Origin of the sequence: Streptomyces gossypii (genome assembly GCF_025165795.1) — a bacterium.
In the GTDB taxonomy this organism is placed as follows: Bacteria; Actinomycetota; Actinomycetes; order Streptomycetales; family Streptomycetaceae; genus Streptomyces; species Streptomyces gossypii.
The window spans coordinates 169,122-226,053 of sequence record NZ_JAJAGO010000013.1; the positions used below are offsets into that span (position 1 = coordinate 169,122).

Consider the following 56,932-nt stretch of genomic DNA (forward strand, 5'->3'; position numbering starts at 1 on the left):
GGCTCAACCGGAGCCAGTCGCTCGACCTGGCCTTCCTGGTGGCGGAGATGTACCGCGACCAGTGAGCGCGGATCGCGGCCGTCGCTGTGATGCGGGTCCCCTGCCCCTCGGGTGGACGCCACCCGAGGGGTAAGGTTAGGGTTACCAAACTCAATGAGTCGTGACTCTGATCTGCCCGACCGCGCCCGTGCCGGAGGTGAACCGCGTGTACGTCTGCTCGTGCTTCGGCATCACCGAGGAACAGGTCCGCGAGCACGCGAATGCCGGGGCCTGCACCCCGCGCCAGGTGGCTTCCGCCAGCAAGGCAGGCACCGACTGCGGCTCCTGCGTCCGCCGGATACAGGGCCTGCTCGGCAGGGGCACCTGCCCCCGCCGTGCCGTCCTCGAGCAGGACGGCACCGGCGAGGCGGCACCGGCGTCCATGCCGGCGCCGGGCACCCCGGCCCCGGCCCCCGCCGCGGTTGCGGTTGCGGCTACGAGTCGGGCTGCTTGACCAACTGGGCGATGTAACGCGGCTCGCCGAGCTTCTCGACAAGTCCGAGCTGCGTTTCCAGATAGTCGATGTGGTGCTCCTCGTCCGCGAGGATCTCCTCGAAGAGGTTGGCCGAGGTGATGTCGCCCTTGGCGCGCATGACCTCCACACCGCGGCGCAGTCGGTCGACCGCTTCCACCTCGATCTGCAGGTCCGCCTGGAACATCTCAGTGAGGGTCTGCCCCACCCGCACGTGGAAGAGGCGCTGGTAATTGGGCAGGCCCTCCAGGAAGAGAATGCGGTCGGTCAGTTTCTCCGCGTGCCGCATCTCGTCGAAGGATTCGGCCCTGGTGTACTCCGCCAGTTTCGGCCAGCCGAAGTTCTCCTGCATCTTTGCATGCAGGAAATACTGGTTGATCGCCGTCAGCTCGGCGGTCAACTGCTCGTTGAGGAATTCGATGACCTCGGGGTCGCCCTGCATGGCAGCGGCTCCTTCCAAGCGATGTCGACGGGTTGCGCGCATCTTCGCACCATGACCCTGACCCGTCCAGTAAGTAGAGCCTTGCCTGATTTGGGAGATTGGCGCAGTCCGGGCTTGTGCGATATTGCCCAGATCTAAGGATTGTGTAGGTTCTGGGCGGGGGGCGGTCGGGCGCCGGGGCGGCCGTCTGTCACCATGGAGTCATGGGTCAGCCGGAAAGCCGCGAATCGGAGCAGACGCAGCTTCCGCCAGGTCAACGACTTCAGCGCGGATGGCCGGTTACCCACTATGGGCCGGTGCCGAAATTCAGACCCGAGCGCTGGGAGTTCCGGGTTTTCGGGGCCACCGCCGACGGCGACAAGCATTGCTGGTCACACGAGGAGTTCTCCGCCCTGCCCTACGACACGGTGGTGGCGGATATGCACTGTGTGACGAAGTTCAGCATGGTCGGGGCGGAGTGGGGCGGCGTGCGCACCCGTACGCTCATGGAGCTCGCACCGCCCGCGCCGGAGGTCACGCATGTCATGGTCTGGGCGGAGTACGGGTTCAGTTCGAACATGCGGCTCGCCGACTTCACCGACGACCGCGCACTCTTCGCCACCCACCGTGCGGGTGAGCCGCTGACGGCCGAGCACGGATTCCCGGTGCGGCTGGTCGTACCGCATCTGTACGCCTGGAAGGGTCCGAAGTGGGTCCGGGGTGTTGAGTACATGGCGGCCGACCGGCGGGGCTTCTGGGAGGAGCGGGGGTACCACAACGTCGGCGACCCCTGGGAGGAGCAGCGCTACTCCTACCAGGAGGAGCCGGGGGAGGGCCCCGAGCTGTAGCGCGTGCGGCACATGCGCTGTGTGCCGGTGCCGTGTGGTGCCGGTGGCTGTGCTCACCTGGCCGAGCTCACCCCTTCGGGCGCAGCTCCTTCAGCCGGGCGATGTCCGCCGCGTGCACCGCCGCGCCGCCGGGCGTCTCGACGACGAGCGGCACCCCGGCCGTCGCCGGATGCCGCAGCAGCTCCTCGAACGGCCCGGCGCCGATATGGCCGGAGCCGATGTTCTCGTGGCGGTCCTTGTGCGCGCCCGCGACGTCCTTGGAGTCGTTCGCGTGGATCAGCTTCAGCCGCCCGGGGCCGGTGGCCTCCACCAGCGCGTCGAGAGTCTCCTTGACGCCGCCGGGCGCGGCCAGATCGTGGCCCGCCGCATAGGCGTGGCAGGTGTCCAGGCAGACGCCGAGCCGCGGATGGCGCTCCAGCGCGTCGAAGTAGGGGCCGAGCTCCTGGACTTGGGAGCAGATCGAGGTGCCCTGCCCGGCCGTCGGTTCGAGCAGCAGCCAGGGGTCGTCGTCGTGGGTCAGTTCGGCCAGCAGCGGCAGCGTGCGCTCGCGGATCTGCGCCAGCGCCTCCGCGCGCGGACGTCCGCCGGTCGCGGAGCCAGTGTGCACGACGACGCCGCGCGCGCCGATCACACGCCCTCGCCGCAGTGAATGGCGCAGTGAGGAGACGGAATTTTCGACGGTCTCCCTGGTGTGTGAACCCAGATTGATCAGATAGGGCGCATGGACGAATACCGGAATCCGCTGTGCGTCACAGACGGTCCGGAATTCCTCGTCCTGTGCCGGGTCCCCGGGAGGTGCGGCCCAGCCGCGCGGATTGGCGACGAACACCTGTACCGCTTCCGCACCGATTTCCGCTGCCCGGGAAAGGCCGATGGCGGCCAGGCCCCCGGCTACGGGGACGTGACCGCCAATGGCGTTGCGCTCCTGTGGTGTGCTCACTCGGTCAGTATGCCGAGTCCACGTTGTCCATCGAACCGTAGCGGTCGGCCGCGTAGTTGCAGGCGGCGACGATGTTCGCGACGGGGTCGGTGAGGGACTTGGGGGTGCCCTTCACGTGGTAGGCGTCGAACGTCGGCTGGATCACCTGGAGCAGGCCCTTGGACGGGATGCCGTTCTGGGCGTTGATGTCCCAGTTGTTGACGGCGTTCGGGTCGCCCGCGGACTCCCGGATGATGTTGCGGTGGATGCCCTCGTACGAGCCGGGGATGCCCTTTTCCTTCATGATCGCCCGGGCCTCGCGGATCCAGCCGTCCAGCGAGTTGGAGTAGGTGGGCTTCGCCGCGGCGGACTTGGCGCCCGACCGGTCGGCCGAGCGGCTGGCGGCCTCGTCAGCGCGGGTCTTCTCGGCCTTCGCCTGCTGTGCGGCGTCCTTCTTCTTCTCGGCGGCCTGCTCCGCGGCCTTCTTCTTCTCCGCGGCCTGCTTCTTCTCCTCGGCGGCCTTCTTCTTCGCGGCCGCCTCCTCCTGCACCCGCTGCTGTACCGCATCGACCTGCTGGGCGATGCCGCCCTTCTGCGCTGCCTCGGGGTGCTCGGCCTGGCCGGTGAACGCGACCGGCTGAGCGGTCGCGGTGGTGGCGGTGCTCTGGCTGTCATCGCCGTCGTCGGCGGATCCGGGTACGACGGTAAGGCTGAGAGCTGCGGCTCCAGCAAGGAGACCAACGGCCGAATACCTGGTGGCCTTGGTCATGCGGGTGTAGCGGGGAATGTTGAGCATGGTGCGAGCGGGCCTTTCGGTTGCTTGTGTCGCGTGCAGCCGGCGGACGGGCGATCGGGGCCGCGTTCTGTTTCGCGGCACCATGCGACGAGAGCAATTGTTAAAGCCCGCAAATTCTCAGATCAACAATGTGACGTACTATCCGCTTTCGTGCGGAGACAAATGATCATTGCCCGAAATGCCGGTCACGCCCGCTCGTGTCCGTGCAAGCGGCAACTAGGCCGGTTCGTAAGTGATGTACGTCCTATGCGCGGGCTCACAGTGGCCGAGGGCACCGCTCACAGGCGGGTGCCCTCGGGTGACGGTATGCGACCGACCGCACGGCAGGGTCGGGACCGGGCGGTGCCGGTTTCCGATCACTGCACCCAGATGGTGACCTCGGACCCGCGGGCTGCCTCGTCGCCGCTGTCCGGGGACTGGTTGAAGACCTTGTCCCGGATGAACAGCGTGTTCACGTTCACGGTGAAGCCCGCGCCCTCCAGGGCTTCGCGCGCGTCGCTCTCGCTCATGCCCTCGACGTCCGGCACCTCGACCATGTCCGGGCCCTTGGACACCGTGAGCGTGACGGTGTCGCCCTTGGCGGCGATGGCGCCCTGACCGGGGGACTGCTTGGCGATGTCCCCCTCGTCCTCGTCGGAGAAGACCCGCTGCTGGGCGATGCGCACCTTGAGGCCCACCTCCTCGAGGTCCTCCCGTGCCGAGGCCTCGTCCTCCCCGGTGACGTCCGGGATCCCGATCTCGCGGCCCTTGGAGACCGTGAGAGCGACCGCCGCACCGGGGCGCTTCTCGGCCCCCGCCTTCGGATCGGTACGGATCACCGAGCCCTGCGCCGTCTCGGGGTCGAATTCGCGCTTGATCAGACCGGGCTTCAGCCCGTCGTCCTTGAGCTGAGCCTTCGCGTCGGAGAGCGGCTTGCCGGAGAGGTCGGGCACCTTGACGATGTCCGGGCCGCGCGAGACCACGATGGTCACCGTGCCGTTGCCGCGGACCCGCTCGCCGGGCTTCGGGTCGCTCTTCACGACGTGGCCACGTTCGATCGCCTCGCTGTGCGCCCGCTCGACCCGCACGTCGAGCCCCTTCTCCTCGAGGGCGTCACGGGCCTTTGACTCCGTCATGTCGAGCACGGCCGGGGTCTGCGTGAACTGGCCCGAGTTGATGTACCAGATCCCGGTGCCCAGCAGCAGGACCAGCACCACGCCCAGCAGGGCGAGCATTGCGGGCTTCGGGCGGCGTCTGCCCGCCCGGCCCGGCGCGCCGGGCCCCGGCGGCGGCACGGCCGGGGGCTCGGCGGGCGGCGAGGCCAGCCGGGTGGTGTGATGAACGCCATTGGTCTCGGGTCCGTATCCGGCGTCGCCTGGGACCGTCGCCAGGTCGTCCTGGTGCACGGAGTCGGCAAGCTCGGCCGAACCGGTGGTGTCCTCGAAGCCCGGGTCCGGAGCGGCAGGCGCCGTGGAAAGGCCGAAGGAACGGGGGATGACGCTCGTGAGGTGCTCGGCCCCGGGCTCGTCCGCCTCGTTCGCCTGCGGCGGGACGGCGTCCAGCTGCTCGTCGGTGAGGGCGGCGCGTGCCGCGCGGACCTCGGAGAGCAGCGCGACGGCGTCCTCGGGGCGCTGCTCCGGATCACGGGCGGCGGCGCGGGCGACCAGTCCGTCCAGCGCGGCGGCCAGGCCGGGGACCGCGGCGGAGGGCGCCGGGACATCTTCGTGCAGATGCTTGTACAGCACCTGGGCGGGCGTGCTGCCGGAGTGCGGCTTCCCGCCCGTGAGCATCTCGTGCAGCATCACGCCGCACGCGTACAGATCCGTACGCGGATCGGCCTGGCCGTGCTCGATCTGCTCCGGGGCGAGATAGGAGACCGTGCCGAGGATGGAGTCGGTGGTGGCGGAGGTCTGGCCGTCCACGGTGCGCACGAGACCGAAGTCGGCGACCTTCACCCGGCCGTCGTCGCCGATCAGGACGTTCTCCGGCTTCATGTCCCGGTGCACCAGACCCGCGCGGTGCGCGGCACCGAGGGCGGCCAGTATCGGCTCCAGTACGTCCAGGGCGGCGCGCGGCTGGAGCGCGCGGCGGTCGCGCAGGACGTCACGGAGCGTGCAGCCCGCGACGTACTCCATCGCCAGGTAGACATAGGTGCCGTCGGTGCCCTGGTCGAAGACGCCGACCACGTTCGGGTGCGCGAGCCGGGCGACGGACTTGGCCTCCCGGATGAAGCGGTCGACGAAGAGGCGGTCGGCGGCGAGTGAGGGATGCATCACCTTCAGCGCGAGCACCCGGTCCAGCCGGGTGTCCAGCGCCCGGTACACCGTGGCCATCCCGCCGACGGCGATGCGCGCGTCGACGCGGTAGCGCCCGTCGAGTACCTGGCCCTGAATCGGGTCATGAAGGGTTGCATCCACGGCGCAGAGTCTACGAGGCACCCCTGACGCCTCACTCCACCCGGGACCCGGGGCGAGCCGCACTGAAGCCGAACGGTGACAACTCGTTGATGTGGCCATGACCGACGACCTGGTGCACGGCAGCCGGCGGGCTCGCGAGCAGCACTCGGCGGACCGGTTCAGGTGAAGGCGGGACGCTCCGGGTCCAGCGCCGCGATGCCCTCCGCGGGCGAGGAGGCGTCCGCGAAGTGGCGGCGGGGGATGCGCCCCGCCCGGTACGCCAGGCGGCCCGCCTCCACCGCGTGCCGCATGCCCGCCGCCATCAGCTCCGGTTCCCGTGCCCGGGTCACCGCGGAGGCCAGCATGACCGCGGCGCAGCCCAGTTCCATTGCCAGGGCGGCGTCGGAGGCGGTGCCCGCGCCCGCGTCGAGGATGACGGGAACCCGTGCCCGTTCGGTGATCAGCTGGAAGTTGTGCGGATTGCGGATGCCGAGGCCGGACCCGATGGGGGAGCCCAGCGGCATGATCGCCGCGCACCCCACGTCCTCCAGCTTGTGGGCGAGCACCGGATCGTCGTTCGTGTAGGGCAGCACGGTGAAACCGTCGTCCACCAGGGTCTCGGCGGCGTCCAGCAGCTCCACCGGATCGGGCAGCAGGGTGCGCTCGTCAGCGATCACCTCCAGCTTCACCCAGTCGGTGCCCAGCGCCTCGCGGGCGAGCCGGGCGGTCAGTACGGCCTCGCCCGCCGTGTAGCAGCCCGCGGTGTTCGGCAGCACGCGGATGCCGTGCCGCTCCAGCACGGAGAGCACGGAGCCGCGCACCGTCGGGTCCAGACGGCGCATCGCCACGGTGGTCAGCTCGGTGCCGGAGGCGAGCAGGGAGCGTTCCATGACGGCGAGGCTGGGGGCACCGCCCGTGCCCATGATCAGCCGGGAGGCGAACGAGATGCCGCCGAGGGTCAGGGGGTCGGGCGCCGGCCGCGGCGGGGCGGTGTCGCGCGGTGCGCCGGTGGTGCCGGTGCTCATCGTGCTGGTGGTGCTGGTGGTGCTGGTGGTGCTCATGGCGCGGTTCAGCCTCCCTGGACTGCGGTCAGGATCTCGATCCGGTCACCGTCATTGAGCACGGTCTCCGGCCACTGCCCGCGCGGTACGACCGTCTCGTTGACGGCCGCCGCCACGCCGGCCGGGGCGGCGGTGAACTCGCCGACGAGCCGGTCGAGGGTGAGACCGGCGGGAATCCCGCGCGTCTCGCCGTTGACGGCGACAGCGGTGGTGACAGCGGTGGTGGGGATGCCGGTCATCGGAGGTGCTCCTCGGAAGCGGCCGCGCCGAAGCGGCGCGGGGTGAAGGGGCGGGCCTGCTCGGGAAGGTCGCCGGTGGCCAGCAGCTCGCCGAGCAGGTCGCCGGTGACGGGTGCCAGCAGTACGCCGTTGCGGTGGTGCCCGGTGGCCGCGATCAGTCCGGCCAGCTCCGTGGGGCCCAGCAGCGGCGCGTTGTCCGGGGAGGCGGGCCGCAGCCCGGCGCCGGTCTCGGTCAGCGGCAGTTCCGTGATGCCCGGGATCAGTTCGTGCGCGTCGCGCAGCAGCTCGTACACACCGCCCGCGGTCACCGTGCTGTCCCAGCCCAGCTCCTCGCTGGTGGCGCCGACGACCAGCTCGCCGTTCGTGCGCGGCACGAGATAGAGGTGGCCGCCGCGCACGACGGCCCGCACTGTGCGGGAGAGGAAGGGCGCGTACGCGCCCGGGACGCGCAGCCGCAGCACCTGCCCCTTGACGGGGCGGACGGGAGGCAGCAGTTCGGCCGGTATGCCGTCGAGCCGCCCGCTGTCCGGGCCCGCCGCCAGCACCGTACGGTCCGCGCTCAGCTCGGTGCCGTCCGCCAGCACGACCCCGGTGGCGCGGTCACCGGAGACCGACAGCCGCGCCGCCGACGCGCGCCGGAAGGCGACACCCGCCCGCTCGCAGGCGGCGAGCAGCGCGGCGGCCAGCCGTCTCGGGTCGACCTGGTGGTCTCCGTCGACCCGGAGCCCGCCGCGTACGGACGGAGCCAGCATCGGTTCCAGCCGCCGGCACTCGCGCCCGTTCAGCCACTGCGACTCCAGGCCGCAGCGCTGCTGAAAGGCGTGCAGCTCGCGGAGGTGCTCGCGGTCGTCGGCGTCCAGAGCCACCGCGAGCGTGCCGCAGGCCCGGTAGCCGGTCTCCAGGCCCGCGGCCTCCTCCAGCTCCCGGACGAAGCCGGGATAGCGCCTGGCGGAGGCCAGATTCAGAGCGAGCAGCGCCTCCTCGCCGTAGTGCAGCTCGGTGACGGGGGCGAGCATGCCCGCCGCCACCTGCGCGGCACCGCCGCCCGGCGCCGGGTCGACGACCTCGGTGCGCAGCCCTCGCTGCGCCGCCCGCCAGGCGGTGACCAGACCGATGACGCCGCCGCCGATCACCAGTACGTCCGGACGGGGGGTGAGCGGGCCCGCAGGGCCCGGAGGGCTGTCGGGGTTCACGCTGCGCATGCGGATGCCATCCTCCCTTCGCCGGTATGAACCGGATCAGGTTCGTACGGTCGGAGGCCGTCCAGCCTCCCTCTCAGCCCGGTGCACCGGGCTCCCGCGTATGTCGTACCGTCGACACCCTACTGCGCCCGTCCGCCGCCCGGTAACGACCTGGTGCGCTGGCTATCGTGCACCAGGTCGTAAGGGAGTCCTCATGCAAGCCTCGCTCGACGGCTGCCTCTTCGTTCCCGTCGCCGACGCGGGCCCCGGCCAGGTCGGCACCGGTACGCGCTTCGACTACCGGGAGCGGGACGGCCGGGTGTGGGCCCACTACGAGGGCGGTGACGTCGTGCACGGCGAGCTGGTCGGTACGCGCGCGGGCGACCAACTGGACTTCCGCTATGTCCAGTTGCGGACCGACGGAAGCACCGCCTCCGGACACTGCCTCAGCCGGGTCACGGCGCTTCCCGACGGGCGGCTGCGCCTGGAGGAGAGCTGGGAGTGGGAGTCGCAGCCGGGCAGCGGCACCAGCGCGGTCGAGCAGGTGCGCCGCTGACGGCCTCCCCTTTCCGCGGGGGAGGCCGATAGAGTCACCGGGTGACTGACAGCCCTGAGGGGGCCCCGCACCGGGCTCCCGAGCGAGCCGTGATCGTCGGAGCCGGGATGGCCGGGGTGCAGACCGCGGTGCAACTGCGTGAGCAGGGCTGGGCGGGCACCATCACCCTGATCGGAGCGGAGTCCCACCGGCCGTACGACCGCCCGCCGCTTTCCAAGGCGGTGCTGCTGGGCAAGGCCGAGGGCTCCGAGTTCGACACCGACTACGACGACCTGGGCATCGGGCTGGAACTCGGCCGCGAGATCACCGGACTGCGGCCCGCCGCGCACCTGCTGGACACCAGCGGCGGCGAGGCGGTGCCCTACGACCGGCTGGTCCTCGCCACCGGGGCGGCACCCGCCCCGCCGCCCGGAGCGACCTCACCCTCCGCCGTCCACCTGCTGCGCACCCTGGACGACGCCGCCCGGCTGCGCCCCGTACTGCTGCGGCGCGGCTCCGTGGTGGTGGTCGGTGCGGGCTGGATCGGCGCGGAGTTCGCGACGGCGGCGCGCGAGGCGGGCTGCGAGGTGACCGTTGTCGAGGCCGCGGACCGGCCGCTGGCGGGCGCCCTGCCCGCGGAGGTCACCGGATATATGAGCGGCTGGTACGAGGAGAGTGGCGTGCGGCTGCGCACCGGCGCCCCGGTGGCCGCCGTCACACCGGACGGCGTGCTGCTCGCGGGCGGCGAGCAGCTGTCCGGCGACGCGGTGGTCGTCGGTATCGGTGCCCGGCCCGCGACCGGCTGGCTGGCCGGATCCGGCGTCGAACTCTGCCCGGACGGCTCGGTCCGCGCGGACGCGGAGCTGCGCACCTCGGTGCCGGACGTCTACGCCGTCGGTGACTGCGCGTCCTTCCCCTCCGCCCGTTACGGCAGACGACTGCTCGTGCACCACTGGGACAACGCGCTGCAGAGCGCCCGGGTGGCCGCCGCCAACCTGGTGGCCGAGGGCCATGCGGGGCAGACGGCAAAGACGTACGACCCGGTGCCGTACTTCTGGTCCGAGCAGTTCGGCCGCTTCGTGCAGTACGCCGGGCAGCATTCGGAAGGCGATCAGCTGGTGCGGCGCGGCGATCCGAGCGGCGCGGCCTGGTCGGTGTGCTGGCTGCGGGACGGGGTGCTGACCGCGCTGCTCGCCGTCGGCCGCCCCCGCGACCTGGCGCAGGGACGCAAGCTCGTGCAGCAGGGCACGCAGCTGGATCCGGTCCTCGTGGCGGACCCGGCACTAGCCCTGAAGAAGGCACTGCGGTAGTGACTGTCAGTGCGAAGTGGCAGTCTGGTGGGTGTGACCGAGATTGACGCAAAGACCGATGCTCTCGTCCCCGCCTGGCTCACTCTTCCTGACGTCGCGGAGATGCTCGACGTCCCAGTGACCCGTATCCGCCAGCTGATCAAGGAGAGTCAGCTGATCGCGGTGCGGCGGGGAGAGAACCGCGTGCTGCAGGTGCCCGCCGACTTCGTCGACGACGGCCGGGTGGTGAAGGGCCTGGTCGGCACCATCACCCTGCTCAAGGACGACCACTTCACCGACGAGGAGATGCTGGAATGGCTGTTCACGCCCGATGACAGCCTGCCCGGCACACCGGCGCAGGCGCTGCGCGAGAATCGCGGGACAGAGGTGAAGCGCCGCGCCCAGGCCCTCGCCGTCTGAGCTGCTGAACCGCTGAACCGCTGAACCGAGAGTCCGACGACACGCGGTGCATGGGCCCCGCGGGGCCCATGCACCCCTTTTCACGGGGGGAACGCAGCATGTCCCGCACCGCCCGAGAGCGGCTCCAGGCCGCCCGGCTCTATCTGTGCACCGACGCACGCAAGGATCAGGGAGACCTCCCCGAGTTCCTGGACGCGGTGCTCGGCTCGGGGGTCGACATCGTGCAGCTCCGTGACAAGGGCATGGAGGCGGCCGAGGAGTTGGAGCACCTCGCCGTCTTCGCCGCGGCCTGCCGCCGCCACGGCGCGCTGCTCGCCGTCAACGACCGTGCGGACGTGGCGCATGCCATCGGCTCCGACATACTCCACCTGGGCCAGGGCGACCTGCCCGTACCAGCCGCCCGCGCCATCCTGGGCGGCAGTGCCGAAGACGTGCTGGTGGGCCGCTCGACGCACGCCGAGGCGGAGGTGGCGGCCGCGGTGACCGAGCCAGGCGTCGACTACTTCTGCACCGGCCCATGCTGGCCCACCCCCACCAAACCCGGCCGCGCCGCCCCCGGCCTGCCGCTCGTGCGGTACGCCGCCTCGCTGGCCCCGTCGCGCCCCTGGTTCGCGATCGGCGGTATCGACGCCGAGAATCTGGACGAGGTGCTGGCCGCCGGTGCCCGGCGGGTCGTCGTCGTCCGCGCGCTCACCGAGGCCCGGGATCCGGCGGCAGCCGCCGCCGCTTTGGCCGCGCGACTGCGCGAGCGGCCACTCTCCGGACTCTGAGGGCTACTGGGAGAGAGTGAGACGTCCACTCGGCGCCGCAGGAAGGCGGACGGGACGGTGCATAGCGCCCTCGTCGGCGCGATGCACCCTTGCGTGGGCGGTTAACCTGCACTCATGGCCCTTGGTACCTCTTCCACCAGGACAGATCGCACCCCGACCGTCCGCGAGCTGCTCGCATCCGGCACCCGTTCGTACTCCTTCGAGTTCTTCGCACCGAAGACGGAGAAGGGCGAACGGACGCTGTGGAACGCGCTGCGGCGCATCGAGGCGGTCGCACCGACCTTCGTCTCGGTGACCTACGGCGCCGGCGGCTCGTCCCGCGAAGGCACCGTCACCTCGACGGAGCGCATCGCCACCGAGACCACGCTCACCCCCGTCGCCCACCTGACGGCTGTCAACCACTCCCGAGCAGAACTGCGCAACGTCATCGGCCAGTACGCGGGCGCGGGCATCCGCAACGTCCTCGCGGTGCGCGGTGACCCGCCCGGCGACCCGATGGGCGAATGGGTGCGCCACCCGGACGGCGTCAGTTACGCCTCCGAGCTCGTCGAGCTGATCAAGGAGTCCGGAGACTTCTGCGTCGGCGTCGCGGCGTTCCCCGAGATGCACCCCCGTTCCGCGGACTGGGACACTGACGTCCGCCACTTCGTCAACAAGTGCCGCGCCGGCGCGGATTACGCGATCACGCAGATGTTCTTCAACGCCGAGGACTACCTGCGGCTGCGCGACAGCACGGCCGCCGCGGGCTGCGAGACCCCGATCATCCCGGAGATCATGCCCGTCACCAACTGGCGGCAGATCGAGCGCTTCGCGAATCTGAGCAACGCCACCTTCCCGCCGGGCCTCGCGGAACGCATCCTCGCAGCCAAAGACGATCCGGCCGCTGTACGCTCAATCGGGATCGAGTACGCGACGGAGTTGTGCGCGAGACTGATGGCCGAGGATGTCCCCGGACTCCACTTCATTACGCTCAACCACTCCACGGCGACGCTGGAAATCCACGAGAAACTGGGACTCCACAGGGAGTCCTCGGGCTGACCGACCTGAGCGGCGGCGGCGGGAAGAGGGGCGTACATGGGCTGGGCGGTCCTCTATATCGCGTTCGGAGTCGTCGCGCTGTGGTTGCTGGGCGAGGTGCTGCTCCAGTACAAGGCGCGGCTGCGCTGGCGGCTGCTGGCTTTCGGCGGCTTCTCCGTCGTTGCCGCCGGCGTGGTGATGCTCTCGATCATCGTGATCGCCCTGGGCACCATCGCCTTCGCCGTGGGCCAGACCCTGGTCACCCACTCCTACCGCCGCGGTTTCTCCACCGGCTGGGCGCTCGGCGGCAAGCCGGGCTCCAGCCGGCGCCGCCGGGGAGAGCGCGACCCGAGCCCGGCGGACGCCGAGCCGGTGCTCCAGGTGTCCGGCCTGGAGACGCACGAGCCGTATGCGCAGGAACCCCAGGCATACGAGCCGCAGACGTACGGATCCCAGACGCATGAGCCCCAGACGTACGAGCCGCAGCCGCTGCCCGACGACACGGGGGAGTACGGCGTCTACGACCGGGGCGGCCAGGCACCGCCGCCGCCACCGAGTCACGCACCCGGAAACGGCGGCTGGGAGGAGCAGCACCACTACGCCTCCTATGCGGAGCCGTACCCCGAGTACGAGCCCGCACACGACCCCGGCCAGTACGCCACCGCCTCCTTCGACGCCTACGGCAGCGGCGGCGTACCGGCCTACGACCCACCGTCCGGCGCGCCGCAGCCCCCGTCGTACGCGCCCGAGCCCCCGTCCTACGCCCCAGGCGCACCGGCGGAGGCCGCCGTCCAGCCCTCCGAGGGCTACGGCACCGTGTACCCCACGGATCAGTACGCGGCCCCGCCTGAGCCGTACGGCAACGCCCCGTACCCAGAGGCGCCGTACCCGGACGCCCCGTACGCCCAGCCGGAGCCGTACCCCGGCGGCGCTCAGAACCCCTACCCGGACACGCCGCCGGGCGGAGTGTGGATGCCGCAGCAGCGCCACGCGGGCCCGGGGCAGCTCCCCGGGCAGGGCTATCCGTACCAGGACGGCAGCAATGCCCAGGGCTATCCAGGCCAGGGCTATCCCGGCGAGGGCTTCCCCGTCCAGGGCGAAGGCGGCTACGACGGGCCGCAGTACGACGGCGACGGGTACGGCTACGACACCTCGGGCAACGGCTACGGCCAGCAGGGCTACTGAGAGCCGCGCCAGTCCGCGCCCCCGACGAACAGGCCCGCCGCCAGCGCGCCCGACATTCCGGCGTGCGCGAGCCCGCCTCCCGGGTGGGACCAGCCTCCCACCCGGTACAGGCCCGCCGTGGATGCCTGGTTCGGTGCGCGAAGATACGCGCCGCGTGACCCGGCCAGCGCGGGGGTGGGGACCAGCCCGCCCGGCGTCCCGGTCTCCGTCTCGTTGTCCCGGGGGGTGCGCGGCACCCGCCACAGCACGCGTGCGCCCAGCCCCAGCCCGGCGGCGTCGACGGCGGCCAGCAGTTCGTCCGCCAACCGCTCCGGTTCCGCCACGGCTGCGGCCGTCGCGGTGGCGGGCAGCACGACGGACAGCACCGCCGTCTCATGCTCCTCGTCCGGGCGCAGTGCCGGATCGTCGGGGCGCAGCACCGTCACCCTCCGGTCCGCCCCGTGCACGACGGTGCGGTGCACGGTGTCCGCGGGCCGGGCGCCGCGCAGCGCGAGCAGCACCGTGAACCGGGCGCTCGCCCCGGCCGTGCCGGTCAGCTCGGTGCCCGCGCCGGTGCCCTCCGTGCCGGGTATCGCCGGGCCACCACCCCAGACCACCGCGTCGGCCTCCACCATGCCGCCCCCGGACAGTTCCACTCCCACCGCCCTGCCACCCCGGACCAGCGGGCGTTCGGCCGCCGTCCCGAAGTGGAACTCCACCCGGCGGGCCAGGCACCGCTGATAGACCGCCGTCGCCAGCTCGCGCATGCCGCCGCGGACATACCAGGTGCCGAAGGTCTCTTCCAGGTAGGGCAGTACCGCCGCGCTCGCCGGGGCCTGACCGGGCAGGAAGCCGTAGGCGCCCGCGCAGCTCTCCAGCAGGGCCGCCAGCCGTGCGTCACGCAGTTCGTCGGCCGCGATTCCCGCGAGCTCCGGTGTGCGGCGGCGGAGCAGCCCGCGCCGGCGCAGCGCCGGGTAGGGATCGTGTTCCAGCGCCTCGTGCCCGGGTTGGAGCGGCTCCTCCAGCAGCGGGCGCCGTGTCGCCTCCCAGACGGTGCGGGCGCGGGCGACCAGTTCGCTCCAGCGCACGCCCGATCCCGGCCCGAGCGCCGTGTCCAGCGCCGCGATGACACCGGCACGGGAGGTGCTCGGCAGGGTGACGCTGGTGCCGTCCGCGAAGTGGTGGCGCGCGGCCGGGTCGGTCTGGGTCAGTTCGACGCACCGCTCCAGCGGCTCGCGGCCGGTCTTCACGAACAGATCGCGGTAGACGGCGGGCAGCCGGAGCAGTCCGGGGCCGGTGTCGAAGGCGAAGCCGTCGCGCTCGTAGCGCCGCACCCCGCCGCCGTAGGTTTCGGCGCGTTCGTACACCGCCACCCGGTTTCCGGCCACTGCCAGCCGTGCCGCCGCCGCCATGGCGCCCATCCCGGCGCCGATCACCGCAATCCGTGCCATGAGCAGGGACTCTAACCGGCTGCTCGCAGGCCGCCGACCCCACCCTGCAGGAGCAGCGCGAGCGCGTCGTGCACCTCGTCCAGCGAACGCTCCGGCTGGAAGGACTGCCAGTCCAGCGCCGAGACCAGGACCATTCCCACCAGTGCGGCGGCGGTGAGCGGGACGTCGACGTCCTCGCTCAGCTCGTGCTTGGCCACCGCGTCGCGCAGCACCGTCTCGACGACCGCGACCACCTGCTGCCGGAGCGCCATCAGGGTGGGCCGCCAACTGCGGTTGGTGCGCCACAGTTCGGCTACGTAGAGCTGGGTGAAGGCCGGATACCGGTCGATGAAGGTGAGCCCGGCGCGGATCATCGCGTCCAGCGCTTCGACCCGGCTGCCGCCCGCTTCGACCGTGTCGTCGGCGGCCCGCTGGAGCTCGGCGGTGAGCAGCGTGACGCCGTGCCGCAGCAGTTCCTCGAAGAGTTCGGTCTTGCTCCTGAAGTTGTAGTAGACCGTGCCCTTGGCGACACCCGCGCGCTCGGCGATCTCCTCCACCGTGGTGGAGGAGAAGCCCTGTTCGGCGATGAGCGTCACCGCCGCCTGGTAGAGCTTCTGCCGGGTGGTCGTACGGCGCGTGCTGCTCGTGTCCATGGCGCTGATTGTCACAGACCGCTGCGGCGGAGAGGGCCGCGTAGCGCCCCTCGGTGGTTCCTCGCTCTCCTTGGCACGTTCCTTTGGGCCGACCGGTCGGCCCAAAGGAACGCTTCGCCTGGCCGGTGGCCCCGGCATCGGCCAGGCGCGAGGTGTTTGTGCAGGTCGGAGCCGATTGTCAGTGCCATGCGCAACGATATGCGCATACGGCCGAATCATCGGAACCGTCAGACGACTGCAGGAGGTTCGCCATGCACGGGCCCCCGAACGATGTCCATCCCGTCCTCCGCCGTGCCTCGGCGCCGCCCGCCGCGTTGGCCCTGCTCGCACAAGCGCAGCACGGGCTCGACGAGGCGGTGGCGATGCATACCGCGAACGAGCGGTATGCAACCGCCCATCTCGCCGCACTGCGTACCGCGGCGGCGGTGCTCGCCGTGCGTGTACGCCCCGAAGAGCCGAGCCCGCGCCGCAGAAGCGGTGCACCCCGGCGGCGCAGCCGCCGGGGAGCCATACGCAGCGCCTGGGAGGTGCTGCCCGAGGTCGCACCCGAACTGACCGAGTGGAGCGCCCTCTTCGCCTCCGGCGCCCCGCGCCGGGCTCGCGCGGAGGCGGGCATCCCGGGCGCGGCGAGCTGGCGCGACGCGGACGATCTGGTGCGCGACACCGGGGTCTTCCTGCGGCTGGTGGAGCGCATGCTGGTGTCCCAGCCGGCGCTGCCGCAGCCGAGGGTGGCACCGGGAGACGCCGAGGCATGGGACGCCCGGCCCCGCGCGGGCTGAACCTCACCTGACGCGCGACTAGGCTGGGCAGCACCCGCACAAAGAGTTGCCGAGGAGCCACCGCCATGTCCCGCCCCAGTGCTTCCCTCCGTACCGCCGTGGTCTGGGAGGTGCTGAAGGACGCGCTAGACCGGCGGGCCAAGAGCGCCGACCGTGCCGAACTGGACGTCCTGGACACCGGCGGTGGTACGGGCAACTTCGCGGTGCCCGTCGCCCGGCTCGGGCACCGCGTCACGGTCGTCGACCCCAGCCCCAACGCGCTGTTCGCCCTGGAGCGGCGCGCGGCGGAGGCCGGGGTCGCCGAGCGGGTGCGCGGTGTGCAGGGCGACATCCACGGGCTCTTCGACGTGGTGGAGCGCGGCGGCTGTGACGCTGTGCTCTGCCACGGCGTCCTGGAGTACGTCGACGATCCGGCGGAGGGGCTGCGAAACGCCGTGGCCGCGCTCCGTCCGGGCGGCGGGACGCTCAGCCTGCTCGCCGCCGGGCTCGGCGGAGCCGTGCTCGCGCGCGCCCTGGCCGGTCACTTCGCGGAGGCACAGCAGGCTCTCGCCGCCCCCGCGGGCAGCTGGGGCGACGGCGACCCGATGCCCCGCCGCTTCACCGCCGAGCAGCTGACCAGCCTGGTCACGGACACTGGTCTGGAGGTCGCCTCCGTGCACGGGGTGCGGATCTTCACCGACCTGGTGCCGGGGCTGACGGAGGAATCGGAGTCCGACGCCGAGGAGGCGCTGGGGCGACTGGAGGCCGCCGCCTCCGTGCTGCCCGCCTTCCACTCGGTCGCGAGCCGGCTTCATGTGCTGGCCGAGGTGCGGTAGAACACAGCCCGCCCGATTGTCTGCTACTCGCCGTATGATCGAGGCACACCGTCCGGCATGACGGAAAGGCGGTGAGGGAATGCACGGAATGCACCGACCATCACCACTGCCCGGCATGCGGGCGTAAGTGGGAGGAATTGGCGTAGAGGGCGGGTTTCACGGGGGCGATTCCCTGCCTATCCTTGAAGGGTCGCATCCGGTCGCCCCCGCGACCGACGAGTAGGAGGACTCCGTGCCGCTCTCTGAGCACGAGCAGCGCATGCTCGAGCAGATGGAGCGAGCGCTGTACGCCGAAGATCCCAAGTTCGCGACAGCGCTCGAGGGAAGCGAGCTGCGCAAGTACACGCGCAAGCGGGTGTATCAAGCGGTCGCGGGCTTTCTGGTGGGTATCGCGCTCCTCATGGCGGGTATGGTCGCCCAGCAGATCTGGGTCAGTGTCGTTGGTTTCCTCGTCATGCTCGGCTGTGCCGTGCTCGCGGTGACCGGCTGGCGCAAGGCTCCGAAGCCCGGGGAGGAGCAGCAGGCCGCAGGCGAGTCCGGTTCCGCACCATCCGGTGCGGCGGCGGGCGGCGGTACGAGACAGCGCCGGCAGCCACGTCAGCGTCGTTCGGTGATGAACCGCATCGAGGAGCGCTGGCAGCGTAGACGGGACGAGCGGGGTTAGATCCGGTTGGATCCACCTCCTGCTCCTCCCTTCCCGCCCTCTCCATGACGATCACGAAGGGGTGGGTCCGCCCGATCAGGCGGACCCACCCCTTCATGCGCGCCCGTGCCCGTGCCCGTGCCCGTGCCCGAGCGCCGTCATCGCCCGCGCGCCGTCACTCCGTGCTCTTCGCGGGCTTCGCTGCCTTCTTCGTGAACGGCGTACGCAGCGCGCTCTGCCACCAGGCGGTGAGTGCCGCCCACCGTTCCATGGCCGACCATGTCACCCGAACGGCGGAACGTGGTAGCAACAGCGCCCGCAGCCGCAGCCGCCGGGAGGCCTTGGTCCGCAGCGCGTCCCGGACTCGCAGCACGTCCGCCGCCAGCCCGGAAGCCGGACGCGGCTCGCGCGCATAGAGCACCTGTTCGACAGCGAGTGCCAGGCGGTGCGCGGCCTCGGCAGTTTCCGGATCCAGCTCTCCCTCGGTGGCGAGCCGTGCCGCGGCCTTGCGTGGAGTCGCGGCCTCGTCCGGGATGATTCCGTAGTCCCAGCCGCAGTCCATCAGTTCCCGCCAGGCGTCGAGCGGCCCGGCTCCGTGGCCGAGACGCCGGGAGCGGGCTCGTGCCCGCCATAGCCACGGCAGCAGGGGAAGACCGATCAGCAGCAGGCCCGCTCCCGTCAGCAGCGCCGTCATCTGCAGCGGGAAGCCGCCGCCGGAAGCGGTGTCGTCCGGCAGCGCCGGGGTCATTCCGCACTCCGGGTCGGCCCGCTTCTGCTCGACCGTGCACTCCTCGGATTCGGACGGCTCGGGCAGCGGCTCCTCGGAGGCCTCCGGACGCTCCGGCAGGTTCTCCTCGGGGTCGATGTCGACGTCCGGCGCTTCCGGGGTGGCGTACGGAGGTGCCGAACCCCGGGTCGGGGTGGGCTCGAAGCGCGTCCAGCCGACGCCCTCGAAGTAGAGTTCCGGCCACGCGTGCGCGTCCTGGAGACCCACCTCGGCCCGCCCGTCGCCCTGCGAGGTGCCCGGCGTGAATCCGACCGCGACCCGCGCCGGTATCCCCAGCGTCCGCGACATCGCGGCCATCGAGAAGGCGAAGTGGACGCAGAAGCCCTCCTTCTGCTCCAGGAAGTTGACGATCGCCGCGGAGCCGCTGCCGGCCCGCACCTCGGTGTCGTAGGTGAAGCCGCCGTCCTCCGCGAACCACTGCTGGAGCTTCATGGCGCGCTCGTAGTCGTTCGTCGCGCCGCCGGTGAGGTCCTGGGCCTGCTTCTCCACCACCGAGGGCAGCGAGTCGGGCACCTCGGTGTACTCCTCCACCATGGACGCCGGCGGGGGCCCCGCCTGCGCCAGCTGCTCGGCGGTCGGCCGCACCGACAGGCTCTCCACCGTGTACTGCGCCCCGCGCGTGTTCTGCCCGCGGTCACCGACCAGGGTCCGGCCCTCGGGTTCGAAGCGCCAGTCACCCTCGATCTGCACCCTGCTGGCCGGGTAGGGCATCGGCAGCCAGTTCTGCGCGTACCAGTCGGCCGCCTTGACGGTGGTGGTAACCCGCTTCGTCTCCACGTCCGGATCGAGCCCCGGCGGGGGCGGCAGCGTGTCGGGCAGCTGCCTGATGCGCCGCTCGGACGGTTTCCACGCGGAGCCGTCGAACTGGTCCAGCGCGACGATCCGCATGTACATCTCGCGGTCCGTCCCGCCCTCGCTGCGGTACGTCATCACGGTGCGGTTCTCGGGCTGATTGAGGCTGTCCTGCAGCGCCACCAGCGGGTTCACCGCCGAGACCGTGCCGTCGCCGCCGGACCCGCCGCCGGAGTCGCGCACCGAGTCGAGCAGCCCGCCGCTGAGCGAGGGCAGCATCGCCGGTACGACAAGCGCGATGCCCAGCGTCAGCGCACCGATGCGCCGCCCGGAGCGGACCGGCGCCCGCAGCGGCCCGCCGACACTGCCCGGCTGGTGGGCACCCCCGCCCGGACGGACCCGGTCGGTGAACAGCCGCCCCCACTGGGACAGCCGCTCCCGGCCCTCGGCCAGCAGAAGCAGCAGATAGCCGCCCGCCGCGCACAGGAACCACAGCCAGCGGGCACCGTCCTCGGAGAGCCCGGCCGCCACCGAGTAGAGCGCCAGCAGCGGCAGCCCGGCCGGTGCGGCACTGCGGTAGGTCACCGCGAGGGCGTCCACGATCAGTCCGATCGACAGAACCCCGCCGACCAGCATCAGCTTTATCCCGTCGGTGACGGGCGCCGGGACGGTGTACTGACTCACGTCCTGGGATCCGGCGGTCAGCAGATCGCCGAACTGCCGGAAGGTCCCGGGGGAGGGCAGCACCCCGCCGATCGCCTGGTCCCCGGCGAAGATCACGGTCAGCAGCAGCAGTGACACGGCCGCCTGGGCCAGGATGGTCAGCGGGCGCGCCAGTGGCAGTCGCCTGCCTGCCACCCCCACCCCCGTCTGCACACCGATCAGCACCGCGACCTGCATCAGCCAGGTCGCAGGGCTCACCAGTGGCAGCAGGGCGCAGGCCGCCGCTATGGTCGCCACGCCCGCGCACAGCGCGAGCCTGCCCCGCCCGCTCATCTGTCCAGCCCCTTCGCCATCGCGCTGTCCGCTTCCCGCCAGAGTGCGCCGAGCGGTACGCCCGGCCCCGCGGCCAGTACCGTCCAGCCCGACTCCCGCAGCACCCGGGTGCGCGGTTCGAGTCCGTGCTCCTGCTGTGCGCCGCCCGGCTGCGCGGTGAAGGCCACCGCACGGTTCGTACGCTGCCGCATCCGCGCGACCAGCTCCGCCTGCTCCTCGTCCAGCATGCCGATGAAGGCGATCAGCAGTCCCTCGCGTCCGCCGGCGTTGCCGCGCAGCATGTCGTGTGCGGCGGCGAGGCCCTGCTCGGACGAGTGCTCGACGACGGCCAGGGTGTCCAGGAGCAGCCCCGCAGCTTCCGAGGAGTCGCCGCCGAAGGTGCCGCCGTCCGGACCCGGCGACATCGCACCGGTGTCGGTGAGCAGCCGCACCGCGTAGCCCCGCTCCAGCAGATGGACACACGCGGAGGCCGCGCCCGCGACCGCCCACTCGAAGGGCGAGCCCGGACCGGAACCTGAGTAGGCGGAGCGCCGGGTGTCCAGCAGGACGGTACAGCGCGCCCGCTGCGGCTGCTCCTCGCGGCGCACCATCAGCTCCCCGTAGCGCGCGGTGGAGCGCCAGTGGACCCGGCGCAGGTCATCGCCGTGCCGGTAGTTCCGGGGGATCACGTCGTCGTCACCGGCCAGCGCCAGGGAACGCTGCCGCCCGTCGCCGTAGCCGCTGGTCTCCCCGGCGAGCCGTACCGGAGGCAGCGGCTCCACCTGCGGTACGACGGTGAGCGTGTCGTACGCGCTGAAGGAGCGGGTCAGCTCGCACATGCCGAAGGGATCGGTAAGCCGCAGCTGGAGCGGTCCCAGCGGGTAGCGGCCGCGCAGATCGGAGCGCACCCGGTAGGACACCTCGCGCCGTCCGCCCGGCTCCACCCGGTCCAGCACGAAGCGGGGACGCGGGCCCAGCACATACGGCACCCGGTCCTGGAGCATCAGCAGACCGGTGGGTATCCGGGAGATGTTGTCGACCCGCAGATGCACCCGCGACTCACTGCGCGCGGGAACCCGTGCGGGAGCCAGCCGCCGCGATCCGGTCACCCGGTGGCGCGTGCGGTGCAGCACCAGCACGCACACCAGCGGCAGCGCGGCCAGCAGTATGCCGACCCGCAGCAAGTCCGACTGGCCCAGGACGTACGCGCAGATGCCCGCCGCCACACCGGCGGCGAGGAACGAGCGTCCTCGGGTGGTGAGGCCGCCGAAGGCGCTGCGCAGTGAGCCCCGCGACTGCTCCCTGTCCGCTTCGGGGCCCCAGGACATCAGTAACCCCGGGGCTGCTGCTGGCCGTACGACGGCGGGACGGGTGGTGCCGCGTGCGGCACGCCCAGCTGCGGCGGCGCCCCCGGGTGCGGCGAGCCGGGCGGCGGTGACCCGGGGGGTGCACCTGGCGGCGGTGAACCTGGCGGCGGCGAGCCGGGCGGTGGACCGCCCGGTACCGCGTGCTGCGGCACCGCCGTGGGCACCGGGGTGCGCTGGAGGATCTCCGTCACCAGCTGCTCCGAAGTGCGCCGGTTCAGCTGCGCCTGGGCGGTGGGCATCAGCCGGTGGGCCAGCACCGGGACGGCCAGCGCCTGCACGTCGTCCGGCAGCGCGTACTCCCGCCCGCAGAGTGCCGCCGCCGCCTTCGCCGCCCGCACCAGATGGAGCGTCGCGCGCGGCGAGGCGCCCAGCCGGAGATCGGGGTGGTTGCGGGTGGCGGCGACAAGCTCCACCGCGTACCGGCGTACGGCGTCGGCCATGTGGACGCCGCGCACCGCCTCGACCAGCTTGACGATCTCGCTCGCGTGCGCCACCGGCTGGAGGTCGTCCAGCGGCGAGGCGCCTCCGTGCACGTCCAGCATCTGCAGCTCGGCGGCCGGGCTGGGATAGCCGATGGACAGCCGTGCCATGAAGCGGTCGCGCTGCGCCTCGGGGAGCGGGTAGGTGCCCTCCATCTCGACGGGGTTCTGGGTGGCGACGACCATGAAGGGGTCGGGGAGTGTGTAGGACTGCCCGTCGATGGTCACCTGCCGCTCCGCCATCGACTCCAGGAGCGCCGACTGGGTCTTGGGGGAGGCCCGGTTGATCTCGTCACCGATGACGATCTGGGCGAAGATGGCGCCCGGCTTGAACTCGAAGTCCTTCCGCTGCTGGTCGTAGATGCTCACGCCGGTGATGTCGGAGGGCAGCAAGTCCGGGGTGAACTGGATGCGGCGCACCGAGCAGTCGATCGATTTGGCGAGCGCCTTGGCGAGCATCGTCTTGCCGACACCCGGCACATCCTCGATCAGAAGATGACCCTCGGCGAGCAGGACGGTCAGCGAGAGCCGTACTGCTTCCGGCTTGCCCTCGATCACGCTCTCCACGGAGCGGCGTACCTCGTCCGCGGTGGTCGTCAGATCGCTGAGGCTCACGTGTTCGTCATACGTTGTCACTTGGCCCATTCTTCACGTCGGGGGGCGATTACGTCACGCTTCCGGGGTGATCTCCGGGTCGATCTCGCGGAGCAGGCCCGTCGTCACGTCGAAGACAAACCCCCGCACATCGTCCCGGTACGGGAGGAACGGCGAGGTGCGCACACGCTGCATCGACTGCCGGACGGCGCTGTCCAGATCCTGGAACGCCTCGACCGCCCAGGCCGGACGCTCTCCGACCTCGGCCGCCAGTTCATGGCGGAAGTCCTCGGTGAGACTGAGGAGGCCGCAGCCGGTGTGGTGGATGAGCACCACGGAACGGGTCCCCAGGGCGCGCTGGCTGATCGTCAGTGACCGGATCATGTCGTCGGTCACCACGCCGCCCGCGTTGCGGATGGTATGGCAGTCGCCCAGCTCGAGGCCGAGCGCCTTGTGCAGGTCGAGGCGTGCATCCATGCAAGCGACAACGGCGACCCGCCGGACTGGACGCGCGTCCATCCCCGGGTCGGTGAAATCGGAGGCGTAGCGGGCGTTGGCGGCGACCAGCTCGTCGGTGACAGTGACCTGGCGATCGGGAGACGACATGTATACGACGTTAAACCCACCGGTGCCGGGGGGCACGCAGCGAGAAGGGGCAAAGTCGGTCAACAGAAGGTGCTGTGAGGTAACCCACAGGTGGTGTCGTCGCATCCGGCGGCGCACTCTTACAGGTGCGCCGTCTGGACGCGCCTGACCAGTTGGTTGACCGCGGGGACGGGTGGACTAAAGTGACGCGAAGCGGGAGCCGTGACACTCCGCACGGAACCCCACGCCCTCCCGTGCGCGGGTGCGTGCGTGCGGCTCGGCCTCCTCCCGCTCCGGGCCTCTGACGTCCTTTCCCGGCGAGCACGCGTGTCAGGGCGCGACCGGCGGGAGGGGCCAGGAAGCCCGCCGGAACTGAGAAGCTGTTGCCTCACCCCGGTCGGGTCGAGGTGGCGGTGCCAGGCCCCTCGACCCCCGGCCGGGGTGAGGCAACAGCTTCCGAGAGGGCACATGAGTACGAACGAGCGTCACGTCCCCGTCATGCTGCGGCGCTGTCTGGAGCTGCTGGCTCCGGCCCTGGCCGAGCCCGGCGCGACCGTCGTCGACTGCACCCTGGGCCTCGGCGGCCACTCCGAAGCGCTGCTCGACACCTTCTCCGGTGTCCGGCTCATCGGCCTCGACCGGGATCCGGTGGCGCTGAAGCTGGCAGGTGAACGGCTGGCCCCGTACGGCGACCGCGCGACGCTGGTGCACGCCGTCTACGACGAACTCCCCGACGTCCTCGGCCGCCTCGGCACGCCCCGCGTCCAGGGGGTCCTCTTCGACCTCGGCGTCTCCTCCATGCAGCTGGACGAATCCGGGCGCGGCTTCGCCTACTCCCAGGACGCGCCGCTCGACATGCGGATGGACCAGACGACGGGTATCTCCGCGGCCGAGGTGCTGAACACCTACCCGCCCGGCGAACTGGTGCGGATCCTGCGGGCCTACGGCGAGGAGAAGCAGGCCCGGCGCATCGTCGGTGCCGTGGTGCGGGAGCGCGAGCGCGAGCCCTTCGAGAGCAGCGGCCGGCTGGTCGAGGTGATCCGTGACGCGCTGCCGCAGGCCGCGAAGCGTACGGGCGGCAACCCCGCGAAGCGCACCTTCCAGGCCCTGCGCATAGAGGTCAACGGCGAACTCGCGGTGCTGGAGCGCGCCGTGCCGGCCGCCGTCGACACCTTGGCCGTCGGCGGGCGTATCGCCGTGCTCTCCTACCACTCGCTGGAGGACCGGCTGGTCAAGCGCACGCTCGCGGCCGGGGCGGGCAGTACCGCACCGGCCGGGCTGCCCGTGGTGCCGGAGCGCTACCAGCCCCGGCTCCGGCTGCTCACCCGCGGAGCGGAGCTGCCCGCCGAGGAGGAGATCGCCGAGAACCGCCGGGCGGCACCGGCCCGGCTGCGCGGGGCGGAGCGGGTACGGGAGGTCCTGCCGTGACCGCGCAGCAGCGACTGGCCCGGCTGTGGAGCCTGGTGCCAGCCGGGAGCCCGAGGGCCGCGCGAGCGCCGTTCGTCCTGCTGGTCGTGGTGCTGCTGGGATCCGGGCTGCTGGCCCTGCTGCTGCTCAACGCCTCGCTCAACAACGGCTCCTTCGAACTGGAGGAGCTGGAGCGGAAGAACAAGGAACTGAGCGACGAGCAGCAGGCGCTGGAGCAGGAGGTGGGCTCCTTCTCGGCACCGGGAGCGCTGGAGGAGCGCGCCCGCGAGCTGGGGATGGTGCCCGGCGGGGTTCCCGCCTTCCTCACGCCCGACGGCAAGGTGCGCGGGAGGCCGATGCCCGCCCCCACGGACTCCTCGGCCCCGCCGGCCGCCCCCGGAGCACCGGCCGTGCCCGAGGTCCCCGATCCCAGTGAGGAGGACGGGTGAGCGAGCGCCCGCGTCCGCGACGACCCGCCCCGCGCACCCCGGGGGGCCAGAACGGCGGGGGCTCCGGCAGCTCCCGTGCGGGTGACCGGGACCGCGCCGGGGACCGCGGCCGGGACCACGACGCCGCCCGGCCCCGCCCCAGGGGCGGCGGCACCGGCACCCTCCGGCTCGCGCGCCCCCGACCGCGGCTGCGGCTCGTCGGCGTCACCGTCACCTTCGTCGTGCTCATCTTCACCGCCCGGCTGCTCCAGGTGCAGGCGGTCGACGCGGGAGCGTTCGCCGACAAGGCGGCCGTCAACCGCCACATCACCGTCACCCTCGCGGCCGAACGCGGAACCATGACCGCGCGCGACGGCACCCCGCTGGCCACCACCGTCGACGCCTACGACATCACCGCGGACCCCTTCCTCTTCACCTCCGAACAGTCCGGCGTCCGCGACGCGCCCACGCGGGCCGCCGCGCTGCTCGCCCCGATCATCGGCGAGGACGCTGAGGACGTGGCCGCGAAACTGACGAAGGACACCCGCTACGTCGTCCTCGCCCGCCAGCAGACCCCGCAGGCGTGGCGGCAGATCCAGGACCTCAAGAGCGCACTCGCCGACAAGGCCGCCGGCGGCGACGGGGCGAACGTGCTGGCCGGGGTCTACTCCGAGGAGCACGCGAAGCGCGTCTACCCGAACGACAAACTCGCCGCCAGCGTGCTCGGCTTCGTCAACGCGGAGGGCGACGGGGGCGGTGGCCTGGAGGCACAGCTCAACGGGCGGCTCGAAGGGGAGAACGGCAAGATCACCTACGCGCAGTCGGGCGGCCGCCAGGTCCCCACGGCCGGGGTCGACGAGCAGGCGGCGGTGCCCGGCTCCGACGTCGAGCTGACCCTGGACCGCGACATCCAGTGGGCCGCCCAACAGGCGATCACCGAGCAGGTCTCCGAATCCAAGGCCGACAGCGGCTATGTGGTCGTCCAGGACACCACCACCGGCGAGATCCTGGGCATGGCCAACGCGCCGACCTTCAACCCCAACCAGATCGGCCAGGCCGACAGCGAGACCCTCGGCAACAGCGCCCTCCAGGACACCTTCGAGCCGGGCTCCACCTCCAAGGTGATGTCGATGGCCGCCGTACTCGAAGAGGGCGCCGCCACCCCCAGCACCCATGTGACCGTCCCCAACCGGCTGCCCCGCGCCGACCGCTCCTTCGCGGACGACATCGACCACCCCACCTGGCAGCTCACCCTCAACGGGGTGCTGGCCAAGTCCAGCAACATCGGCACGATCCTGGCGACCGAGCAACTGGGCGACACCCAGCCGCAGGCCAACAAGGTCCTCCACTCCTACCTGCGGAAGTTCGGCATGGGTGAGAAGACCGGACTCGGCTTCCCCGGCGAGACCCCCGGCATCCTTGCCGATCCCGAGGACTGGTCGGCCTCGCAGCAGTACACGATCCCCTTCGGCCAGGGCCTGTCCCTCAACGCCGTGCAGGCGGCCTCCATCTACTCGACGATCGCGAACGGCGGCGTACGGCAGGAGCCCACCCTCGTACGCGGCACCACCGGGCCGGACGGCCGCTTCTCCGCCGCCCCGAAACCCGACGAGCGACGGGTGGTCAGCGAGAAGACCGCCGGCACCCTGGGCAAGATGATGGAGTCCGTCGTCTCCAGCGACGAGGGCACCGGTACCGTCGCCCGCATCCCCGGCTACCAAGTCGCGGGCAAGACCGGCACAGCCAACCGGGTGGATCCCGAGACCGGCAGGTACCGCGGCTACACCTCCTCCTTCGCGGGCTTCGCGCCCGCCGACAAACCAAGGGTCACCGTCTACTGCGCCGTGCAGAACCCGCGCAAGGGCAGCTACTACGGCAGCGACGTGTGCGGACCGGTCTTCAAGCAGGTCATGGAGTTCTCCCTGAAGACCCTCCAGGTCCCGCCCACCGGCGCAGAACCCGACGGACTGCCCGTCTTCCACCAGGGAAACGAACCACACGGAGCGGCACGTGAGAACGATCACTGACGGCGCACGGAACCGCGGGAGCTCCCCGCGCCCGGCGCGCCCCTCACTTCGCGAGGGCGACGGTCTGCCCGGTACGCTCACCGCCGTGCCACAAGCTGATCAGAACCCCACCGCGCCCCCTCGCCCGGAACAGCTCCGCCCCGCACCGCTCGAGGTGCTGGCCGGACAACTGGGCGTCGAGCCCCCCGCCGGGGAGGCGGCAGCCACCGGCATCACCCATGACTCGCGCGCGGTGCGGCCCGGCGACATCTACGCCGCACTGCCCGGCGCCCGGTTCCACGGTGCTGACTTCGCAACCCAGGCCGCCGGCCTCGGCGCCGTCGCCGTCCTCACCGACCCGTCCGGCACCGAACGCGCCGCCGCCACCGGCCTGCCGGTGCTCACGGTCCCGGACCCCCGCCGCCGGATGGGCGCACTGGCCGCACGGATCTACGGAGATCCGGGCGCCGACCTGCTCCAGATCGGCATCACCGGCACCTCGGGCAAGACCACCACCGCCTACCTGATCGAGGGCGGGCTGCGCCAGGCCGCCCAGAAGGCCGGTGCGCTGACCGGTCTGATCGGCACGGTCGAGTCCCGCATCGGCGACGTGCGCCTCAAGTCCGAGCGGACCACGCCGGAGGCCACCGAACTGCAGGCGCTGTTCGCCGTGATGCGCGAGCGCGGCGTGACCTCGGTGGCCATGGAGGTCTCCAGCCACGCCCTGGTACTGGGCCGAGTCGACGGCTGCGTCTTCGACGTCGCCGTCTTCAACAACCTCAGCCCGGAGCACCTGGACTTCCACCCCGACATGGAGGACTACTTCCAGGCCAAGCGGCAGCTGTTCACCAAGGTCCGCTCGCGCGCCGGAGTCGTCAACTTCGACGACGAGCACGGTTTCCGGCTCATCAGCGAATCCGAGGTCCCGGTCACCAGCTTCTCCGCCGAGGGCCACCCGGACGCCGACTGGCGCGCCGAGGGTGTCGAGGTGGGCCCGCACGGCTCCACCTTCACCGCGGTCGGGCCCGAGGGCGTGCGGGTCGAGGCCGTCGCACCGCTGCCCGGCCCGTTCAACGTCGCCAACGCGCTCGCGGCCCTCACCGCCCTGGTCGTCGCCGGGATCGATCCGGAGACCGCCGTCCAGGGCATCGGCTCGGTACCGGGGGTGCCGGGACGGCTGGAGCGGGTGGACGCGGGCCAGCCCTACCTCGCCGTCGTCGACTACGCGCACAAGCCGGACGCCGTCGAGTCGGTCCTCTACGCGATCCGCAAGGTCACCGAGGGCCAGGTGCACACCGTCCTGGGCTGCGGCGGCGACCGCGACCCGCACAAGCGCACGGCGATGGGCGCGGCTCTCGCGCGGCTCTCCGACACCGCCGTCCTGACCTCCGACAACCCCCGCACCGAGGACCCGCTGGCGATCCTGGCCACCATGCTCGCGGGCGCCGCCGAGGTGCCCGCGTACGAGCGCGGCACCGTACTGCTCGAAGAGGACCGGGCGGCCGCCATCGAGGCCGCCGTCGCCCGCGCCGAGGCCGGGGACGCCGTGCTCATCCTCGGCAAGGGCCACGAACTGGGCCAGGACATCGCCGGAGTGGTCCGCCCCTTCGATGACCGCCAGGTGCTGCGCGAGGTCATCGAGCACACCATGCAGACCGAGCACACCATGCACACCATGCAGACCGAGCAGAAAGAGCAGACCGAGCAGAAAGAGCAGGACCCCCAGCAGAGCGCCGAGCCAGGCACTCCTCCTTCTACCTCCCGGACAGACGACCAGAATCGATGATCCCCCTCTCCCTCGCCGAGATCGCCGCCGCCGTCTCCGGACAGCAGCGCGACATACCGGACCCGGACATCCGGGTCACCGGACCCGTCGTGTACGACTCAAGGAAGGTCGCACCGGGCAGCCTCTTCGCCGCATTCGACGGTGAGCACGTCGACGGCCACGACTTCGCGCACCAAGCCGTCTCCTCGGGCGCGGTCGCCGTGCTCGCCACCCGCCCCGTAGGCGTGCCCGCGATCATCGTCGACGACGTCACCGCCGCCCTCGGCGCGCTGGCCCGCCGCACGGTCGAAGGGCTCGGTACCCAGGTGGTCGCCCTCACCGGCTCCGCGGGCAAGACCAGCACCAAGGACCTCCTCGCCCAGCTGCTGGAGCGGCTCGGCCCCACCGTGTGGCCCGACGGGTCGCTCAACAACGAGATCGGCCTGCCGATCACCGCACTCCGTGCCGCCGATGACACCCGCTACCTCGTCCTCGAGATGGGCGCCAGGGGCATCGGCCACATCCGCTATCTCGCCGAACTGGTCCCGCCGAAGATCGGGGTGGTCCTGAACGTCGGCGCCGCGCACATCGGCGAGTTCGGCAGCCGCCAGGGCACCGCGCAGGCGAAGGGCGAACTCGTCGAAGCGCTGCCCTCCGCCGAGGACGGCGGAGTCGCGGTGCTCAACGCCGACGATCCGCTCGTCCGCGCGATGGCCGCACGAACCAGCGCCCGGCTCCTCCTCTTCGGTGAGGCGGCCGACGCGGACGTACGTGCCGAGAATGTCCGGCTCACCGACCAAGGGCGGCCTGCCTTCACTCTTCACACACCCACCGGCTACAGCGACGTGACGCTGCGCCTGTACGGTGAGCACCACGTGTCGAACGCGCTTGCCGCGGCGGCCGTCGCCTGCGAGTTGGGCATGCCCGTCGAGGAGATCGCAGAAGCGCTCTCCGCCGCGGACACGCTCTCCCGCTGGCGGATGGAGGTCAGCGAACGCGCCGACGGCGTCACGGTCGTCAACGACGCCTACAACGCCAATCCCGACTCGATGCGCGCCGCACTCCGTGCGCTCGCGGCCATGGGCAGGGGACGGCGGACGTGGGCAGTGCTCGGTGAGATGGCCGAGCTCGGTGACGAGTCGCTCACCGAGCACGACGCGGTCGGACGGCTGGCCGTCCGGCTCAACGTCCAGAAGCTTGTGGCGGTGGGCGGCCGGGAGGCCGCCTGGCTCGACATGGGCGCCAAGAACGAGGGTTCGTGGGGTGAGGAGTCGGTGCACGTGTCCGACGCTCAGGCGGCGGTCGACCTGTTGCGCGGGGAACTGCGCCCGGGGGATGTCGTACTGGTGAAGGCTTCCCGTTCGGTCGGCCTGGAGCGCATCGCGCTCAGCCTCCTCGAAGGCGAGGTCCCCGTCCGATGAGACAGATCCTCGTCTCCGGAGTCATCGGACTCTTCCTCTCGCTGATCGGCACGCCGCTGCTGATCAAGCTGCTCGCCCGCAAGGGTTACGGCCAGTTCATCCGCGACGACGGCCCGCAGAACCACCACAGCAAGCGCGGCACCCCCACGATGGGCGGCATCGCCTTCATCCTGGCGACGCTGATCGCGTACGTGCTCACCAAGCTGATCACCGGCAGCCAGCCGTCCTTCTCCGGCGTGCTGGTGCTGTTCCTCTTCGCCGGCATGGGCGTGGTCGGCTTCCTCGACGACTACATCAAGATCGTCAAGCAGCGCAGCCTCGGCCTGCGGGCCAAGGCGAAGATGGCCGGACAGCTGATCGTCGGTGTCGGCTTCGCGATCCTCTCGCTGAACTTCGCCGACGCCCGCAATCTGACGCCGGCCTCGACCAAGCTCTCCTTCACCCAGGACTTCGGCTGGTCCATCGGCCCCGTGATCTTCGTCCTGTGGGCGCTGTTCATGATCCTGGCGATGTCGAACGGCGTGAACCTCACCGACGGCCTCGACGGCCTGGCCACCGGCGCCTGTGTGATGGTCTTCGGCGCCTACACGTTCATCGGCATCTGGGAGCACCAGGAGTCCTGCGCCAACCCGCTGAGTGCGGGCCCGGGATGTTACGAGGTGCGAGATCCACTCGACCTCGCCGTCGTCTCGGCGGCACTGATGGGCGCCTGCTTCGGCTTCCTGTGGTGGAACACCTCACCGGCCAAGATCTTCATGGGGGACACGGGCTCGCTCGCCCTCGGCGGCGCGCTCGCCGGGCTCGCGATCTGCTCCCGCACCCAGCTGCTCCTCGCCGTCCTCGGCGGCCTCTTCGTCCTGATCACCATGTCCGTGGTCATCCAGGTCGGCTCCTTCCGGCTCACCGGGAAACGCGTCTTCAAGATGGCGCCACTCCAGCATCACTTCGAACTCAAGGGGTGGTCCGAAGTCCTTGTCGTGGTCCGCTTCTGGATCATCCAGGGCATGTGCGCGATCGTCGGTGTCGGAATCTTCTACGCGGGCTGGGCGGCGGCCAGTTGAGCACCGAGGACTTCACGGGCCGCCGTGTCACCGTCGCCGGGCTGGGCGTGAGCGGCATCAGTGCCGCCCGCGCGCTGGCCCGGCGCGGTGCGGCGGTCACCGTCGTGGACGGCGGCGACAGCGAGAACCACCGGGCCACGGCCGGAGCTCTGGCGGCCGACGGCGTGCACGTACGGCTTGGGGACGGCTCCACTCTCCCCGAGGGCACCGAACTCGTCGTCACCTCGCCGGGCTGGAAACCGGAGAGCCCGCTCTTCGCGGCGGCGGCCGACGCGGGGGTGGAGGTGTGGGGCGATGTGGAGCTGGCCTGGCGCCTGCGCGGGTCCGGCGCGGCACCCTGGCTCGCGGTCACCGGCACCAACGGCAAGACCACCACCGTGCGGATGCTCGCCTCGATCCTGGAGGCGGCCGGGCTGCGCACCGCAGCGGTCGGCAACATCGGCACCCCACTGCTCGACGTCGTCCTCGGGGACGAGCCGCACGACGTGCTGGCGGTGGAGCTCTCCAGCTACCAGCTGCACTACGCGCCGAGCCTGCGCGCGCACTCCGCGGTCGTCCTCAACCTGGCCCCCGACCACCTCGACTGGCACGGAACCATGGCGGCGTACGCGGCCGACAAGGGCCGGATCTACGAGGGCAACCAGATCGCGTGCGTGTACAACGCGGCAGACCCGGCAACGGCCGACCTGGTGCGGGCGGCCGACGTCGTCGAGGGCTGCCGCGCCGTCGGCTTCACGCTGGGCACCCCCGGGCCATCCGAACTCGGCGTCGTGGAAGGCATCCTGGTCGACCGTGCCTTCATCGACAACCGCCGGGAGCAGGCCCAGGAGCTCGCCGAGGTCTCCGACATCACCCCGGCGGCCCCGCACAACGTCGCCAACGCCCTGGCCGCCGCCGCCCTCGCCCGTGCCTACGGCGTCGCCCCGGCGGCCGTACGGGAGGGGCTGCGCGCCTTCCGGCCGGACGCCCACCGCATCGAGCGGGTGGCCGAGATCGGCGGGATCGGCTACGTGGACGACTCCAAGGCCACCAACACCCATGCCACGGCGGCGTCGCTGGCCGCCTACGACCCGATCGTCTGGATCGCCGGGGGCCTCGCCAAGGGCGCCACCTTCGACGAGCTCGTCACCGGGGCGGCCGGGCGGCTGCGCGGTGCCGTACTCATCGGGGCGGACCGGCACCTCATCCGCGAAGCCCTGGCGCGACACGCGCCCGATGTGCCGGTGGTGGACCTGGAGCGCACCGACACTGGGGCGATGTCCGCGGCGGTCCAGGAGGCGACCCGGCTGGCCCGGCCCGGTGACACTGTCCTGCTGGCCCCGGCCTGTGCCTCGATGGACATGTTCACGAACTACAACAGACGTGGCGAAGCCTTCGCCGCCGCGGTCCATGCCCTGGCGTCCGAGCCGACCGTCGCCGGACAGTAGTCACCGGCGCCCCGGACTTCGGATCGCAGGAGTCCGGACCGCGGGAGTCCGGACCGCCGCACGGCCGACGGGGAGGAGAAACGGATATGACAGCCGACCGGCTCCCGGTCTCCCCGGCCCCGCCTCCGGCCGTCGTCCGCCCCGGTGAACCGCGGGCGTACGGTCGCGGCATGCCCGCACTCCTGCGCGGCGCCAGGCGCGCGGCCGCAACCGCCGTCACCGGTGCGACAGCTGCCACCGCCGCGCTGACCGGCCCTGCGCCCGCCGTCGCCGGCGGTGCTCTCCCCGGCGGCGTGCTCGCGCGTACCCGGGGCGACGGCGACCGCGCCGCCCCCCGCACGTCCGGCCGCCCCCGTCCTGCCGCAGAACGCAACGGTCGTACGCCCCGGGCGCGTACGGGCCGCACCCCCGCTGTCCCCGCCGCGCCCGCGCCCCGGCGTCCCCCCAAGCGCCCGCCAGGGCGGGAACGCGCCGGGGGCCTGCTCGGACGGTCGCTCACCCGGGCACGGCGGGCCTGGGACCGCCCTCTCACGGCCTACTACGTGATCCTGGGCGGGAGCCTCCTGCTCACCGCGCTCGGCCTGGTGATGGTCTTCTCCGCCTCCCAGATCCAGGCCCTGCAGTCCGGTCTCTCCTCCACCTACTTCTTCCAGAAGCAGCTGGTGGCCGCCGTACTGGGGGCCGTACTGCTGCTGATCGCCTCGCGGATGCCGGTCAGGCTGCACAGGGCTTTCGCCTATCCGCTGCTGGCCGGTTCCGTCTTCCTGCTCTGCCTGGTCCAGGTACCGGGCGTAGGGCGCTCGGTCAACGGCAACCAGAACTGGATCCATCTCGGCGGCCCCTTCCAGCTCCAGCCCAGCGAGTTCGCGAAGCTCGCCCTGGTGCTCTGGGGTGCGGACCTGCTGGCCCGCAAGGGCGACAAACGGATGCTGACGCAGTGGAAGCACATGCTGGTGCCGCTGATTCCGGTCGCGTTTCTGCTGCTGGGGCTCATCATGCTCGGCGGCGACATGGGCACCGCGATGATTCTCACCGCGATCGTCTTCGGCCTGCTCTGGCTGCTCGGTGCCCCCACCCGGCTGTTCGCCGGGGTGCTGGCCGCAGCCGTCACCATCGGCGCTCTGCTGGTCGTCAGCAGCCCGAACCGCATGGCGCGGCTGGAGTGCCTCGGCGCGACCGACCCGGGGCCCAGCGACCAGTGCTGGCAGGCCGTGCACGGGATCTACGCGCTGGCCTCCGGCGGCTGGTTTGGTTCCGGGCTCGGTGCGAGTGTGGAAAAGTGGGGTCAACTCCCCGAACCTCACACCGACTTCATCTTCGCCGTGACGGGCGAGGAATTGGGTCTGGCGGGGACGCTGTCGGTGCTGGCTCTCTTCGCGGCTCTAGGCTATGCGGGTATCCGCGTGGCCGGACGCACGGAGGACCCCTTCGTCAGGTATGCCGCGGGGGGCGTGACGACCTGGATCACGGCGCAGGCCGCGATCAACATCGGTGCGGTGCTCGGCCTGCTGCCGATCGCCGGTGTCCCGCTCCCGCTGTTCTCCTACGGAGGTTCCGCCCTGCTGCCGACGATGTTCGCCATCGGGTTGCTGATCGCTTTCGCGCGTGGCGATCCCGCTGCTCGAACGGCACTGGCCAGGCGGCAGCCCGTACTCTTCGGCAAGGTCGGCAAGTCCGGGAAGACCGGTGAGCCGTCCAAGCCTGGTAAGGCTGGCAGGAGTGCCGAGGCCGGCGGGGGCCGGGCTGGGGTGAGATGGATGACGATGAGACGGCGCGCCGATCGGCGCCCGTCCGGAGAGCGGTGAATTTCGGTGCATGTCGTACTCGCCGGCGGGGGGACCGCCGGCCACATCGAGCCCGCGCTCGCCCTCGCGGACGCCCTGCGCAGGCAGGACCCGACCGTGGGCATCACGGCCCTCGGCACGGAGCGCGGGCTCGAGACCAGACTCGTCCCCGAGCGGGGTTACGAGCTGGGACTGATTCCGGCGGTGCCGCTGCCGCGCAAACCCACCCCGGAGCTGATCACCGTCCCGGGGCGGCTGCGCGGCACGATCAAGGCCGCGGAGCAGATCCTGGAACGCACAAAGGCGGACTGCCTGGTGGGCTTCGGCGGCTATGTGTCGCTGCCCGGCTATCTGGCCGCGAAGCGGCTGGGGGTGCCGATCGTCGTGCACGAGGCCAACGCCCGGCCGGGCCTGGCCAACAAGATCGGATCGCGCTACACGCGCATGGTCGCGGTCTCCACCCCGGACAGCAAGCTGCGGCACGCCCGCTACATCGGCATCCCGCTGCGGCGTGCCATCGCCGTTCTCAACCGGGGGGCGGTGCGGGCCGAGGGGCGGGCCGCCTTCGGGCTCGACCTCAACCTGCCGACGCTGCTGGTCACCGGCGGGTCACAGGGCGCGCGCAGGCTGAACGAGGTCGTGCAGTCGGTCGTCCCCCAGCTTCAGCGCTCCGGCATCCAGGTCCTGCACGCGGTGGGTCCGAAGAACGAACTGCCCCAGCTCGACCATATGCCCGGGATGCCGCCCTATGTGCCGGTACCGTACGTGGACCGGATGGACCTGGCGTACGCAGCGGCCGACATGATGCTCTGCCGTGCGGGTGCGATGACCGTCGCGGAGCTGTCGGCCGTCGGGCTGCCCGCCGCGTACGTCCCGCTGCCGATCGGCAACGGCGAGCAGCGGCTCAACGCCCAGCCGGTCGTGAAGGCCGGAGGCGGGCTGCTCGTCGACGACGCCGACCTGACGGCCGACTGGATCAGGAGCAACGTGCTCCCGGTGCTCTCCGACCCGCACCGGCTGCATGACATGGCGCGTGCCGCCGCCGAGTTCGGCCGCCCGGACGCCGACGAGTTGCTGGTCGGCATGGTGCACGAGGCGATCGCAGCACGCCGGCAGGGCTGAACGGGCTGCTGCCCGGTGTGAGAAGGCAGGGAAGGAAGCGTGGCCGGACCGACGAAGACCGCCGACCGGCAAGGGCGTGCGAGCGGGCACCCTCCGCGCCCCGCCCGCGCCTCCCGCACACCGGGCACACCGGGTGCTCCGTCCACGCGCCGGGCCCGGTTCCGCTCCCGGCTGCCGGGCCGGCGCACCGTGGTGATCCTGCTCGCCCTGGCACTGCTGCTCGGCGGGTTCGGGGCCTGGGCGCTCTACGGTTCGAACTGGCTTCGGGTCGAACATGTCTCGGTCAGCGGCGCACGGGTGCTGACGGAGGAACAGGTCCGCGAGACGGCCGACGTACGGCTCGGCTCTCCACTCGCCTCGGTCGACAAGGACGCGGTCGAGCGGCGGCTGCGTCGCGGACTCCGGCGGATCGACAGCGTGGAGGTCGTGCGGTCCTGGCCGCACGGAGTCGGCCTGAAAGTGACGGAGCGAAAGACGGCGGCAGTCCAGAAGGAAGCCGGAGAATACGTCGAAGTGGACTCCGAAGGGGTGCGTTTCGCCACGGTCGACAAGCGGCCCGAGGGCGTTCCGCTTCTGGACATGGAGGCACGGCAGTCGGCCGGTCTCCGCCACTTCGGGGCGGACCGGCTCCGCCGTGCGGCGGTGCGGGTCGCCACTTCCGTGCCAGAATCCGTAGCCCCGCACCTGAGGTCCGTCCGGGTCCGCTCCTACGACTCCATCACTCTGGTGTTGACTCAGGGCCGTACGGTGCGGTGGGGGAGCAGTGCGCGCGGCGCCGCGAAGGCGAAGTCGCTCACCGCGCTGATGAAAGCGGCCGGAGACGCCGGTCACTTCGATGTCAGCGTGCCCAGCGCCCCTGCGGCCGAACGGAGTTGACGCAAATACGTGCAGGCCAGCACCCTGGATGGCTACTGCCCGGTCTGATCACATAGGGTGAAAAGAAAAACGGGAGGTTCGGCGTGTTCGTTGAACACCCAGCACTTGTCGACTTAGTGTCCGTTGCGAAGACTCCAAGAAGTCCAGGCACTGGTAACCCTAAACTTCACAGTTAGGGTTCGGGTCGGCATACGGACCGCCCCACAGGGATACGTAACTCGAGGCGAGAGGCCTTCGACGTGGCAGCACCGCAGAACTACCTCGCAGTCATCAAGGTCGTCGGTATCGGCGGCGGTGGCGTGAATGCCATCAACCGGATGATCGAGGTCGGTCTCAAGGGCGTCGAGTTCATCGCGATCAACACCGATGCGCAGGCCCTGTTGATGAGCGACGCCGATGTCAAGCTCGATGTGGGCCGCGAGCTGACTCGCGGCCTCGGCGCGGGCGCCAACCCCGATGTCGGCCGCAAGGCCGCCGAAGACCACCGTGAGGAGATCGAGGAGGTCCTCAAGGGGGCCGACATGGTCTTCGTCACGGCGGGCGAGGGCGGCGGCACCGGCACCGGCGGCGCCCCCGTCGTCGCGAACATCGCACGCTCGCTCGGCGCGCTGACGATCGGCGTCGTCACCCGTCCGTTCACCTTCGAGGGCCGTCGCCGCGCCAACCAGGCGGAGGACGGCATCGCCGGCCTGCGCGACGAGGTCGACACCCTCATCGTCATCCCCAACGACCGGCTGCTCTCCATCTCGGACCGCCAGGTGAGCGTGCTCGACGCGTTCAAGTCGGCGGACCAGGTGCTGCTGTCCGGTGTGCAGGGAATCACCGATCTCATCACCACCCCCGGTCTGATCAACCTCGACTTCGCGGACGTCAAGTCCGTGATGTCCGAGGCGGGCTCCGCGCTGATGGGCATCGGCTCCGCCCGCGGCGATGACCGGGCGGTGGCCGCGGCCGAGATGGCGATCTCCTCGCCGCTTCTGGAGGCGTCCATCGACGGCGCCAGGGGGGTGTTGCTGTCCATCTCGGGCGGTTCGGATCTCGGTCTCTTCGAGATCAACGAGGCCGCCCAGCTGGTCAGCGAGGCAGCTCACCCGGAGGCGAACATCATCTTCGGAGCCGTCATCGACGACGCTCTGGGAGACGAGGTCCGGGTCACCGTCATCGCGGCCGGCTTCGACGGCGGCCAGCCGCCGTCCAAGAACCGCGACAAGGTCCTCGGGGCGTACTCGAGCCGGGACGAAGGAGCCGCCGCACCGCCCCGCTCCACTCCTGACGCCGACACCGGCCGCGAGCGGCCGACCCTCGGTGTGCTCAGCCCGCGCGAGGAGGAGACCGCACCGGTGGCCGACTCCTCCCCGGCCGGCGGGGAATCGGGCCCGCCTCCCGCTCCGCCGCAGGTGCCGTCGGCCCGTCCGTACCAGGACAGCCAGGCGGAGGAGCTGGATGTGCCGGACTTCCTGAAGTGATCGGCCGGCAGTGATAGCAAAGTACGACACAGCGAGCGGCGCCCACTTCGCCTCCACCGACCGGTGGGGCGGGGTGAGCGCCGCTCCTCGTGCGACCCTCAATCTCGGCGGCGCGGTCGGCGACGACCCGGCGTCCGTAGGGGAGAACCGTGCGCGGGCGGCTGCCGCGCTGGGCCTCGATCCCGCCCGGGTCGTCTGGATGAACCAGGTGCACGGGCGGGAAGTCGCCGCCGTGCGGGAGCCGTGGGCCGGCGCGGGCGATCCGGTGGACGGAGTGGTCACCGCGCGGCGCGGGCTCGCGCTGGCGGTGCTCACCGCCGACTGCACCCCCGTGCTGCTCGCCGATCCGTCCGCCGGGGTCGCGGGCGCCGCGCACGCCGGCCGGCCCGGACTGGCCGCCGGAGTGGTGCGGGCGACGGTCGAAGCGATGACGCGCCTCGGCGCCGACCCGGCGCGCATCGAGGCGCGCACCGGCCCGGCCGTGTGCGGGCGCTGCTATGAAGTACCGGCGGCCCTGCGCGATGCGGTCGCCGAGGTGGTGCCCGAGGCGTACGCCACCACGAGTTGGGGTACTCCGGCGCTCGACATGGCGGCGGGCGTGCGCGCCCAGCTCGCGGCGATGGGTGTCACAACCCTGGAACAGTCCACGGTCTGCACGAAGGAGTCAGCCGACCACTTCTCCTACCGACGGGACAAGAACACCGGGCGACTTGCGAGCTATGTCTGGCTCGACGCTCCCGGATCCGCCCGCCTCGCCGAGGCTGGTTCCGACCGCGAAGAGGGTGCCGAGTGACCGATCGCAAGGCCGAGCTGGCCGACAACCTCGCCCGGGTGGAGGAGCGCGTGGCCCGCGCGTGCAGCACGGCGGGGCGCAGACGCGAGGACGTCACGCTGATCGTGGTCACCAAGACCTACCCGGCGAGTGATGTGCGGCTGCTCGCCGAACTCGGCGTGCTGCACGTCGCGGAGAACCGGGACCAGGATGCCGCCCCGAAGGCGGCCGCCTGCGCGGACCTGCCCCTGGACTGGCATTTCGTCGGCCAGTTGCAGACCAACAAGGTGCGATCGGTGACCGATTACGCCAGTTTCGTGCACTCCGTCGACCGGCCTCGTCTGGTCACCGCTCTCTCCGGAGCGGCGGTCCGGGCCGGCCGGGAAACCGGATGTCTGATCCAGGTAACCCTTGACGGTGAATCAGGGGACGTCGGCAGCCGGGGCGGTGCGCCGCCGGAGCGGGTTGCCGACCTGGCGGGCGAGGTGGCGGCGGCCGAAGGGCTGCGGCTGGCTGGCGTGATGACCGTCGCGCCACTGACCGGCCCCTACGCGGGGCGGCCGGGGGCGGCGTTCGAGGAGCTGTGGGATATCTCAACCCGCCTGCGTGCGGCCCATCCTGCTGCGAACATGGTGTCTGCCGGGATGAGTGCGGATCTCGAGGAGGCAGTGGCGGCAGGTGCGACACATGTACGCGTCGGCAGTGCGGTACTCGGAGTCCGACCGAGGCTCGGGTAACGTCGCCAAGCAAGTCGGACCACAGCAGAATATATGGTCATTCCCATCAAATTGGACAGATGGGAAGGCCGCGTGGATTCATGGCCCCTGGTGACGGAGCCGATCCACCACAGAGCGGAGGACGCAGAGAATGGCCGGCGCGATGCGCAAGATGGCGGTCTACCTCGGCCTCGTGGAGGACGATGGGTACGACGGCCGGGGCTTTGACCCCGACGATGAGTTCGAGCCCGAGCCGGAGCCCGAACGCGACCGCCGGAGACATCAGCCCCAGTCCCACCACTCCTTGCAGAAGACCGAACCCGAGGAGCAGGTAAGGGTGATGCATCCGCCGGCCCAGCGGGAGCGTGAACCCACCCCGGCACCGGCAGCAGTTGCGGAAAGTGGACGAGTCGGGAGGATTGCTCCCGTGTCATCCATCACACCTGAACGTCAGAACCTGGAGAAGAGTGCGCCGGTGATCATGCCCAAGGTGGTGTCCGAGCGGGAGCCGTACCGGATCACCACACTGCACCCACGGACCTACAACGAGGCCCGTACCATCGGGGAACACTTCCGTGAGGGCACCCCGGTGATCATGAATCTGACCGAGATGGATGACACGGATGCGAAGCGACTTGTCGACTTCGCGGCCGGTCTCGTGTTTGGTTTGCACGGAAGCATTGAACGGGTGACACAGAAGGTCTTCCTGCTGTCTCCTGCTAACGTCGACGTCACGGCGGAGGACAAGGCCCGCATCGCAGAGGGCGGGTTCTTCAACCAGAGCTGAGACGCAGGATCAAGGGAAGCGGCCGCAAGGCCACATGAGCCAGGGGAGAGGCAAGCCGGGATGGAGACCGCACTGCAGGTGATCCAGATCGTTTTGTACGTTTTCCTACTCGTGTTGATCTTCCGGCTGGTGATGGACTACGTCTTTCAGTTCGCCCGCTCATGGCAACCCGGCAAGGCAATGGTGGTCGTTCTGGAGGCCACCTACACTGTCACCGATCCGCCACTCAAGCTGCTGCGGCGGTTCATTCCGCCGCTGCGCTTCGGGGGCGTGGCGCTCGATCTGTCCTTCTTCGTGCTCATGATCATCGTCTACATCCTGATCAGCGTCGTGGCCAGGCTGTGAACGAGCGAGACGGTCTTGCCGATATGCCGACGACTTACGTTGAGGTGAAGAGATGCCACTGACCCCCGAGGACGTGCGGAACAAACAGTTCACGACCGTCCGGCTCCGAGAAGGCTATGACGAGGATGAGGTAGATGCCTTCCTCGACGAGGTCGAAGGCGAGCTGACCAGACTGCTTCGGGAGAACGAGGACCTGCGCGCCAAACTGGCTGCGGCGACTCGTGCTGCTGCCCAGAACCAGCAGCAGGGCGGCATGCGTAAGCCCGAGCCGCAGGACCGGCCAGGCGGGCCGCCCGTACCCGCCGCCATATCAGGTCCGCAGCCGGTGCCGCCGCAGCAGCAGCACCCGGGTCAGCAGCATCCGGGTCAGCAGCATCCCGGACAGCAGGGGATGGGTGGACCTCCCCAGCTGCCCGGCGGCCAGCCGCAGCTGCCTCCTGGTCCCGGTGGCCCGCAGGGTGGTCCGGGCGGACCGCAGGGTGGACCTGTCGGTCCCGGTGGTCCGCAGGGCGGCCCCGGCGGTCCCGGTGGACCCGGTGGTCCGCAGGGCGGGCCGATGGGCGGTCCCGGAGGCCCTGGCGGCCCCGGGGTTCCGCAGCAGATGCAGGGCGGGCAGATGCCCGGCCAGCAGCACCCGGGCCAGCAGATGCAGGGTCAGATGCAGGGTCAGATGCCCGGTCAGCAGCAGATGCAGGGCGGCGGTCAGAACAACGACAGTGCCGCACGCGTCCTGTCGCTTGCCCAGCAGACTGCCGACCAGGCGATCGCGGAGGCCCGTTCCGAGGCCAACAAGATCGTCGGCGAGGCACGCAGTCGCGCCGAGGGTCTGGAGCGGGACGCCCGCGCCAAGGCCGACGCCCTGGAGCGGGACGCGCAGGAGAAGCACCGTGTGGCGATGGGCTCGCTCGAGTCCGCACGCGCCACGCTGGAGCGCAAGGTCGAGGACCTGCGCGGCTTCGAACGCGAGTACCGCACGCGGCTGAAGTCTTACCTGGAGAGCCAGCTGCGCCAGTTGGAGAACCAGGCGGACGACTCGCTGGCCCCGCCGCGCACGCCGGCCACTGCGTCGCTGCCGCCGTCTCCGTCGATGGCCTCGGCCGGTGCACCCACCGGCGGTGGCGGCTCGATGGGCGGTCACCAGTCGATGGGCGGCAACCAGTCCATGGGCGGCAACCAGCCGATGGGCGGTCACTCCGGTCCCGGCGGCGGCCATGGCGGCCACCCGCAGGGCGGCGGCCAGACGTACGGCGGCGGGCAGCAGCAGATGTCGCCCGCGATGACCCAGCCGATGGCGCCGGTGCGTCCGCAGGGCGGCCCTCAGCCGGTCCAGCAGGCACCGTCACCGATGCGGGGCTTCCTGATCGACGAGGACGACAACTGATCAGCCACTGATCGTCGGCACGAACGGCGGGCCGGGCCTTGGAGCGTGAGCTCCGGCCCGGCCCGCCCTTCGTGTGCCTGGCTGCCGGATGCTGTTGTCCTACCCCGGCTGGGGTAGGACAACAGCTTCTTATGCCTTGCGGAGCCGGAAGGTGAGGGTCAGGGTGTCGTCAGTGAACGGCGCACCGTAGGAGTCGTCCACCTCGCCCATCCCGCCTTCCGTGAAGTCCGTCGCCAGGACTTCGTCGGCGATCAGCACCGAGTGGTCCGTGAGCGACTGGACGACCTCCGGGTCCGAGGACGTCCAGTGCAGCGCGATCCGGTCCGCGATGTCGAGGCCGGAGTTCTTCCGGGCCTCCTGGATGAGCCTGATCGCGTCCCGTGCGAGGCCGGCACGGCGCAACTCCGGGGTGATCTCCAGGTCCAGGGCTACGGTGGCGCCGGAGTCGGAGGCGACGGACCAGCCCTCGCGCGGGGTCTCGGTGATGATGACCTCCTCGGGGGTCAGCGGGATCCGCTCACCGTCGACGGTGACCGACGCGCCGCCCTCGCGCAGGGCCAGTGACAGTGCCGCGGCGTCCGTCTGGGCGATCGCCTTCGCCACCGCCTGCGTGCCCTTGCCGAAACGGCGGCCCAGCGCGCGGAAGTTGCCCTTGGCGGTGGTGTCGACGAGCGAGCCGCCCACGTCCGAGAGCGACGCCAGTTCGCTGACGTTCAGCTCCTCGGCAACCTGACGGCGCAGGTCGGGGGAGAGGGTCGAGAAACCCTGCGCGGCGACGAGTGCGCGGGACAGCGGCTGACGGGTCTTGACTCCGGACTCCGCGCGGGTGGCCCGGCCGAGCTCCACCAGGCGCCGGACCAGCAGCATGTCGCCCGACAGTTCCGGGTCGATGGCGTCCAGGTCGGCCACCGGCCAGGTCGCCAGATGCACCGACTCGGACGCGCCGTGCTGCACCGGTACGACCAGGTCCTGCCAGACCCGCTCGGAGATGAAGGGCACCAGCGGGGCCATCAGCCGGGTGACCGTCTCGATCGTGTCGTGCAGGGTGCGCAGCGCGGCCGGGTCGCCCTGCCAGAAGCGGCGCCTGGAGCGGCGCACATACCAGTTCGACAGGTCGTCGACGAAGGTGGACAGCAGCTTTCCCGCCCGCTGCGTGTCGTAGTTCTCCATCGCCACCGTCACCAGGTCGGTCAGCGCGTGCAGTTCGCTGAGCACCCAGCGGTCCAGCAGCGGTCGCTCGCCCGGAGCGGGGTCGGAGGCGGACGGCGCCCACTGGGAGGTACGGGCGTACAGCGCCTGGAAGGCGACGGTGTTCCAGTACGTCAGCAGCGTCTTGCGGACAACCTCCTGGATGGTGCCGTGCCCCACCCGCCGGGCGGCCCAGGGCGAGCCGCCCGCCGCCATGAACCAGCGCACCGCGTCGGCGCCGTGCTGGTCCATCAGCTGGATGGGCTCGAGGATGTTGCCCAGGTGCTTGGACATCTTCCGGCCGTCCTCGGCGAGGATGTGCCCGAGGCAGACGACGTTCTCATAGCTCGACTTGTCGAAGACCAGCGTGCCGATCGCCATCAGGGTGTAGAACCAGCCGCGCGTCTGGTCGATGGCCTCGCTGATGAACTGCGCCGGATACCGCTTCTCGAACAGCTCCTTGTTGCGGTACGGATAGCCCCACTGGGCGAAGGGCATCGACCCCGAGTCGTACCAGGCGTCGATCACCTCCGGGACGCGGGTCGCCGTGGCCCGGCAGTCGGGGCAGGGGAAGGTGATCGCGTCCAGGTACGGCCGGTGCGGGTCCAGCCGGGACTGGTCGGAGCCGGTCAGCTCGCTGAGCTCGGCGAGCGAGCCGACACAGGTGAGGTGATCCTCCGCGCAGCGCCAGATGGGCAGCGGGGTGCCCCAGTAGCGGTTCCGGGACAGCGCCCAGTCGATGTTGTTGTTCAGCCAGTCCCCGTAGCGGCCGTGCTTGACGGAGTCCGGGTACCAGTTGGTGCGTTCGTTCTCCCGCAGCAGGGCGTCCTTGATCTGCGTGGTGCGGATGTACCAGGACGGCTGCGCGTAGTAGAGCAGCGCGGTGTGGCAGCGCCAGCAGTGCGGGTAGCTGTGCTCGTAGGAAAGGTGGCGGAAGAGCAGGCCGCGGGCGTGGAGATCCTCGACGAGGGCCTCGTCGGCCTTCTTGAAGAACTGGCCGCCGACCAGTTCCAGATCCGGCTCGAACGTGCCGTCGGGGCGGACGGGGTTGACCACCGGGAGGCCGTAGGCGCGGCAGGTGAGGAGGTCGTCCTCACCGAAGGCGGGCGCCTGGTGGACCAGGCCGGTGCCGTCCTCGGTGGTCACATAGCCGGCGTTGACGACGAAGTTGGCGCCTTCCAGCGGGAGCAGGGTGAAGGGACGCTGATAGGACCAGCGCTCCATCTCTGCGCCGGTGAAGGACTGGCCTGTCGCCGTCCAGCCCTCGCCCAGTGCCTTCTCCAGCAGCGGCTCGGCGACCACCAGCCGCTCCTGCCCGTCGGTGGCGACCACATAGGTCACCTCGGGGTGGGCGGCGACGGCGGTGTTGGAGACGAGTGTCCAGGGAGTCGTCGTCCAGACCAGCAGCGCCGCCTCGCCCGCGAGCGGCCCGGAGGTCAGCGGGAGGCGGACGAACACCGACGGATCGACGACCGTCTCGTACCCCTGCGCCAGCTCGTGGTCCGAGAGGCCGGTGCCGCAGCGCGGGCACCAGGGGGCGACGCGGTGGTCCTGGACGAGCAGGCCCTTGCCGAAGATCTCCTTGAGCGACCACCAGACGGATTCGACATACTCCGGGTCCATGGTGCGGTAGGCGTCGTCCATGTCGACCCAGTAGCCCATCCGGGTGGTGAGCTGGGTGAAGGCGTCGGTGTGCCGGGTCACGGACTCGCGGCAGCGGGCGTTGAACTCCGCGATGCCGTAGTTCTCGATGTCCTGCTTGCCGTTGAAGCCGAGCTCCTTCTCGACGGCGAGCTCGACCGGCAGGCCGTGGCAGTCCCAGCCCGCCTTGCGGGCGACGTGGTAGCCCTGCATGGTGCGGAAGCGGGGGAAGACGTCCTTGAAGACGCGCGCCTCGATGTGGTGGGCCCCGGGCATGCCGTTGGCGGTGGGCGGACCTTCGTAGAACACCCACTCGGGACGGCCCTCGGACTGTTCCAGGCTGCGGGCGAAGATCTTCTGCTCGTGCCAGAAGTCGAGCACGGCGTGCTCCAGCGCGGGCAGGTCGATCTGCGGGGGCACCTGGCGGTACTGCGGCTGCGGGCTCATCGGGGTCGTCTTCCTCCGGCGGATGCGTGCACTTCCGTCGAAGGGACGAGAGCGCCCGCCTCCGGCGTGCTCCCGCGGTACCACCCTCCTTGGCGGCGGTCTCCCGTCGCCCCCTCATTGGGCAGCGCTGCCGGGTCTACTCGCTCCGGGGAGCTTTCTTCCGGCGGCTCCGGGGTGATCTTCGCGTCGCGCCGGCCCCCGGGCTCACACCGCCCCCGGGTCGCTCTTGACTGCACACGGACGCTACTCGTCCCCATCCTCGCCTGTCGCTGTGCCCAAGTGTACGGGCCGCCGCCGGAAGGAAGGAACGGTTTTCGGACCGCCGGGCTGGGCACAACGCTTTCGCGAGGAGTGCTGTGTACGAGGCTGTCCGCGGGACGGGGGACGGATCACGAATGATCCGGCGTGCCCAGTTGCCGTGTGCGCGAAGTCGATTTATCGTTCCGGTCACGATTCGCGAGCAAGATCACAATATGTGAAGGGGTCGCGGCCATGGTGGCGAGACGGACCACCGCGAAGGAGTCGGCGGAGAGTAGAACCGCCGGGGACGAGGCCGCCGCGGCGCCCGCGAGGAGCGCGGCCGAGACGGCTCCGGCCAAGAAAGCCGGGGAGAAGAAGGCAGCACCGAGGAAGGCGGCAGCGAAGAAGGCAGCACCCAAGAAGGCAGCACCCAAGAAGGCCGAGGCAAAGAAGACCCAGGTCAAGAAGGCAGCAGCCGAGAAGGTCGCCAAGAAGGCGCCTGCCGCGAGGCCGGGCGTCAGCAAGAAGTCCGCCGCGCAACCGGCCGCCGGGAAAGCGGCCGCGAAGAAGACAGGAGCCCAGAGGGTGGCTGCGAAGAAGACTCCGGCGGCGAAGGCCGCGGCGGTGCCCACCGCCCGTATGGCCCAGATGTCCGCCGCGACGGCCGGTGAACTCGCGGTACGCCCCGGCGAGGATCCGTGGACACCGGAGGAGGTGGCGGAGGCGCGAGCCGAGCTGGAGAGTGAGGCGGCGCGGCTGCACGCGGAGATCCTCGCCTCGGAGGAGGCGCTGGTCGGGCTGATGCGCGACTCCGGTGACGGCGCGGGCGACGACGACGCCGACACGGGCACGAAGAACATCACCCGCGAGCACGAGATGTCGCTGGCCGCCAACGCCCGCGAGATGGTCTACCAGACCGAGCGTGCGCTGGAGCGGCTGGAGGCCGGGACGTACGGGCTGTGCGAGAACTGCGGCAATCCGATCGGCAAGGCGCGTATGCAGGCCTTCCCCAGGGCGACGCTCTGTGTGGAGTGCAAGCAGAAGCAGGAGCGCCGTTGACGGTGACACGCCGCGTGTGTCGTACCCTCGTCACGTGACAGAGGCGGAGCGGGCGATCGGTACCCCCAACGAGCAGACCCCGGAGCAGAGCCCGGAGGGGCAGAAGCCGGGCGCGCATGAGGACGAGGCCGCGGCGGAGACCGAGAGCGGTGCCGAGGCCGCGGAGGAGCGTGCCGAGGAGCCGCCCTCGCGGGGCTCCCGCCGGATCCCGCTGCTCCTCGGGATCGCGGCTTTCGCCTATGTGCTGGATCTGATCACGAAGCTGATCGTCGTCGCCGAACTCGAGCCGGACCACACCGTGATCGAGGTGTTCGGCACGGTCCTGCAGTTCGAGGTGGTGCGGAACAAGGGCGCCGCCTTCGGGATGGGTGAGGCGCTCACGATCCTGCTGACGGGCATCGCCACCGTGGTGATCGTGGTGATCGCCCGGCTGGCCCGCAAGCTCTACAGCACGCCGTGGGCCATCGCGCTCGGGATGCTGCTGGGCGGCGCCTTCGGCAACCTCACCGACCGGATCTTCCGCTCGCCCGGCGTCTTCCAGGGCGCGGTGGTGGACTTCATCGCCCCCACCCACTTCGCGGTCTTCAACCTCGCCGACTCGGCGATCGTCAGCGGCGGCATCCTGATCGTGATCCTCTCCTTCCGCGGCCTGGACCCGGACGGCACGGTCCACCGCGACTAGGGTCTGACCTGACCTGACCTGACCTGACCCGGCGCGGCATCGCGCGGGTCAGGGCTTGTTGATGCGCACCGCGTAGGCGCCGCCGTCCCGCCGTTCGTCCACCGTCACCCGTACGCCGCCGGCGAAGGTGTGGGCGGCGCCCGCGCGGAACGGCGCGTCCCCCAGCTCGGCCAGCTCCTCGGGTGAGCGGTCCGCGCAGGCCCGGCCACCGTCGCTGTCCGGGCGGGAATCCACGACCCGCACGGGGCCGCGTCCGGTCTCCACACCGGAGTCGACGGTGTAGAGCAGTACGCCCTCGCCGCAGATCCGGTGGTCCAGGCCGGTCCTGGTGCGGGCCTCGGCGACGATCGCGCTGTCGGCGCTCGTCCTGACCACCGCGATGTTCGCGCCGTCGGCCGAGCCGAGGGGGGTGAGCGTATGGGCGCTGGTGCCGGAGTCCCGTACGCAGGCCACCTGGCCGTCGGAGAGCCAGCCGAACTTCCACTTGTGCCAGCCGATCAGATCCGAGATCCCGGCCATGCTCATGGTGTCCCAGCCGCCCGCGAACTCCACCGAGGCGCCGTTGCGCACGTTATAGAGGTCGGGCAGCCCGTAGAGGTGGTTGGCCTCGTGTACGAAGTTGCCGCGCTGCCAGGTGGGGGAGTCCGCCCGGCGGCCGAAGACGAGCGCGGCTCCCCGGATCGCCCGGTCGCCCGCCTTCAGCGAGTCGAAGATGTTCGCCTGCGAGACCGTGGGCCGCGCGGGCACGTTGTCGTCGGCCACCACGTAGACGAAGTCGGTGTCGCCGAAATCGGTGCCCTGCGCCCGTGCCGCGTCGATGGCGTCCTGCACGTACGTCTGCATGACCTCGGACTTGTTGCCCCGGGCGATGCGGTAGGAGGACCAGGTGCCCGGCATGCGGACCCAGTCGGCGGTGGGTTCGAGGGAGAGCCGGTACCTGCCGTAAGAGGCGCGGTGCACATAGTCGCTGCCGTAGTCGGCGAAGAAGGAGGAGCGCTCGTCGACCGGGCTGGCGGCTGGGATGTCGGGGAAGTCGACCATGATCATGGTGGCCTTCTTGCGGCCTTCCGGACGGATGTACTCCGGGCTCGTCGGTCCCTCGCCGAAACCCGGTGTCGCGGCGATCGCGCACGGGCCGGAGATGTCGAGAACGGCGTCCCCGGCTTCGGCTTGCGGCGCCAGCGCGACACCGAGAGTGGAGAGGGTGGTCGCGGTGGCGACGGCGATGAGGCGACGGCCGGGTATCCGGCAGCGGGCGTGCACTGGGGACATGCGGGGGGCTCCCTCCGAACGACTCGGACCGTAGTCACACGGTCACGGCGCGGGAGGGGCGGCGCATCCGGGGGTGAGCCGCGCGGGTGAGAACGGGAAACACGCCCCGGCAGTGGTACGGGACTCGCGGGGAGCCCGGAGGCGCCGGGTGAGCGGACCGCGTGTCGGGTTGCCTGCCGCCGGTCCTGCATACTCGGTCAGGTGAGCACCCTTCCCGAGGTCCGAACCCTGCACGTGCCCGACGGCCTGGAGGGCGAGCGCGTCGACGCCGCCCTTGCCCGGCTGTTCGGCTTCTCCCGTACGAAGGCCGCCGAGCTGACCGCCGGAGGCAAGGTACGGCTGGACGGCGCCGAGGCGGGCAAGTCGGACCGGGTGCAGGGCGGCGCCTGGATCGAGGTGGAGATGCCCCCGCCCGCCGCGCCGGTGCAGATCGTCGCAGAGCACGTCGAGGGCATGCACATCGTGCACGACGACCAGGACATCGTGGTGATCGTGAAGCCCGTGGGCGTCGCCGCGCACCCCAGCCCCGGCTGGACCGGCACCACCGTCATCGGGGGTCTCGCGGCGGCCGGATTCACCATCACCACCTCGGGTGCTGCCGAGCGGAAGGGCATCGTGCACCGGCTCGACGTCGGCACCTCGGGGCTGATGGTCGTCGCCAAGTCCGAGCGCGCCTACACCCTGCTCAAGCAGCAGTTCCGGGAGCGTACGGTCGACAAGCGCTACCACGCGCTCGTGCAGGGCCACCCGGATCCGCTCAGCGGCACCATCGACGCACCGGTCGGGCGGCACCCGCAGCACGACTACAAGTGGGCCGTCACCGCCGACGGCAAGCCCTCGGTGACCCACTACGACCTCGTCGAGGCGTTCCGCGCCGCGAGCCTGCTGGACATCAAGCTGGAGACCGGGCGCACCCACCAGATCCGGGTGCACATGGCCGCGCACCGGCACCCCTGCGTCGGCGACCTCACCTACGGCGCCGATCCGACGCTCGCCAAGCGGCTGAAGCTGGAGCGGCAGTGGCTGCACGCCGTGCGGCTCGGTTTCACCCACCCGGCGGACGGCAGCTGGGTCGAGTACGAGAGCGGCTATCCGGACGACCTCCAGCTCGCACTGGACCGGGTGCGCGCCGAAACCGGATAACCGCCGGCCACGGGCTCCCTCAGGCGCCGCCCGGGCCTTCCGAGGGGCTCTCGCCGGGACGCGGCGCGGGCAGCCCGCGAGCGGACTCCTGCGGCGGCGGCACGGCCGCCGCCGAGGTGGCGATGCGCGGCAGCGCGTACGGGTGTTCCCGCTGGAGCCAGGTGATCAGTTCCTCGCGCACCGCGCACTGCAAGGTCCACCAGTCGTCGGTGTCCTTCGCCGACATCGCGGCGCGCACCTGGATCGTGCTGGGAGTGCTGTCCGTGACGACGAGGTTCCAGCTGCGCCGGTCCCAGTCCTCACGGCCCTCCAGCACGGTGCGCAGATGCTCCCGCAGGGCCGGGACGGGGGCCGAGTGGTCGAGGTGCAGATACACCGTGCCGGTGATCTCTGTGCCGCCGCGCGACCAGTTCTCGTACGGCTTGCTGTTGAAGTAGGAGACCGGCATCGTCAGCCGCCGGTCGTCCCAGATCCGTACGGTCAAAAAGGCGAGGGACATCTCCTCGACCGTGCCCCACTCGCCTTCGACGACGACCGTGTCACCGATGCGCACCGACTCGCCGAAGGCGATCTGCACGCCGGCGAGGAAGTTGCCCAGCATCGTCTGGGCGGCCACGCCGGCGACGATCCCGATCAGACCCGCCGAGGCGAGCAGCGAGGCGCCCAGCGTCCGCAGGGCGGGGAAGAGCAGCAGCATCGCCAGCGCGGCGGCGATCATCGCCAGCACGAAGGTGAGCACCCGCTGGACCATGGTCAGCTGGGTGCGGAAGCGCCGCACCCGGGCCGGGTCGTTGGTCCGCGCGGCGTACCGGGCGAGTGAGGTCTCGGCCACGGCGGTGGCACAGCGTACGGCCAGCCAGACCAGGGAGCCCACGGTCACCAGCGCCAGCAGGTTCTTGACCAGTACGTCGTCCCCCGTGTCGATGCCGGTCCAGCCGTAGGCACCGTGCAGGGCGCCGGAGGCGAGCACCACCTGCAGGGGCAGCTGGCAGTTCCGCAGCAGGCCCCACAGCGGGGTCTCCGGATGCCTGCGGTCGGCCACGCTCAGTATCCGGTCGACCAGCCAGCCGACGGTGAGCGTGAGCGCGATCGTGGCACTGATCACCAGAAGCGGGCGCAGTACCTGCTCCATGCGGGTCTCAGCTCCTCTCACTGTGCGATGGACGGGGTTCACGGGGTGCCGAGGACCGGCCAGCCGCCGGAAACGCTAGCTGGCAGGATGGGCAGGTACGAAATCACCTACCTGTGGGAAGAGACACCATCGTGGCCACTGTCGTGCTGTTCCACTCCGCCTATGGCCTGCGCCCCGCCGTGCACAGCGCAGCCGAACGACTGCGGGCGGCGGGCCATCAGGTGCTCGTTCCCGACCTCTACGAGGGGCGGCAGGCCGCCACCGTCGAGGAGGGCATGGTGATCAAGGACGAGATCGGCCGTGACGAGCTGCTCCGCCGCGCGATCACGAAGACGGCCCCGCACTCGTCGGAGGGGCTCGTCTACGCCGGGTTCTCGCTCGGCGGCTCGGTGGCCCAGACCCTGGCGCTGGGTGACGAGAAGGCGCGCGGGCTGCTGCTGTTCCACGGCACCTCGGACATCGCCGACGACGCCGCCGTGGACGAGCTTCCCGTGCAGCTGCATGTCGCCGACCCGGATCCGTTCGAGCCGCACGACTGGCTGAGCGCGTGGTATCTGCGGATGGTGCGGGCGGGCGCGGAGGTGGAGGTCTACAGCTATCCGGGGGCCGGCCACATCTACACCGACCCGGAGCTCGACGACCACGACGCGGAGGCGGCGGCGCAGACCTGGCACACGGCCCTGGCCTTCCTCTCGGAGTTGTAGCCCGCCGGCGCCGGTGAAGCGGCTCAGGGCCGGGTGCAGCGCCCCGTCCCCGCGCTCTTGTCCGCCGCGCAGAGGTACACGCGGTCGCCAGGGTCATCGCTCAGATAGCGGCCGACGCATTCGTCCGAGGAGGTCATGCCCTCACTCGCGCACCAGTCGGCCACCGCGTTGCCGTCGCCGAACTCGCCGCCGCCGCCCGCCTCCGGCCCGGCCACGTAGAACATCCAGTAACCCTCCCGCAGCGAGCCGTACTTGTCGCTGTCCACATAACGCACGCCCGGCACCTTGCTGTTCAGCGCCCGGTGCCGCTGCGCACGGGCCGTCGCTCCGTCGGTCTTCGGTACGGACGCGAGCTGGGCGACCCAGGCATCGCTGCCCGCATCGCCGGGCAACGGCGCTTCGGAGGTCGGCGGCGCCGAGGCGCTCGCGGTCGGCGAGCCCGGCCCGGAGGGGGTGGGCGTCTCCAGCGGACGGGGCGATCCTGGCTCGGTGGTCCGCGTGTCCTGGTTCTTCGGAGCGTCCGGGCTCTTCGAGGAGCGGGTGGGGCCGGGGCCGCCGCCGTCGGCGCTGTCCGAGGTGTCTCCGCCGCGGGTGATGAGGAACGCGCTCCCCGCGATGAGCGCGGCCACCGCCACCGCGGCTCCGGCGACCATCGCACCGCGTCCCCGCCGCGAAGTCCGCGGCGGTGCCGTCGGGAACTGCGAGGCCACCGGTGTCCGCGGTGTCGCCTCCCCGGGAGGGCGGACCGGAGAGGGGGGCGGCGGTGCCTGGAAAGCGGCGGGCCTCGGGACCGCGGTCCGGGTGGGCAGATACGGAGCGGCGGTGCGCCCGGCGGCCGCGTCGGCCAGCATGTCCGCGAGCTGCCCGGCGTCCGGCCGCTCCGCCGGGTCCCGTACGAGCAGCGCGTTCAGTACGGGTGTCAGCCCGCCGCTGCGCACCGGCGGCGGTACCGGGTCGTCCAGGACGGCGGCCAGCGTCGCCAGGCTGGTGCCCCGGCGCAGCGGACTGTGCCCCTCGGTGCACACGTACAGCGTCATGCCGAGTGACCACAGGTCGCTGGAGGGGTCGTCGGCCGTTCCCCGGATCCGCTCCGGGGCGATGTACTCGGGTGAGCCGATGAGTTCGCCGGTGGCGGTGAGCGAGGAGGAGCCCTGGAGCGCGGCGATCCCGAAGTCGGTGAGGACGGCGCTGCCGTCCTCACGCAGCAGGACGTTCGCCGGCTTGACGTCACGGTGCTGGATTCCGGCGGCGTGCGCGGCGCGCAGCGCCTCCAGTACCTGGAGCCCGATCCCCGCGGCCTCAGCGGCCTCCAGAGGCCCTTGCGCCAGCCTCTCGTGCAGGCCGTTGCCGGGCAGCAGCTCCATCACGATCCACGGATACGGTCCCTGGTCCACGATGTGATGAACCGTCACCACGTGCCGGTGACTGAGCCGGGCCAGCGCCTGCGCCTCGCGGAGCACCCGCTCCCGCAGCAGCCGCGACGCCTCCGAGTCCTCCGGAGTCATGGCCGGGTCGACGGGCCGTACTTCCTTCAGTGCCACCTCGCGGTGCAGCACGGTGTCACGGGCCCGCCACACCGTGCCCATGCCTCCGCTGCCGAGCATGTCCAGCAGTTCGAAGCGGCCGTCAATGATCTGTCCCCGAGTTCCCCCAGCCATGGGGCCAGAGTACGGGCTGCGCCGGGCGCCGGTGGACGGCCGCCGGAACGGCCGACGGGCAGGCACACCCCTCGCGGAGTGCCTGCCCGTCGCGCCCGGATGAGCCCCGGCGCTACTCCTTCGCGCCCTTGGAGCCGCTCTTGGCGATCTCCTGGTCCACCAGGGTGTTGAACTGCTCGGGTGTCATGGGCGGGCTGCCCTGCGCGTTCGCCTTCAGGTGGGTGCCGTCGAGTTTGACGGTCGGGGTCCCGGTGACCCCGGACTTGTCGAACTTCTTGGACATCTTCACGGCCCACGCGTCGTACGTGCCGTTGGTGACGGCCTTCTCGAACTCCTTGTTGCCCTTCAGCTCCTTGACGTCCTGGGCCAGGTCGACGAGGTGCTTGTCGTCGGCGAAGGCGTCGTCCGTCTCCTCGGGGTGGACGTCCTTGGAGTACAGGAGCTCCTTGTACTCGAGGAACGCCTCCGGGCTGACGTTCAGCGCGGCGCCGAGCGCGCTCAGCGCGTTCCTGGAGCCTGTGCCCTCGCCCGCCGGGTTGTTGTCGAGGAAGGTGCCGAAGGTGAAGTCCGCCTTGTACTTCCCCTTCTCGATGTCCTCGAGAAGGACCTTGCCGTTCGCCTGCTCGAAGCTGGAACAGATCGGGCAGCGCATGTCCTCGAAGACGCCGAGCGTGTGCTTGGCCTTCTTGTCACCGATGATGATGCTGGTGCCGTTCTTGCCGCTGGCGTTGTCCGGAGCGGCGTACTTCTGCGCCTTGCCCTCGACCTGGACGCTGCCGCCGACGCCCTTCTTGGCCAGCTTCTCGGCGGCACCCCAGTCGCTGTTGTCGCCCTCTCCGCCGTTGCCGCCCATGCTCGAGACGGCGACTCCGACACCGGCGGCGATGGCGAGCACACCGACGATGGACCCGGCGACCACCAGCTGGCGCCGTACCCTCTCCTTCTTCGCCTGCTGCTCACGCTCGATGCGCAGCCGCTCGCGGGCGGCGCGCTTGGCTTCCTGGCTGTTGCGCTTGCTCATTCTCGGTCTTCTCCGTGTGTACGTATGCGGGGACGTGGGGTTCTCAGACGGCGGCCGGGACGGCCGCCGGAGGTCCACGGCGCAGCACGGAGTGTTTGAGGGGCGTGAAGGAGCGCGCGGCGCGTACGGGGAGCGCGCGGGCGGTACCGGCCGGCGGTCCGGCGACCGGACGGCAGCCGGTCACCGCGAGCAGCAGCGGCCGGAAGGCGGTGGCGCCCGCAGCGCGCAGCAGCCGCGCGACCGCCGCCTCGCCGCGGCGCAGCCACGCCGCCGCGAGCAGGCCGACCGCCAGGTGGGCGGCGAGCAGAAGCCACGGCGAACCAGGATGGGCGCCTGCCGGGAGGGCAGAGCCGCCGTGCGCCATCCGGGCCAGCGGGGTACCGACCTCGCCTCCGGCGCAGACGAAATCGATGCCGACCGAGCGCAGCGGCCCCGTCACCGGGCCGCCCGCCTGTCCGTAACAGGCGTGCTGGCCGCTGGTGAAGACGGTGTCCGCGAAGAGTTCGAGCGGGATCAGCAGCGCCGCGATCCGCCCGTAGCCGCGCTCACGGTCGGCGAGGGCGAAGGCGATCAGGAAGACGACGACGCTGAGGACGGCCAGCATGGTGGGCGGCACCGGCGTACCGGAGAGCAGCACATGGGCGCCCGCGGACAGCGCGACGCACAGCGCGGTGAAGACTCCCGCCCGCGCTGCCCGTATGCCTGCTGCTGCCATACCCATCGACGCCCGAGTGTGCCACGGGAGGGCGTAAGAGACGACTAAAGGGGCCGCTGCCGGGGGCGGCCCGGTATCCGAATGTTACGTACGGACCGGGCCGGAGGCAGCGGCAGCAGCAGAGTCACCGGACCGCCGCGCGACGGTAGGCCCAGGTGGCGGCGGCCAGCGAGACCACGCCGACGGCAGCGCACACGCCCAGGTCGAACAAGACGTGCCCCCAGTCCGGGCTGTGCTCGAACGTCCGGGCCAGCGCCTCGACGCCGTAGGTCGACGGCAGCAGGTCGCGGACCCACTGCACCGGCTCGGGCAGCCGGCCGCCCGGCAGGACGCCCAGCAGCAGCGCCGCCGACATGCCCAGCTGCCCGCAGAGTGTCGCCAGCTCGGCGCGCGGGGCGAGCAGCCCGAGTGCGGCGCCCAAGCCCGCCAGTGCGGCCCCGGCCAGCGGAATCACCGCCACCAGCACCCACAGTCCGCCCATCGGCAGCGAGAACAGCACACTCCCGGCAACCGCCGTGATGACGACCCCGGGCACGGTGAAGGAGGCGTACGCCCCCGCCGCGCCCAGCACCACGGCGGCCGCGGGCACCGGGAGCGTCGCGTAGTGGTCGAGCCCGCCGGACGCCCGTAGCTGCCCGAAGTACTGCGCCAGCAGATTCAGCGCGACGAAGGCCACCACGAGCACGCTGGAACCGGCGACGACCGCCCGTGCCTCGGCCCCGCCGTCGACGACGCCGCGCATCAGGACCATGATCCCCAGCGACTGGAAGGTGGCCACGAAGAGCAGCGGGATCCGCGCCACCCGGGCGCGGGAGAGCTGGGCGCGGTAGACGGCGCCCAGCGCGGGCCACAGCCGGGCGCGCGGGGCCAGCGGCGCGGGGGTCGCGGGCGCGTGTGCCGTGGTGGCCCCGGTGACGGGCGCGGTCGCGGCACGTGCGCCGGGTCCGGAAACGCCGGGCGGTTCCGTCACGGCCGGGGCCGGGCCCCTGGCCGCCGCCGTGCTCACCGCACCCCGCTTGCGTACCGGCAGCGCCGCGCCGTCTCCCGGGCGGGCGCCGGATGCACCCGGCAGGAGGGGCACGCCGGGTGTGCCGGACGCGTCGGACGTGCGGCGACGGGCCGCGCTTCCAGAGAACAGCGCGCCGCGCGGACCGTCCGCGACGGTCGGGGGGCAAACGTACTCACGCCTTCACCAAGCCTTCCGTACGTCCCCCGAGAGCCAGATAGACATCTTCCAGGCTCGGCGTGGCGAGCGTGAAATCGTCGAGCGCCGCGAACGCGGGGCCGCCGGTCACGGCCGTGACCGCGTCCCTGGCGGCCTGCGGCGTGAGGCGCAGCGTCCAGCGGCGGCCCGACATGGCCGCGTCGGCGGCCAGCGCGGCGACTTCCGCCACCTCCAGGGGCGCCCGCTCGCGCCACACCAGATCCAGCCGTACGTCGTCGCCGACCAGCGCCTTCAGACCGCCCGGGGTGTCACAGGCGATCACCCGGCCGCGGTCCATGACCGCCACCCGGTCCAGCACGGTCTCGGCCTCTATGACGTTGTGCGTGACCAGCACCACGCTCGCGCCCCGCTCCGCGCGGCGCCGGTCCACGGCGGCCCAGACAGCCCGCCGGGCGACCGGGTCCATGCCGGTGGTCGGTTCGTCCAGCACGAGCAGCGGACGTTCGCCGACCAGGGCCGTGGCCACACACGCAAGGCGGCGCTGCCCGCCGGAGAGTTTCTTGAGCGGACGTCCGGCGATCTCGCCGAGTTCCAGCTCCTCGATCACGGTGTCGCGCTCGCGGCGGGCTTCCCGCAGCTCCAGCCCGCGCAGTCGC

Annotated in this window: 53 protein-coding genes and 1 riboswitch (2 of these 54 only partly in view); of the genes, 32 read left to right on the top strand and 21 right to left on the bottom strand. The window is 71.2% G+C overall.

The window, feature by feature from the left end:
* On the top strand, positions 1–65 hold the 3' portion of the coding sequence (locus LHJ74_RS26230; protein WP_260220708.1) for a class II 3-deoxy-7-phosphoheptulonate synthase. It extends 1,288 nt beyond the left edge of the window; 65 of the gene's 1,353 nt are visible here — the last part of the coding sequence; the start codon falls outside the window, past its left edge; its stop codon occupies positions 63–65.
* A 140-nt stretch (positions 66–205) separates the two neighbouring features.
* Complete coding sequence (locus tag LHJ74_RS26235; RefSeq protein WP_260220785.1) at positions 206–493, top strand: (2Fe-2S)-binding protein; 288 nt, start codon at positions 206–208, stop codon at positions 491–493.
* On the opposite strand, the gene bfr is transcribed toward LHJ74_RS26235, so the two are convergent.
* The gene (bfr, locus tag LHJ74_RS26240; RefSeq protein ID WP_260220709.1) at positions 474–953 is read right to left on the bottom strand and encodes a bacterioferritin; all 480 of its coding nucleotides are present in this window, start codon (positions 951–953) and stop codon (positions 474–476) included. The genes LHJ74_RS26235 and bfr overlap by 20 nt on opposite strands.
* Before the next feature lie 203 nt (positions 954–1,156).
* Here bfr and LHJ74_RS26245 point away from each other — a divergent pair, with 203 nt between their 5' ends.
* Positions 1,157–1,780, top strand: a complete 624-nt coding sequence (locus LHJ74_RS26245; RefSeq protein WP_260220710.1) for a sulfite oxidase-like oxidoreductase — start codon at positions 1,157–1,159, stop codon at positions 1,778–1,780.
* Between the two features lie 67 nt (positions 1,781–1,847).
* Here LHJ74_RS26245 and LHJ74_RS26250 read toward each other — a convergent pair whose 3' ends face one another.
* From LHJ74_RS26250 to thiO, 6 genes are all read right to left on the bottom strand, one after another.
* Positions 1,848–2,720, bottom strand: a complete 873-nt coding sequence (locus tag LHJ74_RS26250) for a deoxyribonuclease IV (protein ID WP_260220711.1) — start codon at positions 2,718–2,720, stop codon at positions 1,848–1,850.
* A gap of 4 nt (positions 2,721–2,724) precedes the next feature.
* A complete protein-coding gene (locus LHJ74_RS26255; protein WP_260220714.1) occupies positions 2,725–3,495 on the bottom strand; it encodes a transglycosylase SLT domain-containing protein in 771 nt (256 codons plus the stop codon).
* 356 nt (positions 3,496–3,851) lie between these two features.
* Positions 3,852–5,891 carry a Stk1 family PASTA domain-containing Ser/Thr kinase gene (pknB, locus tag LHJ74_RS26260; RefSeq protein ID WP_260220716.1) on the bottom strand — a complete coding sequence of 680 codons (2,040 nt, stop codon included), beginning with the start codon at positions 5,889–5,891 and terminating at the stop codon, positions 3,852–3,854.
* A 158-nt stretch (positions 5,892–6,049) separates the two neighbouring features.
* Entirely contained in the window at positions 6,050–6,895 is an 846-nt protein-coding gene (locus tag LHJ74_RS26265; RefSeq protein ID WP_311203354.1) for a thiazole synthase, read from the bottom strand.
* Between the two features lie 44 nt (positions 6,896–6,939).
* Positions 6,940–7,170, bottom strand: a complete 231-nt coding sequence (thiS, locus tag LHJ74_RS26270; RefSeq protein ID WP_260220718.1) for a sulfur carrier protein ThiS — start codon at positions 7,168–7,170, stop codon at positions 6,940–6,942.
* Positions 7,167–8,372, bottom strand: coding sequence for a glycine oxidase ThiO (gene thiO / locus LHJ74_RS26275; protein WP_260220719.1), 1,206 nt, complete (start codon positions 8,370–8,372; stop codon positions 7,167–7,169). The genes thiS and thiO overlap by 4 nt, the downstream gene beginning before the upstream one ends.
* Positions 8,369–8,480: riboswitch (TPP riboswitch) on the bottom strand. Its footprint overlaps the gene before it by 4 nt.
* A gap of 85 nt (positions 8,481–8,565) precedes the next feature.
* On the opposite strand from thiO, the gene LHJ74_RS26280 reads away from it, so the two are divergent.
* From LHJ74_RS26280 to LHJ74_RS26305, 6 genes are all read left to right on the top strand, one after another.
* Positions 8,566–8,907 carry an avidin-fold protein gene (locus tag LHJ74_RS26280; RefSeq protein WP_260220720.1) on the top strand — a complete coding sequence of 114 codons (342 nt, stop codon included), beginning with the start codon at positions 8,566–8,568 and terminating at the stop codon, positions 8,905–8,907.
* A gap of 41 nt (positions 8,908–8,948) precedes the next feature.
* Positions 8,949–10,196 carry an NAD(P)/FAD-dependent oxidoreductase gene (locus LHJ74_RS26285; RefSeq protein ID WP_260220721.1) on the top strand — a complete coding sequence of 416 codons (1,248 nt, stop codon included), beginning with the start codon at positions 8,949–8,951 and terminating at the stop codon, positions 10,194–10,196.
* Positions 10,197–10,229: 33 nt separating this feature from the next.
* Entirely contained in the window at positions 10,230–10,595 is a 366-nt protein-coding gene (locus LHJ74_RS26290) for an Rv2175c family DNA-binding protein (protein WP_260220723.1), read from the top strand.
* Positions 10,596–10,693: 98 nt separating this feature from the next.
* Positions 10,694–11,365, top strand: a complete 672-nt coding sequence (thiE, locus tag LHJ74_RS26295; protein ID WP_260220726.1) for a thiamine phosphate synthase — start codon at positions 10,694–10,696, stop codon at positions 11,363–11,365.
* Between the two features lie 114 nt (positions 11,366–11,479).
* A complete protein-coding gene (metF, locus tag LHJ74_RS26300; protein WP_260220727.1) occupies positions 11,480–12,403 on the top strand; it encodes a methylenetetrahydrofolate reductase [NAD(P)H] in 924 nt (307 codons plus the stop codon).
* A 36-nt stretch (positions 12,404–12,439) separates the two neighbouring features.
* Positions 12,440–13,567 (top strand): hypothetical protein, encoded by a 1,128-nt coding sequence (locus tag LHJ74_RS26305; protein ID WP_260220728.1) that lies wholly within the window; start codon positions 12,440–12,442, stop codon positions 13,565–13,567.
* On the opposite strand, the gene LHJ74_RS26310 is transcribed toward LHJ74_RS26305, so the two are convergent.
* Together LHJ74_RS26310 and LHJ74_RS26315 are read right to left on the bottom strand one after the other, a co-directional pair.
* Complete coding sequence (locus tag LHJ74_RS26310) at positions 13,561–14,997, bottom strand: phytoene desaturase family protein (protein WP_260220729.1); 1,437 nt, start codon at positions 14,995–14,997, stop codon at positions 13,561–13,563. The two genes, LHJ74_RS26305 and LHJ74_RS26310, sit on opposite strands and share 7 nt — an antisense overlap.
* A gap of 11 nt (positions 14,998–15,008) precedes the next feature.
* Positions 15,009–15,629: a TetR/AcrR family transcriptional regulator gene (locus LHJ74_RS26315; protein ID WP_260220730.1), complete on the bottom strand. Its 621-nt coding sequence runs from the start codon at positions 15,627–15,629 to the stop codon at positions 15,009–15,011.
* 251 nt (positions 15,630–15,880) lie between these two features.
* Here LHJ74_RS26315 and LHJ74_RS26320 point away from each other — a divergent pair, with 251 nt between their 5' ends.
* From LHJ74_RS26320 to LHJ74_RS26330, 3 genes are all read left to right on the top strand, one after another.
* Positions 15,881–16,408 (top strand): SAV_6107 family HEPN domain-containing protein, encoded by a 528-nt coding sequence (locus tag LHJ74_RS26320; RefSeq protein WP_260220731.1) that lies wholly within the window; start codon positions 15,881–15,883, stop codon positions 16,406–16,408.
* A 65-nt stretch (positions 16,409–16,473) separates the two neighbouring features.
* Positions 16,474–17,223, top strand: coding sequence for a methyltransferase (locus LHJ74_RS26325; protein ID WP_260220732.1), 750 nt, complete (start codon positions 16,474–16,476; stop codon positions 17,221–17,223).
* 232 nt (positions 17,224–17,455) lie between these two features.
* Positions 17,456–17,887 (top strand): SCO2097 family morphological protein, encoded by a 432-nt coding sequence (locus tag LHJ74_RS26330; protein WP_260220733.1) that lies wholly within the window; start codon positions 17,456–17,458, stop codon positions 17,885–17,887.
* 154 nt (positions 17,888–18,041) lie between these two features.
* On the opposite strand, the gene LHJ74_RS26335 is transcribed toward LHJ74_RS26330, so the two are convergent.
* Genes LHJ74_RS26335 through LHJ74_RS26350 form a run of 4 tightly spaced genes read right to left on the bottom strand, consistent with a single transcriptional unit; the run spans position 18,042 to position 23,466 of the window.
* Entirely contained in the window at positions 18,042–20,441 is a 2,400-nt protein-coding gene (locus LHJ74_RS26335; protein WP_260220735.1) for a transglutaminase TgpA family protein, read from the bottom strand.
* Positions 20,438–21,748: a DUF58 domain-containing protein gene (locus tag LHJ74_RS26340; protein WP_260220736.1), complete on the bottom strand. Its 1,311-nt coding sequence runs from the start codon at positions 21,746–21,748 to the stop codon at positions 20,438–20,440. Before LHJ74_RS26340 ends, LHJ74_RS26335 begins: the two co-directional genes overlap by 4 nt.
* Positions 21,748–22,902: an AAA family ATPase gene (locus tag LHJ74_RS26345; RefSeq protein ID WP_260220737.1), complete on the bottom strand. Its 1,155-nt coding sequence runs from the start codon at positions 22,900–22,902 to the stop codon at positions 21,748–21,750. Before LHJ74_RS26345 ends, LHJ74_RS26340 begins: the two co-directional genes overlap by 1 nt.
* Before the next feature lie 33 nt (positions 22,903–22,935).
* The gene (locus tag LHJ74_RS26350; RefSeq protein WP_260220738.1) at positions 22,936–23,466 is read right to left on the bottom strand and encodes a beta-class carbonic anhydrase; all 531 of its coding nucleotides are present in this window, start codon (positions 23,464–23,466) and stop codon (positions 22,936–22,938) included.
* Between the two features lie 447 nt (positions 23,467–23,913).
* Between LHJ74_RS26350 and rsmH the strand changes: the two genes are divergently transcribed.
* The 16 genes from rsmH to LHJ74_RS26430 all read left to right on the top strand — a co-directional run bounded on the left by rsmH (position 23,914) and on the right by LHJ74_RS26430 (position 42,209).
* Complete coding sequence (gene rsmH / locus LHJ74_RS26355; protein ID WP_260220739.1) at positions 23,914–24,873, top strand: 16S rRNA (cytosine(1402)-N(4))-methyltransferase RsmH; 960 nt, start codon at positions 23,914–23,916, stop codon at positions 24,871–24,873.
* Positions 24,870–25,301 carry a cell division protein FtsL gene (ftsL, locus tag LHJ74_RS26360; RefSeq protein ID WP_260220740.1) on the top strand — a complete coding sequence of 144 codons (432 nt, stop codon included), beginning with the start codon at positions 24,870–24,872 and terminating at the stop codon, positions 25,299–25,301. The genes rsmH and ftsL overlap by 4 nt, the downstream gene beginning before the upstream one ends.
* A complete protein-coding gene (locus LHJ74_RS26365) occupies positions 25,298–27,307 on the top strand; it encodes a peptidoglycan D,D-transpeptidase FtsI family protein (protein ID WP_311203352.1) in 2,010 nt (669 codons plus the stop codon). Before ftsL ends, LHJ74_RS26365 begins: the two co-directional genes overlap by 4 nt.
* Entirely contained in the window at positions 27,291–29,072 is a 1,782-nt protein-coding gene (locus LHJ74_RS26370) for a UDP-N-acetylmuramoyl-L-alanyl-D-glutamate--2,6-diaminopimelate ligase (RefSeq protein WP_260220741.1), read from the top strand. Before LHJ74_RS26365 ends, LHJ74_RS26370 begins: the two co-directional genes overlap by 17 nt.
* Positions 29,069–30,472, top strand: coding sequence for a UDP-N-acetylmuramoyl-tripeptide--D-alanyl-D-alanine ligase (locus tag LHJ74_RS26375; protein ID WP_260220742.1), 1,404 nt, complete (start codon positions 29,069–29,071; stop codon positions 30,470–30,472). Before LHJ74_RS26370 ends, LHJ74_RS26375 begins: the two co-directional genes overlap by 4 nt.
* Positions 30,469–31,533: a phospho-N-acetylmuramoyl-pentapeptide-transferase gene (mraY, locus tag LHJ74_RS26380; RefSeq protein WP_260220743.1), complete on the top strand. Its 1,065-nt coding sequence runs from the start codon at positions 30,469–30,471 to the stop codon at positions 31,531–31,533. The genes LHJ74_RS26375 and mraY overlap by 4 nt, the downstream gene beginning before the upstream one ends.
* The gene (murD, locus tag LHJ74_RS26385; RefSeq protein WP_260220744.1) at positions 31,530–32,960 is read left to right on the top strand and encodes a UDP-N-acetylmuramoyl-L-alanine--D-glutamate ligase; all 1,431 of its coding nucleotides are present in this window, start codon (positions 31,530–31,532) and stop codon (positions 32,958–32,960) included. Before mraY ends, murD begins: the two co-directional genes overlap by 4 nt.
* A 170-nt stretch (positions 32,961–33,130) precedes the next feature.
* The gene (gene ftsW / locus LHJ74_RS26390) at positions 33,131–34,765 is read left to right on the top strand and encodes a putative lipid II flippase FtsW (protein ID WP_260220787.1); all 1,635 of its coding nucleotides are present in this window, start codon (positions 33,131–33,133) and stop codon (positions 34,763–34,765) included.
* 6 nt (positions 34,766–34,771) lie between these two features.
* Positions 34,772–35,866 (top strand): undecaprenyldiphospho-muramoylpentapeptide beta-N-acetylglucosaminyltransferase, encoded by a 1,095-nt coding sequence (murG, locus tag LHJ74_RS26395; protein ID WP_260220745.1) that lies wholly within the window; start codon positions 34,772–34,774, stop codon positions 35,864–35,866.
* 39 nt (positions 35,867–35,905) lie between these two features.
* Positions 35,906–36,742 (top strand): cell division protein FtsQ/DivIB, encoded by an 837-nt coding sequence (locus LHJ74_RS26400; RefSeq protein ID WP_260220746.1) that lies wholly within the window; start codon positions 35,906–35,908, stop codon positions 36,740–36,742.
* A gap of 239 nt (positions 36,743–36,981) precedes the next feature.
* Positions 36,982–38,208 carry a cell division protein FtsZ gene (ftsZ, locus tag LHJ74_RS26405; protein WP_260220747.1) on the top strand — a complete coding sequence of 409 codons (1,227 nt, stop codon included), beginning with the start codon at positions 36,982–36,984 and terminating at the stop codon, positions 38,206–38,208.
* A gap of 10 nt (positions 38,209–38,218) precedes the next feature.
* Positions 38,219–39,001 (top strand): peptidoglycan editing factor PgeF, encoded by a 783-nt coding sequence (gene pgeF / locus LHJ74_RS26410; protein WP_260220748.1) that lies wholly within the window; start codon positions 38,219–38,221, stop codon positions 38,999–39,001.
* Positions 38,998–39,717, top strand: a complete 720-nt coding sequence (locus LHJ74_RS26415; protein ID WP_260220749.1) for a YggS family pyridoxal phosphate-dependent enzyme — start codon at positions 38,998–39,000, stop codon at positions 39,715–39,717. The genes pgeF and LHJ74_RS26415 overlap by 4 nt, the downstream gene beginning before the upstream one ends.
* Positions 39,718–39,847: 130 nt before the next feature.
* Positions 39,848–40,483, top strand: a complete 636-nt coding sequence (locus tag LHJ74_RS26420) for a cell division protein SepF (protein WP_260220750.1) — start codon at positions 39,848–39,850, stop codon at positions 40,481–40,483.
* A 60-nt stretch (positions 40,484–40,543) separates the two neighbouring features.
* A complete protein-coding gene (locus LHJ74_RS26425; protein WP_260220751.1) occupies positions 40,544–40,828 on the top strand; it encodes a YggT family protein in 285 nt (94 codons plus the stop codon).
* Between the two features lie 52 nt (positions 40,829–40,880).
* On the top strand, positions 40,881–42,209 hold the full coding sequence (locus LHJ74_RS26430) for a DivIVA domain-containing protein (protein WP_260220752.1): 1,329 nt from the start codon (positions 40,881–40,883) through the stop codon (positions 42,207–42,209).
* Between the two features lie 129 nt (positions 42,210–42,338).
* Here LHJ74_RS26430 and ileS read toward each other — a convergent pair whose 3' ends face one another.
* Positions 42,339–45,485: an isoleucine--tRNA ligase gene (gene ileS, locus LHJ74_RS26435; protein ID WP_260220753.1), complete on the bottom strand. Its 3,147-nt coding sequence runs from the start codon at positions 45,483–45,485 to the stop codon at positions 42,339–42,341.
* Positions 45,486–45,977: 492 nt separating this feature from the next.
* Here ileS and LHJ74_RS26440 point away from each other — a divergent pair, with 492 nt between their 5' ends.
* Positions 45,978–46,784 carry a TraR/DksA family transcriptional regulator gene (locus LHJ74_RS26440; protein ID WP_260220754.1) on the top strand — a complete coding sequence of 269 codons (807 nt, stop codon included), beginning with the start codon at positions 45,978–45,980 and terminating at the stop codon, positions 46,782–46,784.
* A gap of 34 nt (positions 46,785–46,818) precedes the next feature.
* Positions 46,819–47,466, top strand: coding sequence for a signal peptidase II (lspA, locus tag LHJ74_RS26445; protein WP_260220755.1), 648 nt, complete (start codon positions 46,819–46,821; stop codon positions 47,464–47,466).
* Between the two features lie 48 nt (positions 47,467–47,514).
* Here lspA and LHJ74_RS26450 read toward each other — a convergent pair whose 3' ends face one another.
* Positions 47,515–48,738, bottom strand: coding sequence for a metallopeptidase domain-containing protein (locus tag LHJ74_RS26450; RefSeq protein ID WP_260220756.1), 1,224 nt, complete (start codon positions 48,736–48,738; stop codon positions 47,515–47,517).
* A gap of 201 nt (positions 48,739–48,939) precedes the next feature.
* Between LHJ74_RS26450 and LHJ74_RS26455 the strand changes: the two genes are divergently transcribed.
* Positions 48,940–49,881, top strand: coding sequence for an RluA family pseudouridine synthase (locus tag LHJ74_RS26455; protein ID WP_260220757.1), 942 nt, complete (start codon positions 48,940–48,942; stop codon positions 49,879–49,881).
* Between the two features lie 19 nt (positions 49,882–49,900).
* Here the strand turns inward: LHJ74_RS26455 and LHJ74_RS26460 are convergent, their stop codons facing one another.
* Positions 49,901–51,013, bottom strand: coding sequence for a mechanosensitive ion channel family protein (locus LHJ74_RS26460; RefSeq protein ID WP_260220758.1), 1,113 nt, complete (start codon positions 51,011–51,013; stop codon positions 49,901–49,903).
* Positions 51,014–51,144: 131 nt separating this feature from the next.
* Here LHJ74_RS26460 and LHJ74_RS26465 point away from each other — a divergent pair, with 131 nt between their 5' ends.
* Entirely contained in the window at positions 51,145–51,717 is a 573-nt protein-coding gene (locus tag LHJ74_RS26465) for a dienelactone hydrolase family protein (RefSeq protein WP_260220759.1), read from the top strand.
* 23 nt (positions 51,718–51,740) lie between these two features.
* Here the strand turns inward: LHJ74_RS26465 and LHJ74_RS26470 are convergent, their stop codons facing one another.
* From LHJ74_RS26470 to LHJ74_RS26490, 5 genes are all read right to left on the bottom strand, one after another.
* Positions 51,741–53,375 (bottom strand): serine/threonine-protein kinase, encoded by a 1,635-nt coding sequence (locus LHJ74_RS26470; RefSeq protein WP_260220761.1) that lies wholly within the window; start codon positions 53,373–53,375, stop codon positions 51,741–51,743.
* A gap of 112 nt (positions 53,376–53,487) precedes the next feature.
* A complete protein-coding gene (locus LHJ74_RS26475; protein ID WP_260220762.1) occupies positions 53,488–54,396 on the bottom strand; it encodes a thioredoxin domain-containing protein in 909 nt (302 codons plus the stop codon).
* A gap of 43 nt (positions 54,397–54,439) precedes the next feature.
* Positions 54,440–55,117, bottom strand: coding sequence for a hypothetical protein (locus tag LHJ74_RS26480; RefSeq protein WP_260220763.1), 678 nt, complete (start codon positions 55,115–55,117; stop codon positions 54,440–54,442).
* A gap of 118 nt (positions 55,118–55,235) precedes the next feature.
* Positions 55,236–56,081, bottom strand: coding sequence for an ABC transporter permease (locus LHJ74_RS26485; RefSeq protein WP_260220764.1), 846 nt, complete (start codon positions 56,079–56,081; stop codon positions 55,236–55,238).
* A gap of 211 nt (positions 56,082–56,292) precedes the next feature.
* Positions 56,293–56,932 carry the 3' portion of an ABC transporter ATP-binding protein gene (locus LHJ74_RS26490; RefSeq protein ID WP_260220788.1) on the bottom strand. The gene runs 353 nt beyond the window's last position, so 640 of the gene's 993 nt are visible here — the last part of the coding sequence; its start codon lies off the right edge, out of view — the gene reads right to left on this strand; it ends in the stop codon at positions 56,293–56,295.

Bases quoted from the DNA above. Each gene is read 5' to 3' on its own strand.
- bfr (WP_260220709.1), bottom strand. From the start codon at position 953: ATGCAGGGCGACCCCGAGGTCATCGAATTCCTCAACGAGCAGTTGACC.
- LHJ74_RS26245 (WP_260220710.1), top strand. From the start codon at position 1,157: ATGGGTCAGCCGGAAAGCCGCGAATCGGAGCAGACGCAGCTTCCGCCA.
- LHJ74_RS26255 (WP_260220714.1), bottom strand. From the start codon at position 3,495: ATGCTCAACATTCCCCGCTACACCCGCATGACCAAGGCCACCAGGTAT.
- LHJ74_RS26265 (WP_311203354.1), bottom strand. From the start codon at position 6,895: ATGAGCACCGGCACCACCGGCGCACCGCGCGACACCGCCCCGCCGCGG.
- thiS (WP_260220718.1), bottom strand. From the start codon at position 7,170: ATGACCGGCATCCCCACCACCGCTGTCACCACCGCTGTCGCCGTCAAC.
- thiO (WP_260220719.1), bottom strand. From the start codon at position 8,372: ATGCGCAGCGTGAACCCCGACAGCCCTCCGGGCCCTGCGGGCCCGCTC.
- LHJ74_RS26280 (WP_260220720.1), top strand. From the start codon at position 8,566: ATGCAAGCCTCGCTCGACGGCTGCCTCTTCGTTCCCGTCGCCGACGCG.
- thiE (WP_260220726.1), top strand. From the start codon at position 10,694: ATGTCCCGCACCGCCCGAGAGCGGCTCCAGGCCGCCCGGCTCTATCTG.
- metF (WP_260220727.1), top strand. From the start codon at position 11,480: ATGGCCCTTGGTACCTCTTCCACCAGGACAGATCGCACCCCGACCGTC.
- LHJ74_RS26305 (WP_260220728.1), top strand. From the start codon at position 12,440: ATGGGCTGGGCGGTCCTCTATATCGCGTTCGGAGTCGTCGCGCTGTGG.
- LHJ74_RS26310 (WP_260220729.1), bottom strand. From the start codon at position 14,997: ATGGCACGGATTGCGGTGATCGGCGCCGGGATGGGCGCCATGGCGGCG.
- LHJ74_RS26315 (WP_260220730.1), bottom strand. From the start codon at position 15,629: ATGGACACGAGCAGCACGCGCCGTACGACCACCCGGCAGAAGCTCTAC.
- LHJ74_RS26320 (WP_260220731.1), top strand. From the start codon at position 15,881: ATGCACGGGCCCCCGAACGATGTCCATCCCGTCCTCCGCCGTGCCTCG.
- LHJ74_RS26325 (WP_260220732.1), top strand. From the start codon at position 16,474: ATGTCCCGCCCCAGTGCTTCCCTCCGTACCGCCGTGGTCTGGGAGGTG.
- LHJ74_RS26335 (WP_260220735.1), bottom strand. From the start codon at position 20,441: ATGAGCGGGCGGGGCAGGCTCGCGCTGTGCGCGGGCGTGGCGACCATA.
- LHJ74_RS26340 (WP_260220736.1), bottom strand. From the start codon at position 21,748: ATGTCCTGGGGCCCCGAAGCGGACAGGGAGCAGTCGCGGGGCTCACTG.
- LHJ74_RS26350 (WP_260220738.1), bottom strand. From the start codon at position 23,466: ATGTCGTCTCCCGATCGCCAGGTCACTGTCACCGACGAGCTGGTCGCC.
- rsmH (WP_260220739.1), top strand. From the start codon at position 23,914: ATGAGTACGAACGAGCGTCACGTCCCCGTCATGCTGCGGCGCTGTCTG.
- LHJ74_RS26375 (WP_260220742.1), top strand. From the start codon at position 29,069: ATGATCCCCCTCTCCCTCGCCGAGATCGCCGCCGCCGTCTCCGGACAG.
- mraY (WP_260220743.1), top strand. From the start codon at position 30,469: ATGAGACAGATCCTCGTCTCCGGAGTCATCGGACTCTTCCTCTCGCTG.
- ftsW (WP_260220787.1), top strand. From the start codon at position 33,131: ATGCCCGCACTCCTGCGCGGCGCCAGGCGCGCGGCCGCAACCGCCGTC.
- LHJ74_RS26420 (WP_260220750.1), top strand. From the start codon at position 39,848: ATGGCCGGCGCGATGCGCAAGATGGCGGTCTACCTCGGCCTCGTGGAG.
- LHJ74_RS26425 (WP_260220751.1), top strand. From the start codon at position 40,544: ATGGAGACCGCACTGCAGGTGATCCAGATCGTTTTGTACGTTTTCCTA.
- LHJ74_RS26430 (WP_260220752.1), top strand. From the start codon at position 40,881: ATGCCACTGACCCCCGAGGACGTGCGGAACAAACAGTTCACGACCGTC.
- ileS (WP_260220753.1), bottom strand. From the start codon at position 45,485: ATGAGCCCGCAGCCGCAGTACCGCCAGGTGCCCCCGCAGATCGACCTG.
- LHJ74_RS26440 (WP_260220754.1), top strand. From the start codon at position 45,978: ATGGTGGCGAGACGGACCACCGCGAAGGAGTCGGCGGAGAGTAGAACC.
- LHJ74_RS26450 (WP_260220756.1), bottom strand. From the start codon at position 48,738: ATGTCCCCAGTGCACGCCCGCTGCCGGATACCCGGCCGTCGCCTCATC.
- LHJ74_RS26460 (WP_260220758.1), bottom strand. From the start codon at position 51,013: ATGGAGCAGGTACTGCGCCCGCTTCTGGTGATCAGTGCCACGATCGCG.
- LHJ74_RS26470 (WP_260220761.1), bottom strand. From the start codon at position 53,375: ATGGCTGGGGGAACTCGGGGACAGATCATTGACGGCCGCTTCGAACTG.
- LHJ74_RS26475 (WP_260220762.1), bottom strand. From the start codon at position 54,396: ATGAGCAAGCGCAACAGCCAGGAAGCCAAGCGCGCCGCCCGCGAGCGG.
- LHJ74_RS26480 (WP_260220763.1), bottom strand. From the start codon at position 55,117: ATGGGTATGGCAGCAGCAGGCATACGGGCAGCGCGGGCGGGAGTCTTC.